The 57,671-nt window shown below is 71.9% G+C and carries 48 protein-coding genes and 1 riboswitch (1 of these 49 only partly in view); of the genes, 29 read left to right on the top strand and 19 right to left on the bottom strand.

Annotation, left to right across the window (positions count from 1 at the left end; translation table 11 throughout):
- Positions 1–648: the 3' portion of a cytochrome P450 gene (locus tag ACWD0F_RS23460; RefSeq protein ID WP_449878721.1), read on the top strand. 549 nt of this gene lie to the left of the window's left edge; 648 of the gene's 1,197 nt are visible here — the last part of the coding sequence; the start codon falls outside the window, past its left edge; the stop codon is at positions 646–648.
- A 187-nt stretch (positions 649–835) separates the two neighbouring features.
- Positions 836–2,626, top strand: a complete 1,791-nt coding sequence (gene kstD / locus ACWD0F_RS23455; protein WP_449878720.1) for a 3-oxosteroid 1-dehydrogenase — start codon at positions 836–838, stop codon at positions 2,624–2,626.
- A gap of 38 nt (positions 2,627–2,664) precedes the next feature.
- Here the strand turns inward: kstD and ACWD0F_RS23450 are convergent, their stop codons facing one another.
- A complete protein-coding gene (locus ACWD0F_RS23450) occupies positions 2,665–4,368 on the bottom strand; it encodes a CBM35 domain-containing protein (RefSeq protein ID WP_449878718.1) in 1,704 nt (567 codons plus the stop codon).
- Positions 4,369–4,594: 226 nt separating this feature from the next.
- Here ACWD0F_RS23450 and ACWD0F_RS23445 point away from each other — a divergent pair, with 226 nt between their 5' ends.
- Positions 4,595–5,617, top strand: coding sequence for a LacI family DNA-binding transcriptional regulator (locus ACWD0F_RS23445; RefSeq protein WP_449878716.1), 1,023 nt, complete (start codon positions 4,595–4,597; stop codon positions 5,615–5,617).
- 73 nt (positions 5,618–5,690) lie between these two features.
- Here the strand turns inward: ACWD0F_RS23445 and ACWD0F_RS23440 are convergent, their stop codons facing one another.
- From ACWD0F_RS23440 to ACWD0F_RS23405, 8 genes are all read right to left on the bottom strand, one after another.
- Positions 5,691–6,533, bottom strand: coding sequence for an alpha/beta hydrolase family protein (locus ACWD0F_RS23440; protein ID WP_449878715.1), 843 nt, complete (start codon positions 6,531–6,533; stop codon positions 5,691–5,693).
- Between the two features lie 78 nt (positions 6,534–6,611).
- Positions 6,612–7,877, bottom strand: a complete 1,266-nt coding sequence (locus tag ACWD0F_RS23435) for an amidohydrolase (protein WP_449878713.1) — start codon at positions 7,875–7,877, stop codon at positions 6,612–6,614.
- Positions 7,874–9,871 carry a hydantoinase B/oxoprolinase family protein gene (locus ACWD0F_RS23430; protein ID WP_449878711.1) on the bottom strand — a complete coding sequence of 666 codons (1,998 nt, stop codon included), beginning with the start codon at positions 9,869–9,871 and terminating at the stop codon, positions 7,874–7,876. The genes ACWD0F_RS23435 and ACWD0F_RS23430 overlap by 4 nt, the downstream gene beginning before the upstream one ends.
- Before the next feature lie 2 nt (positions 9,872–9,873).
- On the bottom strand, positions 9,874–12,084 hold the full coding sequence (locus ACWD0F_RS23425) for a hydantoinase/oxoprolinase family protein (RefSeq protein WP_449878709.1): 2,211 nt from the start codon (positions 12,082–12,084) through the stop codon (positions 9,874–9,876).
- Complete coding sequence (locus tag ACWD0F_RS23420; protein WP_449878707.1) at positions 12,081–12,911, bottom strand: ABC transporter permease; 831 nt, start codon at positions 12,909–12,911, stop codon at positions 12,081–12,083. Before ACWD0F_RS23420 ends, ACWD0F_RS23425 begins: the two co-directional genes overlap by 4 nt.
- Positions 12,904–13,842 carry an ABC transporter permease gene (locus tag ACWD0F_RS23415; protein WP_449878705.1) on the bottom strand — a complete coding sequence of 313 codons (939 nt, stop codon included), beginning with the start codon at positions 13,840–13,842 and terminating at the stop codon, positions 12,904–12,906. The genes ACWD0F_RS23420 and ACWD0F_RS23415 overlap by 8 nt, the downstream gene beginning before the upstream one ends.
- Positions 13,839–15,005, bottom strand: coding sequence for an ABC transporter ATP-binding protein (locus ACWD0F_RS23410; protein ID WP_449878703.1), 1,167 nt, complete (start codon positions 15,003–15,005; stop codon positions 13,839–13,841). Before ACWD0F_RS23410 ends, ACWD0F_RS23415 begins: the two co-directional genes overlap by 4 nt.
- Positions 14,984–16,072, bottom strand: a complete 1,089-nt coding sequence (locus ACWD0F_RS23405; RefSeq protein WP_449878702.1) for an ABC transporter substrate-binding protein — start codon at positions 16,070–16,072, stop codon at positions 14,984–14,986. The genes ACWD0F_RS23410 and ACWD0F_RS23405 overlap by 22 nt, the downstream gene beginning before the upstream one ends.
- A 56-nt stretch (positions 16,073–16,128) precedes the next feature.
- A riboswitch (SAM riboswitch) is annotated at positions 16,129–16,250 on the bottom strand.
- Between the two features lie 267 nt (positions 16,251–16,517).
- Here ACWD0F_RS23405 and ACWD0F_RS23400 point away from each other — a divergent pair.
- A complete protein-coding gene (locus tag ACWD0F_RS23400) occupies positions 16,518–17,423 on the top strand; it encodes a hypothetical protein (RefSeq protein ID WP_449878700.1) in 906 nt (301 codons plus the stop codon).
- An 85-nt stretch (positions 17,424–17,508) separates the two neighbouring features.
- On the opposite strand, the gene ACWD0F_RS23395 is transcribed toward ACWD0F_RS23400, so the two are convergent.
- Complete coding sequence (locus ACWD0F_RS23395; protein ID WP_449878698.1) at positions 17,509–18,468, bottom strand: sulfotransferase family protein; 960 nt, start codon at positions 18,466–18,468, stop codon at positions 17,509–17,511.
- Positions 18,469–18,618: 150 nt separating this feature from the next.
- Between ACWD0F_RS23395 and ACWD0F_RS23390 the strand changes: the two genes are divergently transcribed.
- Positions 18,619–19,557 carry a sulfite exporter TauE/SafE family protein gene (locus tag ACWD0F_RS23390; protein WP_449878697.1) on the top strand — a complete coding sequence of 313 codons (939 nt, stop codon included), beginning with the start codon at positions 18,619–18,621 and terminating at the stop codon, positions 19,555–19,557.
- A 290-nt stretch (positions 19,558–19,847) separates the two neighbouring features.
- Positions 19,848–20,270 carry an RrF2 family transcriptional regulator gene (locus ACWD0F_RS23385; RefSeq protein ID WP_449878696.1) on the top strand — a complete coding sequence of 141 codons (423 nt, stop codon included), beginning with the start codon at positions 19,848–19,850 and terminating at the stop codon, positions 20,268–20,270.
- A gap of 293 nt (positions 20,271–20,563) precedes the next feature.
- On the opposite strand, the gene ACWD0F_RS23380 is transcribed toward ACWD0F_RS23385, so the two are convergent.
- Positions 20,564–21,187, bottom strand: coding sequence for a TetR/AcrR family transcriptional regulator (locus ACWD0F_RS23380; protein WP_449878694.1), 624 nt, complete (start codon positions 21,185–21,187; stop codon positions 20,564–20,566).
- Between the two features lie 103 nt (positions 21,188–21,290).
- Here ACWD0F_RS23380 and ACWD0F_RS23375 point away from each other — a divergent pair, with 103 nt between their 5' ends.
- Positions 21,291–21,872, top strand: a complete 582-nt coding sequence (locus ACWD0F_RS23375) for a TetR/AcrR family transcriptional regulator (RefSeq protein WP_449878692.1) — start codon at positions 21,291–21,293, stop codon at positions 21,870–21,872.
- A 22-nt stretch (positions 21,873–21,894) separates the two neighbouring features.
- On the opposite strand, the gene ACWD0F_RS23370 is transcribed toward ACWD0F_RS23375, so the two are convergent.
- Entirely contained in the window at positions 21,895–23,253 is a 1,359-nt protein-coding gene (locus ACWD0F_RS23370) for a xylan 1,4-beta-xylosidase (RefSeq protein WP_449878690.1), read from the bottom strand.
- 161 nt (positions 23,254–23,414) lie between these two features.
- On the bottom strand, positions 23,415–23,879 hold the full coding sequence (locus ACWD0F_RS23365) for a MarR family winged helix-turn-helix transcriptional regulator (protein WP_449878688.1): 465 nt from the start codon (positions 23,877–23,879) through the stop codon (positions 23,415–23,417).
- Positions 23,880–23,931: 52 nt separating this feature from the next.
- Between ACWD0F_RS23365 and ACWD0F_RS23360 the strand changes: the two genes are divergently transcribed.
- The 3 genes from ACWD0F_RS23360 to ACWD0F_RS23350 all read left to right on the top strand — a co-directional run bounded on the left by ACWD0F_RS23360 (position 23,932) and on the right by ACWD0F_RS23350 (position 27,812).
- Entirely contained in the window at positions 23,932–24,537 is a 606-nt protein-coding gene (locus tag ACWD0F_RS23360) for a TIGR03086 family metal-binding protein (protein WP_449878686.1), read from the top strand.
- Positions 24,538–24,608: 71 nt separating this feature from the next.
- On the top strand, positions 24,609–25,562 hold the full coding sequence (locus ACWD0F_RS23355; RefSeq protein ID WP_449878684.1) for a sporulation protein: 954 nt from the start codon (positions 24,609–24,611) through the stop codon (positions 25,560–25,562).
- A 147-nt stretch (positions 25,563–25,709) separates the two neighbouring features.
- Entirely contained in the window at positions 25,710–27,812 is a 2,103-nt protein-coding gene (locus tag ACWD0F_RS23350) for an alpha/beta hydrolase-fold protein (protein WP_449878682.1), read from the top strand.
- Here the strand turns inward: ACWD0F_RS23350 and ACWD0F_RS23345 are convergent.
- Positions 27,809–29,287, bottom strand: coding sequence for an Nramp family divalent metal transporter (locus ACWD0F_RS23345; protein WP_449878681.1), 1,479 nt, complete (start codon positions 29,285–29,287; stop codon positions 27,809–27,811). The genes ACWD0F_RS23350 and ACWD0F_RS23345 overlap by 4 nt on opposite strands.
- 191 nt (positions 29,288–29,478) lie before the next feature.
- Between ACWD0F_RS23345 and ACWD0F_RS23340 the strand changes: the two genes are divergently transcribed.
- The gene (locus tag ACWD0F_RS23340) at positions 29,479–30,753 is read left to right on the top strand and encodes a hypothetical protein (protein ID WP_449878679.1); all 1,275 of its coding nucleotides are present in this window, start codon (positions 29,479–29,481) and stop codon (positions 30,751–30,753) included.
- 153 nt (positions 30,754–30,906) lie between these two features.
- The gene (locus ACWD0F_RS23335; protein ID WP_449878678.1) at positions 30,907–31,473 is read left to right on the top strand and encodes a hypothetical protein; all 567 of its coding nucleotides are present in this window, start codon (positions 30,907–30,909) and stop codon (positions 31,471–31,473) included.
- Between the two features lie 116 nt (positions 31,474–31,589).
- On the opposite strand, the gene glgC is transcribed toward ACWD0F_RS23335, so the two are convergent.
- Complete coding sequence (gene glgC / locus ACWD0F_RS23330; protein WP_449878676.1) at positions 31,590–32,825, bottom strand: glucose-1-phosphate adenylyltransferase; 1,236 nt, start codon at positions 32,823–32,825, stop codon at positions 31,590–31,592.
- A gap of 158 nt (positions 32,826–32,983) precedes the next feature.
- Here glgC and glgA point away from each other — a divergent pair, with 158 nt between their 5' ends.
- Positions 32,984–34,153, top strand: coding sequence for a glycogen synthase (gene glgA, locus ACWD0F_RS23325; RefSeq protein WP_449878674.1), 1,170 nt, complete (start codon positions 32,984–32,986; stop codon positions 34,151–34,153).
- 31 nt (positions 34,154–34,184) lie between these two features.
- Here the strand turns inward: glgA and ACWD0F_RS23320 are convergent, their stop codons facing one another.
- Positions 34,185–34,592: a nitroreductase family deazaflavin-dependent oxidoreductase gene (locus ACWD0F_RS23320; RefSeq protein WP_449878672.1), complete on the bottom strand. Its 408-nt coding sequence runs from the start codon at positions 34,590–34,592 to the stop codon at positions 34,185–34,187.
- A 146-nt stretch (positions 34,593–34,738) separates the two neighbouring features.
- Between ACWD0F_RS23320 and ACWD0F_RS23315 the strand changes: the two genes are divergently transcribed.
- Genes ACWD0F_RS23315 through ACWD0F_RS23285 form a run of 7 tightly spaced genes read left to right on the top strand, consistent with a single transcriptional unit; the run spans position 34,739 to position 48,510 of the window.
- Positions 34,739–35,737, top strand: a complete 999-nt coding sequence (locus tag ACWD0F_RS23315) for a LacI family DNA-binding transcriptional regulator (protein ID WP_449878670.1) — start codon at positions 34,739–34,741, stop codon at positions 35,735–35,737.
- Positions 35,734–37,002: a sugar ABC transporter substrate-binding protein gene (locus ACWD0F_RS23310; protein WP_449878668.1), complete on the top strand. Its 1,269-nt coding sequence runs from the start codon at positions 35,734–35,736 to the stop codon at positions 37,000–37,002. Before ACWD0F_RS23315 ends, ACWD0F_RS23310 begins: the two co-directional genes overlap by 4 nt.
- On the top strand, positions 36,999–37,880 hold the full coding sequence (locus ACWD0F_RS23305; protein WP_449878666.1) for a carbohydrate ABC transporter permease: 882 nt from the start codon (positions 36,999–37,001) through the stop codon (positions 37,878–37,880). The genes ACWD0F_RS23310 and ACWD0F_RS23305 overlap by 4 nt, the downstream gene beginning before the upstream one ends.
- Positions 37,877–38,698, top strand: a complete 822-nt coding sequence (locus ACWD0F_RS23300) for a carbohydrate ABC transporter permease (protein ID WP_449878664.1) — start codon at positions 37,877–37,879, stop codon at positions 38,696–38,698. Before ACWD0F_RS23305 ends, ACWD0F_RS23300 begins: the two co-directional genes overlap by 4 nt.
- A gap of 12 nt (positions 38,699–38,710) precedes the next feature.
- Entirely contained in the window at positions 38,711–40,222 is a 1,512-nt protein-coding gene (locus tag ACWD0F_RS23295) for a glucoamylase family protein (protein WP_449878662.1), read from the top strand.
- A 14-nt stretch (positions 40,223–40,236) separates the two neighbouring features.
- Positions 40,237–42,021: a GH39 family glycosyl hydrolase gene (locus ACWD0F_RS23290; protein ID WP_449878660.1), complete on the top strand. Its 1,785-nt coding sequence runs from the start codon at positions 40,237–40,239 to the stop codon at positions 42,019–42,021.
- A 45-nt stretch (positions 42,022–42,066) separates the two neighbouring features.
- Positions 42,067–48,510 carry a CHAT domain-containing protein gene (locus ACWD0F_RS23285; protein WP_449878658.1) on the top strand — a complete coding sequence of 2,148 codons (6,444 nt, stop codon included), beginning with the start codon at positions 42,067–42,069 and terminating at the stop codon, positions 48,508–48,510.
- A gap of 35 nt (positions 48,511–48,545) precedes the next feature.
- On the opposite strand, the gene ACWD0F_RS23280 is transcribed toward ACWD0F_RS23285, so the two are convergent.
- The 3 genes from ACWD0F_RS23280 to ACWD0F_RS23270 all read right to left on the bottom strand — a co-directional run bounded on the left by ACWD0F_RS23280 (position 48,546) and on the right by ACWD0F_RS23270 (position 51,846).
- Positions 48,546–49,001: a hypothetical protein gene (locus ACWD0F_RS23280; protein ID WP_449878656.1), complete on the bottom strand. Its 456-nt coding sequence runs from the start codon at positions 48,999–49,001 to the stop codon at positions 48,546–48,548.
- A 34-nt stretch (positions 49,002–49,035) separates the two neighbouring features.
- Positions 49,036–50,490, bottom strand: coding sequence for a tyrosine-type recombinase/integrase (locus tag ACWD0F_RS23275; RefSeq protein ID WP_449878654.1), 1,455 nt, complete (start codon positions 50,488–50,490; stop codon positions 49,036–49,038).
- A 210-nt stretch (positions 50,491–50,700) separates the two neighbouring features.
- A complete protein-coding gene (locus ACWD0F_RS23270; RefSeq protein ID WP_449878652.1) occupies positions 50,701–51,846 on the bottom strand; it encodes a helix-turn-helix transcriptional regulator in 1,146 nt (381 codons plus the stop codon).
- 91 nt (positions 51,847–51,937) lie between these two features.
- On the opposite strand from ACWD0F_RS23270, the gene ACWD0F_RS23265 reads away from it, so the two are divergent.
- From ACWD0F_RS23265 to ACWD0F_RS23225, 9 genes are all read left to right on the top strand, one after another.
- Positions 51,938–52,216, top strand: a complete 279-nt coding sequence (locus ACWD0F_RS23265) for a helix-turn-helix domain-containing protein (RefSeq protein ID WP_449878650.1) — start codon at positions 51,938–51,940, stop codon at positions 52,214–52,216.
- A gap of 85 nt (positions 52,217–52,301) precedes the next feature.
- Positions 52,302–52,466, top strand: coding sequence for a hypothetical protein (locus ACWD0F_RS23260; protein WP_449878648.1), 165 nt, complete (start codon positions 52,302–52,304; stop codon positions 52,464–52,466).
- Positions 52,467–52,779: 313 nt separating this feature from the next.
- The gene (locus ACWD0F_RS23255; RefSeq protein ID WP_449878647.1) at positions 52,780–53,658 is read left to right on the top strand and encodes a bifunctional DNA primase/polymerase; all 879 of its coding nucleotides are present in this window, start codon (positions 52,780–52,782) and stop codon (positions 53,656–53,658) included.
- Complete coding sequence (locus tag ACWD0F_RS23250) at positions 53,655–55,484, top strand: ATP-binding protein (protein WP_449878645.1); 1,830 nt, start codon at positions 53,655–53,657, stop codon at positions 55,482–55,484. The genes ACWD0F_RS23255 and ACWD0F_RS23250 overlap by 4 nt, the downstream gene beginning before the upstream one ends.
- Before the next feature lie 59 nt (positions 55,485–55,543).
- Positions 55,544–55,783, top strand: a complete 240-nt coding sequence (locus ACWD0F_RS23245) for a hypothetical protein (protein ID WP_449878643.1) — start codon at positions 55,544–55,546, stop codon at positions 55,781–55,783.
- On the top strand, positions 55,780–56,217 hold the full coding sequence (locus ACWD0F_RS23240; RefSeq protein ID WP_449878642.1) for a hypothetical protein: 438 nt from the start codon (positions 55,780–55,782) through the stop codon (positions 56,215–56,217). Before ACWD0F_RS23245 ends, ACWD0F_RS23240 begins: the two co-directional genes overlap by 4 nt.
- Positions 56,214–56,543 carry a hypothetical protein gene (locus ACWD0F_RS23235; RefSeq protein WP_449878641.1) on the top strand — a complete coding sequence of 110 codons (330 nt, stop codon included), beginning with the start codon at positions 56,214–56,216 and terminating at the stop codon, positions 56,541–56,543. Before ACWD0F_RS23240 ends, ACWD0F_RS23235 begins: the two co-directional genes overlap by 4 nt.
- A 76-nt stretch (positions 56,544–56,619) precedes the next feature.
- Positions 56,620–57,384, top strand: coding sequence for a hypothetical protein (locus ACWD0F_RS23230; RefSeq protein ID WP_449878639.1), 765 nt, complete (start codon positions 56,620–56,622; stop codon positions 57,382–57,384).
- Complete coding sequence (locus tag ACWD0F_RS23225) at positions 57,381–57,566, top strand: hypothetical protein (protein ID WP_449878637.1); 186 nt, start codon at positions 57,381–57,383, stop codon at positions 57,564–57,566. Before ACWD0F_RS23230 ends, ACWD0F_RS23225 begins: the two co-directional genes overlap by 4 nt.
- Positions 57,567–57,671 lie beyond the last annotated feature (105 nt).

The following is a 57,671-nucleotide window of genomic DNA, read 5'->3' as shown; positions in this document are numbered from 1 at the left end:
GAGCGGCTGGCGGCGAACCTGGCCTCGCGCGACTACATGAGCGGCCTCGTCGCCCGCGCCCAGGCCGAGCCGGGCGAGGACATGCTCGGCATGCTCGTCCGCGAGCACGGCGACGACCTGTCGACCGACGAGCTCATCGGCATCGCCGGGTTGTTGCTGCTGGCCGGCCACGAGACCACCTCCAACATGCTCGGGCTCGGCACCCTGGCTCTGCTGCGCCACCCCGGCCAGCTCGATCTGCTCAGGAGGGAGCCCGAGCGGATCGGCGCCACCGTGGAGGAGCTGATGCGCTGGCTCAGCATCGTCCACTCGGGCACGGGCAAGCTCACCACCACCGAGGTCGAGCTGTCGGGCACCCGCATCCCGGCCGGCGAGGTGGTCATGTGCGCGCTGGCGGCGGCCAACCGCGACCCGTCCCACATCGAGGACCCCGACCGCCTCGACATCGCCCGCGGCGACCTCGGGCATCTGGGCTTCGGCCACGGCGTGCACCACTGCCTGGGCGCGCCGCTGGCCAGGATGGAGATGCGGATCGCCTTTCCCGCGCTGTTCGAGCGCTTCCCCGGCCTGCGCGAGACCGGCACCCCCGCGGAGTTCCGCTCCGCCAACGTCGTCTACGGGCTGACCAGCTTCGAGGTCGCCTGGTAGGGCGCTGACCTGGGCCTGGGCGGAGGGTTGACAGCATAACCAACCAAGCGCATGCTTCATTGCGGCGAGGGGCCGCGCGACTCGCCGATCAGTGTCGTACGGCCGGGGCACCCGGCGCGAGGTGCCCCGGCCGTCTTCTCCTGCCGCCGCCCCCGACGCGGGCGCGGCCTGCCGAAGGGATCGATCGATGGAGTCTGCCGCGCCGTCCTCGCCGAGCCTGACCAGCCGCCGCTCCCTGCTCGTCGCGGGCGGGATCCTGATGACCGGCGCGGCGATGGGCCAACTGCCCGCCTTCGCCGACGCGGAGTTCGACGCGGAGTTCGACGCGGAGTTCGACGTCGTGATCGCCGGGGCCGGGGCCGCGGGGATGACGGCCGCGCTGGCCGCGGCGCGGCGCGGCCTGCGTACGGTGGTGATCGAGAAGGCGCCCACGTTCGGCGGGTCGGCGGCCCGCTCGGGCGCCGGCATCTGGATCCCGAACAACGAGGTGATCCTCGCCGCCGGCGTGCCGGACACCCCGGCCAAGGCCGCCGCCTATCTCGCGCGCGTCGTCGGGGCCACGGTGCCCGTGGAGCGGCAGCGGGCGTTCCTGGCGGCGGGGCCGCAGATGATCTCGTTCGTGCTGCGGAACAGCCCGCTGCGGTTCCGGTTCATGGACGGCTACTCCGACTACTACCCGGACTTCCCCGGCGGGCTGCCCGGCGGGCGCTCCATCGAGCCGGACCAGCTCGACGGCAACATCCTGGGCGCGGAGCTGGCCCGACTCAACCCGGCGTACATCCCCACCCCGGCCGGCATGGTGGTCTTCAGCGCCGACTACAAGTGGCTGACGCTCAGCGCGGTCAATCCCAAGGGCCTGGAGGTGGCCGCCGCGTGCCTGCTGCGCGGCACGGAGGCCGCGCTGCGCGGGGAGAAGCCGCTCACCATGGGCCAGGCCCTGGCCGCCGGCCTGCGGGCCGGGCTGGCGGCGGCCGGGGTGCCCGTGTGGCTCGGCACCCCGCTGCACGACCTGCTCGTCGAGTCGGGCCGCGTCACCGGTGTGGTCACCTCCGGCGGCCTGGTCAGGGCCAGGCAGGGGGTGATCGTCGGATCGGGCGGGTTCGAGCACAGCGCGGCGATGCGCGCGGAGTTCCAGCGCCAGCCCATCGGGACGAGCTGGACGGTCGGCGCCAAGGAGAACACCGGCGACGGCATCGAGGCCGGGGAGCGGGCCGGCGCCGCCCTGGAGCTCATGGACGACGCGTGGTGGGGGCCGTCGATCCCGCTGCCGGGGGAGCCGTACTTCTGCCTGGCCGAGCGCACGCTGCCGGGCTGCCTGATGGTCAACGGCGCGGGCGCGCGCTTCGTCAACGAAGGCGCGCCCTACAGCGACGTGGTGCACGTCATGTACGACCGCCACACCCCGGCCGCGCCGCACATCCCCGCCTGGCTGATCACCGACCAGCAGTACCGCAACCGCTACCTGTTCAAGGACGTCGCCCCGCTGCTGCCGCTGCCCGCCTCCTGGTACGACGGCGGCGCCGTGCACAAGGCCTGGACGGTCGAGCAGCTGGCGCAGCGGATCGGCGTCCCGCCGGCGGCCCTGCGCGCCACGATCACCCGGTTCAACACGTTCGCGCAGAACGGCCGGGACCTGGACTTCCGCCGGGGCGACAGCGTCTACGACCGCTACTACGCCGACCCCTACGTCAAGCCCAACCCCTGCCTGGCGCCGCTGTGGTTGCCGCCCTTCTACGCCTTCAAGATCGTCCCGGGCGACCTGGGCACCAAGGGCGGCATGCGCACCGACGCGCGGGCGCGCGTCCTGCGGGCGGACGGCTCGGTCATCCCCGGCCTGTACGCCGCCGGCAACGCCAGCGCGGCCGTCATGGGCCACAGCTACGCCGGCGCCGGCTCGACCCTGGGCCCCGCCATGACCTTCGGCTACGTGGCCGCGAACGACATCGCCGACGCGGCGGGCCGCCCCGCCGCACGATGACCACCGCAGGGTGATCGTCCGGCGAGGCGCCCATGCGGTCAGATGAGCTGGATGTAGTCCAGCTCGGCGTATCCGGTGCCGCCGCCGAAGAACGGCGAGCCCTTGGCCAGGCGGATCACGTTGTAGCCGGCCCTGAGCGTGACGGTGGCGCCGACGGTGGCGCCGAACTGGCCCCAGGCCGCGGTCGGCGGGTAGCTGACCGTGGCCCAGGCGCCGCCGTTGTAGGCCAGGCCCTGCGTCGCGGTGGCCCCGGTGCCGTTGGCGTAGCCGATGGTCATCGTGTACGCCCGCGCCGCCGGCACGTTCACCACGAAGTCGACGTAGCTGTCGGTCCGCGGCGTGCCCGAGTTGTCGATGCGCCCCACGTAGCCGCCGCCCGACGCGCCGGCCGTGCTGAGCCGCTGGGCGCGGAAGACGGAGGCGTTCTCGGCCTCGTAACGCTGCTGGTAGGCGGGCACGCCGCCGACCGGCTCGACGACGAGCTGGTAGGCGCTGGTGACGGCCATGTTCGGCACGGAGACGCTGAGCTGGCCGCCCGTGACCGTGCGCGTGGTGGTGGAGATCGTCGTGGGCGCGGTCACGGCGGTGAACCGGCCGCCGGCCGGCGTGGACAGCAGCGTGACGCGCACGCTCGCGCCGAGCGCGCCGAGGCCCGTGAGGTTGACGGTGTTGGTGCCGGCCTCGTTGCCGAACACCACGTTGACGATCCTGCGGGTGCCGTCGTAGGAGGCGAAGCCGTCCAGGCCGGTCTGCGTCACCGGCGTGGTGGTGACCATGTTGCCGGCCATGTCGCCGTACCACTTGTACAACCACCACGTGCCCGTGGGCTGGGTGTTGCCGGTGACCAGGCCGTTCATGGTGCCGTACTCGTACCAGAAGGCGCGATGGGCGGACTCCACGCCGCCGCGCTCGAACTTGGCCACGTAACTCGCGATCCGGCCGGGCACGTCCACCTCCGAGGTGGGGGCGTACTCGTTGATGGAGATACGCCGCGGGCTGATCCCCAGCGACGCCTCCAGCGACCGGTAGTCGGCGAGGTCGGCGGCGATCCGGCCGGCGTTCTCCAGCTCGTGCCAGCAGATGACGTCGGGCAGCGTGCCGGTGTCGCGGGCGCGGGTCAGGAACGACTGCATCCAGGCGCGGTTGTAGGTGGCGGTGCTCGGGCCGACGATCGGCGTCAGCGTGTCCAGGGCGCGGACCGCGCGGAACGTGCGCACCCAGCCGTCGTTGAACGCGCCCGCCGCGGCGGTGTTCCAGGTCCAGTCCGGCTCGTTCCAGAGCTCCCAGCCGATCACGTTGCTGACCGAGGTGGCCGACAGGCGGGCGTTGACCATGGTGGTCACCTTGGCCAGCCAGTCGTCCCAGCTCACCCACCGGTAGGGGAAGTCGGGGTAGATGTCGGGCATCCGGATGAACTGGCCGGCGCCGACCCTGGTCGCCTGCGGGGCCACGAGCAGCGCGTCCCCGCCGGGCGGCTGGCCGTTGGGCCGCTGGCCGACGCCGGGGGCCGGTTGCGTGAGCGAGTTGACCTTGATCGGTAACAGGGTGGAGTCGGCGGGCCTGCTGTTCTCGGCCAGGCCGTACAGGCCGCCGGACGCCACGTGGGTGACCGGCCGGAACGGCTGGGCGACGTTGACGGTGAGGGTGGCGCCGGCCGCCTGCGCGGGCGGCGTCAGCGCGCCCGCGAGGAGTGCGGCGGCCAGACCGATGACGGCACCGCGCCTGATGTGGGGGGTGAACACGTTCTTACCTCGCTCTGCGTCGATGGGTAAGGCCCGGGACCGCCGGCGCGGGCGGCCCCGTCGTGCGTGGCGGGCTCCGATGGTTGCGCTAACATTCAGCGCCCAGGAGTCGGGAAAACGTTTTCCTCAAGTTATCGAGGCGGATACGTCACGTCAATGGTCCTGCTGTAATGCACTGGTGGACCGTAGGATGCGTTGAGGAAAAACTCGGAAAACGGAGGAAACTTTGGGAAAAGCGGTCCGGCACGTGACGATCGCCGACGTCGCGGCACTGGCCGGCGTGTCCGTCGGCACCGCCTCCAAGGCGCTCAACGGGCGAGGGTCGTTGCGGGAGGAGACCCGCGACCGCGTCAAGGCGGCGGCGCGCGAGCTGAGCTTCGAGGTGAACGCGGGCGCGCGCAGCCTGCACTCCGGCCGCACCTACACCGTGGGCATGATCACCACCGACACCATCGGCCGGTTCAGCATCCCGGTCATGATCGGGGCCGAGGACGCGCTGGGCGCCGGCCAGATGTCGGTCTTCCTGTGCGACGGCCGCGACGACCCGATCCGCGAGCAGTACTACGTCAGGACCCTGCTGAGCCGCCGCGTCGACGGCATCATCGTCACCGGCCGCCGCTCCGAGGCCCGCGCGCCCATCGGCCCTGACCTGCCGGTCCCCGTCGTGTACGCCTTCATCAGCTCCACCGACCCCGGCGACTGCTCCGTCGTGCCCGACGAGGCCGGCGGCGCCCGCAAGGCCGTCGAGCACCTCCTCGCCGTCGGCAGGACCCGCGTCGCGCACGTCACCGGGCCCGAGCACCACCACTCGGCCCGGGTGCGCGCCGGCGCGGCGGCCGGGCGGCTGGCCGAGGACGGGCTCACCCTGGCCGCGCCGCCGCTGTTCGGCGCCTGGAGCGAGATGTGGGGCCGTCAGGCGGTGGCGATGTTGCTGGCCGGGCGGGCCGGGTTCGACGCCGTGTTCTGCGGCAACGACCAGATCGCCCGCGGCGTGTCCGACGCGCTGCGCGCCGCGGGCCGGGCCGTCCCGCACGACGTCGCGCTCATCGGCTTCGACAACTGGGACGTCATGGCCGAAGCGGCGCAGCCGCCGCTGACCAGCATCGACATGGACCTGGAAGGGCTCGGCCGCTCGGCCGCCGGCATGTTGCTGGCCGCCATCAACGGCTCGCCCGCTCCCGGCCGCCACGAACGCCCGTGCCACTTGGTGATCCGCGAGTCCACGACCGTCCCGTTCCCGCCGGCCTAGTCACGCGGGCCCGGGATGCGGACCGGCGGCTACGGCCGGTCTGGTCGCGCGGGCCCGGGGTGCGCATCGGCGGCTACGGGCCCAGGGGCGGCTGGTGGGTGCGGAAGAAGCCGAGCACCGCGCGGGTCAGCGCCACGCGCTGGTCCGACAGGGCGTGGTCGGTGGGCAGGACGAGGTGCTGGAGCCGCTTGACCGGCTGGGCCTCGTAGGCGGCCACGACCGGATCGTGGTGCATGGGGGCGGGGCTGACCGGGTCGCGCCCGGTGCCCACCAGCAGGACCGGGCGGCCGGCGAAGCGCGGGGCGAGCCCGGCCAGCCGCCACGCGTCGCCCGCCGCCTCCATCTCGGCGACCAGGGCCTCGCCGCTGGTCCCGCGCAGCGGCAGCAACTCCCCCTCGAATGCCTCGACGTAGGCGGCCCGGGTCTCGGCGCTCGCGCGCGCGGCGGCGCTCGCCGCGCCGAAGTCGAAGGCGGCGGCCGAGGCGACGGCCGCGATGGAGGGGTCGGCAGCGGCGGTCATCAGGGCCGCGAACCCCCCGGCGCTGTGGCCGTACAGCGACACCCTGCCCGGATCGAGCCGGTGGGCCGCGACGGCCTCGGGATCGCGTACGGCGGCGACCGCGGCGGCGGTGTCGGCCAGCACGTTCGCCCACGAGTACGTCCCGCCGACCCCCCACGAGCCCCGGTAGTGGAAGACCAGCGCGGCGTATCCGGCCCGCCGCAGCGCCTGCGCCACGTCGAAGTTGCGCTCGTTGCCCGGGAAGCCGTGCGCCAGCACCACGACCGGATGCGGGCCCGGCCCGGCCGGCACGTGCAGCACGCCGAACAGCGTCACCCCGTCACTGCCGAACATGAACGCCGGCGTGCTGGCGGCAGGCGTCAGCGCGCTCGGCGGGTCGGTGATGAGAAAGTCCATCCGGCACTCCCCAAAGATCGAACCGATCGGTACGAAGTGACGGTAGCAGATGCCGGCCCAGCCGGGACACCTCCGTGTCTAGGACACCGCGAGCCAGGCCAGCGCGGCGGTCACCAGGGCCTCGACGCCCGCCGGCAGGGTGGGCAGGATCACGGGGGCGAAGGCGGGCGAGTGGTTGCCCGGCACGTCCTCCGTCAGGCGGCCCGCCAGCTCGGCGCGGGCGTAGGCGTCCGGGTCGGTGCAGCCGAGCCCCCAGAAGACGGAGGGTGCGCCGGCCGCGGAGCCGATGACGCCGAAGTCCTCGCTGCCCATCAGCGGCGCCATCTCCGTCACCCGCCCGGAGCCGAAGCGGCAGGCGAAGGCGTCGTGCACGCGGGCGGTGGCGGCGGGGTCGTTCGTGGTCAGGGGGAAGGCGTTGAGGGTGCGCAGCCGGGGCGGGCGCGGCGCGCCGGACGCGGCGGCCTCGGCGTTCACGACGCGCTCGACCGCCGCCAGGAGGGAGCGGCGCACGCCGGGGGAGAACGAGCGGAGGTTGACGGTGATGGTGGCCTCGTCGGCGATGACGTTCTCCTTGTGGCCCGCGTGGATCTGGGCCACCGTCAGCACGGCGGTGTCGAACGGGGAGACCTCGCGGGAGACGACGGTCTGCAGCCGCATGACGGTGGCGGCGGCCAGGATCACCGGGTCCACGGTGCGCTCCGGCTGGGAGCCGTGCCCGCCCCGCCCGTACAGGGTGATCTCGATGCTGTCGGCGGCGGCCAGGACCTCACCGGGGCTGATCAGCACCGTCCCGGCCGGCTTGGGGAAGACGTGCTGGCCGAGGACGACGTCGGGGCGGCCCACCAGGTCCAGCAGCCCGTCGTCGACCATGGCCTGAGCTCCGGCCGCGATCTCCTCCGCCGGCTGGAAGAGCGCCACCAGCGTGCCGCGCCACCGCTCGCGGCCCGCCGCGAGCACCTGCGCCGCGCCGGCCAGGCAGGTCACGTGCATGTCGTGCCCGCAGGCGTGCATGAGTGGCACCTGCCGGCCCTCGGCGTCCTGCGCCGTGGTGGCGCTCGCGTACGGCAGGCCGGTCGCCTCCAGCACCGGCAGCGCGTCCATGTCGGCCCGCAGCACGACGACCGGCCCGTCGCCGTTGCGCAGCACGCCCACCACGCCCGTGCCGCCGACGCCGGCGCGCACCTCGAACCCGGCCGCGCGCAGCCGCCCGGCCGCGATGCCCGCCGTCCGCTCCTCCTTGAAGGGCGGCTCGGGGTGCCGGTGCAGGTCCTGGTAGAGCGCGGCGAGGTCGTCGCGCGCCGGCTCGTCGAGCCCGGCCATGATGGCGTCCGTCGAAGTGCTCATCCCTGTGCCCGTTCCAGTGCGGAGATCTCGTCGGCGAGTGTACGGCGAGCGGCGCCGACCTGCTCGGCCGTGGGCGGCGTCCTGGGGAAGCCGGCCGGCAGCCCGTCGAGTACGGAGGTGTAGACGGCCGTGCGGCGCGGCGTGCGCGCCGGCCCGGGCAGCCGGAACAGCGCGGCCACCAGGCGATCGACGGCCTCGGTGTCGAAGACCGACTCCCACGCCAGCCGCTCGGGCCCGGCGGCGGCGACCACGGGCCGCTCCGCCCTGGCCGCGAGCGTGGCCGCCTCGTCGATCGCGAGGCCGCCGTCCGGGGTGCCGCGCAGCACCACGCCGTACGCCTCCGCCGCCGCCTCGCCCGACACCACGCCGCGCTCGACGTCCCGCAGCACGGCCGCGGGCTCCCTGGTGTACGGGTCGCCGTAGCCGCCGGCGCCCGCGGTCAGCAGGGTGACGACCGTGCCGGGCTCCAGCGGCAGCACGTCGATCTTGAAGTGCCGGCGCTCCCGTGGCGTGCCGGGATCGACGATCAGCTCGGTGGGCGCGCCCGGCCCGCCGCCGCGCACGCCCCACGGCCGGAAGCACATCCGCTCCAGGCCCCGGGCCAGCAACTTCGAGCCCTCCCCGACCACCCGGAAGGTGAGCTCCAGCCCGCAGCCGCCGCGCCAGCGCCCGGCGCCGCCGGAGTCGGGGCGCAGGCCGTACTTGAGGATCTCGACCCCGATCTCGGTCTCGACCGTCTCCACCGGGTTGTTGGACAGGTTGGAGATGCCGCTGTCACGGCCGTCCACGCCGTCGGCGCCGTCGCGGGCCCCCGTGCCGCCCACCATCGGCTCCAGGACCTGCACGTTCTGGCCGGCCCCGCGCTGCTCGGCGACCACGACCGGCACCACCAGCCCGCTGGAGGCGGCCGGCAGGACGTGCGGGGCGGCGAGCCCGAGCGCGCCGCCGACGGCGTCGTTGACCCGGTTGGCGGAGGCGTGGCGCACGCCCACGGCCGCCGGATGCACCGGATTGACCAGTGAGCCCTCCGGCGTGGTCACGCTGATCGGCGCGATCAGCCCGGCGTTGAGCGCGATGCCGGGATCGAGGGTGCAGATCAGCGCGAGCACCCGGGTGACGATCCAGGCGTGCGGCCGGCCCAGGGTCGCGATGTTGAACGCCGCGGCCACCTGCGGATCCGTGCCCGTGAAGTCGAGGTGCAGGTCGCCGCCGCGCAGCGTCGCGGTGACCGACAGCCGGACCGGGATGCTGGAGACGGCGTCGTCGTCGAGATAGTCCACGAACCGGTGGGTCCCGTCGCCGAGCCCCGCCAGGGCGGCACGGGCCTTGCCCGCGGTGTACTCGACCAGGTCGCCCTGCGCGGCCAGCACCGTGGCCGCGTCGTGCTGGGCGATGACGCCGGCCAGCCGTTCGCCGCCGGTGCGCAGGGCGGCGCGCATGGCGCGGATGTCGCCCAGGTTGGCGTCGGGCGTGCGGCTGTTCGCCGAGATCAGCGCCTCCACGTCGCGGGCCGGCTCCCCGGCGCGCACCAGCTTGACCGGCGGGATCTGCAGGCCCTCCTGGAAGATCTCGTCGTTGATCGGCGACAGGCTGCTCGGCACCCGGCCGCCGATGTCGGAGCAGTGGATGAACGCCCAGCCGTACCCGATCAGCTCGCCCTCGTGGAAGTAGGGCTCGATGAGCTGGATGTCGGTGAGGTGGGTGGCCAGGCCGCCGGAGCGGTACGGGTCGTTGGTGATGATGACGTCACCCGGCGCCAGGGGCCCGGCGGCGCGGACGGCGGTCAGGACGTTCAGCCCGACGAACCCGGAGACGCCGATGCCGCGCGGATAGGCCACGAAACCGCCGTCCAGGCCGGCGAAGGCGCAGCAGAAGTCGGCGGTCTCCTTGACGTACAAGGAGCGGCTCGTCCGCTGCAGGGTCAGGCACATCTCCTCGGTCATGGCCGTCAGCCGGTTGCCGACGATCTCCAAGGTGACGGGGTCGAGCCGCACGGTCAGGCCTTTCGACGGAGGTGGAGGTTGCCGGCGCCGTCAACGTCCCCGGACCAGCCGGGCAGGACGACCACGGTGGTGTCGTCCTGCTCGACGATCGCCGGGCCGTCGAACGTGTCGCCCACGCCCAGGGACGGGCGGTGATGCACATCGGCGTCGTGCCAGGCGCCCGCCAGCAGGACGCGCCGGCGGCCGGCCGGGCGGGGCGCGCCGGATCCCGGCGGCACGGTGGCCGCCGGCAGCTCGGCCACGGGGCCGACGACACCCAGCCGGGCGGTGCCCAGCTCGATGGGGGCGTCCTGGTCGCGGAAGCCGTACAGGCGCTCGTGCTCGGCGTGGAACGCCTCGGAGAGCGCCTCGGCGTCAAGGCGGCCCAGGTCGAGGGGATCCAGGTTGAGGGGGTCCGGGTCGAGGCCGCTCTGGTCCAGGCCGGGGCCGGTGGCGTCGAGGTGGGCCGCGTTCAGGGAGGCCGTGTTCAGGGGGACGCGCAGTTCGTACGCCTGCCCGGAGTAACGCATGTCGGCCGCCGCCGTCAGCCGTGCCGCGAGGCCCTCGCCGCGCTGCTCAGCCAGCCAGTCACGGGCCTGGGCGGCCAGGTCGGCGAGCACGTCCGCCAGGCGGGCGGCGCTCGCGGCGCCGAGCGGGCGGCGCAGGCTGCGGGCGAAGTCACGGCGCAGGTCGGCGCCCGCGGCGCCCAGCGCGCAGAACGTGGCGGCGGTCGGCGGCACCACGATGTGGGTGATGCCGACCTCCTCGGCGAGCATCGCGGCGTGGGTGGGGCCCGCGCCGCCGAACGGGACGAGGGTGAACCGGCGCGGGTCTAGGCCGCGCTGAGCCATGATCTTCTGCAGCTCGGTCGCCATGCCCGCCGTGGCCACCCGGAGCGCCCCCGCCGCCGCATCGTGCGCATCTGCCTCAGCGGCGACTCCAGCGGCGGCCACGGGAGGTGCGGCGTCGGCCGTGCGGACGGCCGTTCCGCCGTCCCGGCGCAGGTGGGCGGCGATGCCGGACAGGGCCTTGGCGGAGGCGTCGGCGTCGAGCCGCATCCGGCCGCCGAGGAACGTCGCCGGGTCGATCAGGCCGGTCACGAGATAGCAGTCGGTCACGGTCGGGCGGTCTCCGCCCCGTCCGTACGCCACCGGCCCGGGATCCGCTCCCGCGCTGCTCGGCCCGACCTTGAGCACGCCCTGACCGTCCGCCCAGACGATCGAGCCGCCGCCCGCGCCGATCGCGTTCACCGCGACGACGGGCACGATCAGGGGCAGCCCGCCGACCGTCGTGTGGGTGGCCAGCTCGGGGGAGCCGCCGACCGTCACGGCGATGTCGCTGCTGGTGCCGCCCATGTCGAAGGTGACGATGCCGCCGATGCCCGACTCCCGCGCCAGCCGCGCCGCGGCCGCCACTCCGGCGGCCGGGCCCGACAACACGGTCTCGATGGGCCGCTCCGCCGCCGAGCGCAGGCTCATGGAGCCGCCGTTCGAGGCGCTGATGAAGATCGGGGCCGGTACGTCCAGGCCGCGTACCCGGTGCTCCAGCCGGGTGAAGTAGGCGTGCATGAGCGGCTGGATGTAGGCGTTCAGGCAGGCCACCAGGGCGCGCTCGTACTCGCGCACCTCGGGCCAGACGGTCGCCGACGCCGTCACCGGCAGGCCGGGCAGCCGCTCGCGCAGGCTCGCCGCGACACCCTCCTCGAAGGCGGGGTCGGTGTAGCCGTGCAGGACGACGACCGCCGCCGCGTCGGCGCCGGTCGCGCGGAGCCGTTCGGCGACGCGGTCCAGCGCGGCGGCGTCCGGCTCGGTGACGCGCTCGCCGCCCGGGCCGAGCCGGGCGGGGATCTCGACGATGCGGTTGCGGGGGACCAGGGGCTCCTCCTTGCCCGCGTACAGGTCGAAGGAGGACGGCATGCGGCTGCGGCCGATCTCCAGCAGGTCCCGGTAGCCCTCGGTCACGACCAGCGCGATGCGCGCGCCGCGGCGCTGGATGATGGCGTTCAGGCCGATCGTGGTGCCGTGCGTGATGCCCCCGACGTCCGACGGCCGCAGGTCCGCGCGGGCGAGGATGGCCGCCAGCCCGTCGGCGACGGCCAGGGAGGGGTCGGCGGGCGTGCTCGGCTCCTTGTGGTGGACCACCAGGCCGCGCTCGGGGACGACCGCGACGAGGTCGGTGAACGTGCCCCCGACGTCGATGCCGATCCGCGCCTTCTCCACGGTCACAATGCCTCCGAAATATGAGCGAACCGGTCGGCTACCACCATCACGACCACACTCGCGGCCATGAGCAACGTCGACACCGCGGCCATCGACGGATCAAGCTGATACTGCACGGCCGAGAAGATGCGCAGCGGCACCGTCGTGGTGTTGGCGCCGGCGACCAGGGCCGTCACGGCGACCTCGCCCAGCGAGGTGACCGCGGCCAGGATCGCGCCCGCGAGGATGCCGGGGCGCAGCAGCGGCAGCGTCACGGTGCGGAACACCCGGAACCGGCCCGCGCCCAGGCTCGTCGCGGCCCGTTCGAGCACGGGATCGAGCTGGGCCGCGCTCACCATGACCGCGCGCACCACGAACGGCAGCACGACCAGCGAGTGCGCCAGCCACAGGCCGGTCAGCGAGTTGATCAGGCCGACGCCGTGGAAGTAGTAGAGCAGGCCGAGCGCGATGATGATCTCCGGCACCATCAGCGGCGACAGCGCCAGCCCCTGGAGGAGCCTGCGGCCGGGGAAGGAGCCCTGCGCGAGCCCGTACGCGGCCAGCGTGCCGATCACCACGGTCGTCGGCACGACCATGAGCACCAGCAGGCCGCTCAGCCGGAAAGAAGCCTGCCAGTCGGGCGAGCCGAGCACGTCGGCGTACCAGCGCAGCGACAGGCCCGACGGCGGGAACGCCATCGAGCTCGCCGCGTTGAACGAGCTCACGACCAGCACCACCAGCGGCGCGATCAGGAACAGGAAGACGATCGCCGCCGCGCCGGCGCCCGCCAGCCGCACGATCCTGTCGTAACCGCGCTCAGCCCTGCCGTGCCGCACTCTGCCCTGCTCAGCCATGCAGCCGCCTCTCCCAGATCCGGAACGCGCCCGCGAGCACCATCGTGGAGACGACGGTGAGCGCCAGCAGCGCGAAGCTCAGCGCCGCCGCGACCGGATAGTCGAACACCGTCGTGACCTGGTCGTAGACCCGGATGCCCGTCAGCGGCTGGGTCACCCCGCCGACCAGCAGCGGCGTGATGTAGATGCCCATGGCCAGCGCGAAGACGATCAGCGCGCCGGTGACCGCGCCCGGCAGGCTCAGCGGGACCGTGACCCGCAGGAACGTCCTGACCGGGCCGGCCCCGAGGGTCTGCGAGGCCCGGTGCAGGTTGCGGTCCTGCCCGCCGAGCGCGGTCGTGAGCGGGATGATCGCGAACGGCAGCAGCACGTGCGTGACCGCCACCACCACCGCCGGATAGCTGGTGAGGAACTGGATCGGCTGGTCCCGCAGGCCCGAGGCGACCAGCGCCTTGTTCACGACGCCGTTGCCGGACAGCAGCACCACCCAGCCGTAGGTGCGCACCACCACGCTGGTCAGCAGCGGCGAGATGACGATGACGAACAGCAGGGTGCGCAGCACTCCAGGGCGCCGGCGGGCCAGGACGTACGCGGCGGGGTAGGCCAGCAGCACGCACAGCGCCGCCACCAGGAGGGCGGTGGCCAGGGTCTGCAGGAGGGAGCCGTAGAAGTAGGGCTCGGTGAACACCCGCGCGTACTGGGCGAGGGTGAAGCCGGGGACGGCCGCGTTGAAGGTGTCGACCGGGTTGAAGCTGAGACGCAGGAGCTGGACGAGCGGCACCAGGAACAGGGCCGCGAGGAAGACGACGAGCGGGAGGACGTACGTCAGGCCCGTCCACCGGCGGCCCGTGCCGCCGGACGTCGCCGGGCCTGCGCTCCGGGCCTCCTCCGAGGAGGCGCCCGCGCCGCCGCTTCGGGGTCCGGTCGTCATCCGGTCCCCTCCACGTCCGGCCGTCCGGAGCCCGTTTCGAGGACGATCACGTCGGCCGGGTCCCAGGTCGCCACGACCGGCGTGCCCGCGCCCGGCGGGTCGGCCGAGCCCGCGCCGGTGTCGGCGACCTGCACACTCAGGGTGCGCCCGTCGGCCAGCCGGACCTCCACCTGCCAGGCGTCACCCGCGAACGCCCGGTAACCCACCGTGCCCGCGACGCCGGCCGTCACCCGGTCGTCCGAAGCGGGCGTGGCGAGCCGGATGCGCTCGGGGCGGATGGCGACCACCGCGTGCTCGCCCGGCCGCAGGCCCGGCGCACCGCTGCCGGCGATCCCGCCGGCGATTCCGCCGACGGTGATCCCATCGGTGTCGAGCCCGCCCTCGGCGGTCACCGTGCCCTCCAGGACGTTGGCGGCCCCGATGAACTGCGCCACGAACCGCGTCGCCGGCCGCCGGTAGACCTCGTCAGGCGTGCCGAGCTGCTCGATCCGCCCGCCGTTCATGATGGCCACCCGGTCGGACAGCGCCAGGGCCTCCTCCTGGTCGTGGGTGACGAAGACCATCGTGGTGCCGATGCGGCGCTGGATGGCCCGCAGCTCCACCCGCATCTCCCTGCGCAGCTTCGCGTCGAGGTTGGACAGCGGCTCGTCGAGCAGCAGCACGGCGGGCCGGATGGCCAGGGCGCGGGCCAGAGCCACGCGCTGCTGCTGGCCGCCGGACAGCTGCTTGGGCCGGCGGGCGGCATAACCGTCGAGGCCGACGAGGCGCAGCGCCTCGCGTACCCGCTCCTCCCGCTCGGCCTTGCCGAGGCGGCGGACCCGCAGCCCGTAGGCGACGTTGTCGGCGACGGTCATGTGCGGGAAGAGCGCGTAGTTCTGGAAGACCAGGCCGAGCCCCCGCCGGTACGGCGGCCGCCGCGTCACGTCGGAGCCGTCGATCACGATCCGCCCGGCCGTGGGCTGCACGAAACCGGCGATGGAGTTGAGCAGCGTCGTCTTGCCGCAACCGCTGGGCCCCAGAATGGACAGGAACTCGCCCTTGCGGATGGAGAGCCGGTCGAGGTCGAGCACCCGCGCGCCCTCGTAACCGGCGGCCAGGCCCTCGATCTCGACGTGCCCGGCCCCCTCCTCGGGCAGCTCGATCAGCCGAAGATCTGATTCCATCGCTGCTGCCATTCGTTGAGCTTGGGGGTGGCGACGGCGTAGTCGACCCAGGTGAACTTCTTGAAGACCTCGGGACCGTGCTCGACCCACTGCTCGAAGGAGGGGCTGTAGTCGATCGAGTCGTTCCCGGCGGCGTACCAGGTGCCCTCGGCGAACGGCTTCTGGTTCTGCGCCGCCGTGAGGTAGTCGAGGAACTTGGTGGCCAGCTCGCTCTTCTGGGTGCCGCTGGCGATGAAGTACGAGGTCAGCGCGCCCACCGCGCCGGACTTGGGGTAGGTGAAGCTGATCGGGGAGCCGGCCTGGGCCATGGCGAACGCGCGGCCGTCCCAGAAGGGCATGATCCAGGCGTCGCCGTTCTCCATGACCGTGGCGGCGGTGCCCGCGTTCGCGGGGAAGGAGGACACGCAGCCCTTCAGCGTCTCCAGCTTGGCGAACGCCTTGTCCACGGCCGCCGGGTCGGACAGCTTGCCGCCCTCGGAGGTGACCAGGGCGGAGAAGAACTCCAGGCCCGGGTTGTAGGTGAGCGGGGGCAGGGCGACGTGGCCGCAGAACTGCTTGTCGAAGATGGCCGACCAGTCCGCCGGCGCAGTCTTGATCTTGTCGTTGCGGTACATGAGACCGGTGGAGCCCGTGGTCAGCGGCACGCCGAACTGCTTGCCGTCGTAGGCCGACTTGGAGTTGAGCACGGGGTCGAGCTCTTTCCAGTGCGTCAGCTTCGCGGTGTCCAGGGGCTGCAGCAGTCCCGCGGAGGCAGCGGGCAGCGAGGCGTCCGGGGTGAAGGCCATGACGTCGAACGGCGGGTTCTTGCCCCCGGCGGCACGCAGCTTGGTGAGCCACTCGGCGTTGGCGCCGTAGACCAGGTTCACCTTCGCGCCGGTGTCGCGTTCGAACGGCTCGACGAATGATTTCTTGAACAGCTCGCCCCAGGCGCCCGCGAACGCGGTCACCGTGAGCGTCTGCTGCGCGTCCGAGCCCGGCGAACCGCCCGTGTCCACGCCGCCGCAGGCCGTCAGCGCCAGCATGACCGCCGCACCGGCTCCCGCCAGGCGAGTTACTCCGCCCCTCATCTTTCCCTTTTCCCTTCGAGCGGCCGGCCAAGGGCGCGGGGCAGGGCACGGCTGGGGGACCGCGCTTGCCGCCGGAAGCACCATTCGGCTCGACGACCATGTCATCACCCGGGGCACCCCGCCGCGGTTGGGAGGGTTGCCGTCCAGCAAGCCGGGGCTTCGCACTGAACTCGTGACAAAGCCGACTGTACCAGTCGGGTTTATCTGCAATCGTCTGATCTAGTTTAGTGCCCTGCGTCCTATTTATAACAATTTGTGGCCTGTGGGGTCCGAGTGCCACTTCGGCACCCTCGCTCCCTACCCGGCTCGCTGCGAGGTATGGCAGCCAAGCGGCGGCGCCGGATTTGCCGTAAAGTTAATAGGTAATGCATAGATTGACCCGCCGGACGCAAAGGGGAAGGTGAACGCCATGCCGAGCTCCGCACCGTGGCCTAGTCTCGGGCCCATGCCGACCGATGAGGACCTTCTCGACTCCCTGCTCCCGGCGCCGGACCTGGCGGTCGTCGCGATCGGCCCGCCGGCCGGGGGAGAGGGCCACTGGGCGGGCGCCCCCAGCGCGGTCGCCGCCGACGGCCGGATCTGGCTGGCCTACCGGCTGCGCCGGCCGGTGGGCCAGGGCCGGGGATACGCGATCGTGGTCGCCCGCTCGGCCGACGGCGAACGTTTCGAGACGGTGCTGACCATCGCCCGCGAGCAGATGGCCACCGAGTCGCTGGAGCGGCCGGCGCTGCTGCGCACCCCCGAGGGCCGGTGGCGGCTCTACCTGAGCTGCGCGACGCCCGGCACCAAGCACTGGCGCGTCGACGTGCTGGAGGCCGACGACCCGGCCGCCTTCGACCCGGGCTCGCGCAGGACCGTGCTGCCCGGCGATCAGAAGACCGGGGTGAAGGACCCGGTGATCGTACGGCGGGGCGGGATGTGGCATCTGTGGGCCTCCTGCCATCCGCTGGCCGACCCGGAGGAGGCCGACCAGATGGTGACCGACTACGCCACCAGCGCCGACGGGCTGGAGTGGACCTGGCACGGCACCGCCCTGAGCGGCCGGCCCGGCCTGTGGGACTCGCGGGGGGTGCGGGTCAGCGCGGTGCGGTTCCGGGGCGAGCGGGTGGTGGCGTTCTACGACGGGCGCGCGAGTGCCGCGGAGAACTACGAGGAGCGCACCGGGATCGCCGAGGGCACGGATCCGGCGGTGCTCACGCCCGTGGGCGACACGGCCGCCGCGATCTCGCCGTACCGGGGCGGCGGGCTGCGCTACCTGGACGTGATCGACCTGCCCGGCGGCGCCACCCGCCTGTACTACGAGTACACCCGCGCGGACGGCGCCCACGAGCTGCGCACGGAACTACGCTGACGGCCCGGCGCACCGGGCCGCGCCGGCGGCCGGGCGCATGGCTCGCGCACTGGGCTGCGCTGACGGCCGGGCGCCCGGTTCGTGCTCAGCGGGGTGTGGGCGGGCGGCCGTTCCTGGCCTGGTGCTGGCCGGGCGGGCGGGCCCCGACCATGCCGCCCGAGCGGGTCCGCGGCCCCAGCCAGTCGCTGAAGTCCTCGCCGGTGACCTCCTGAAGGCGCAGGATGTCGTCGGCGAAGTAGGGCAGGAGCTCTCGCCGCTGCTCCCACGTCAACGGCCGGCGCGACTCGCCGCTGCGCTGAAGCAGCCGCTGGACCGGCCAGGCGAGGAACGCGGGCACCCGCCGCCGGAACGAGGCCAGCAGCCGGTGCAGGGGATCCGGGTCGGGGTGCGCCGTGACGTTCTGCTTGGCCAGCTCGGTGAGCAGGCCCTGACGCACGCCGAGGAACGCGCAGATCCGGTCGAGGGTCTCCGCCGGCCGGTCGACCAGGTCCCGGTAACGGAAGATCAGCACCTGCTCGCGGGGGAACAGCGTGAAGAGCCGGGCCAGTTGCTCGCCGTAGCGTCCGAGCCCCGCGTAGTGCCAGAAGTGCGCCCAGCCGCCGGCGATCCGCCGCTCCTCCTCGGCGCACGCGCGTACGACGTCGTCGATCGGCTCCAGGCCCGCCGACCACAGGTGCGTCCAGTTGGAGTGGGCCCGCTCGATGGGGTCGCGCAGGATCACGATGAGCCTGGCGTGCGGAACGGTGTCCCGGATGCGCCGCTGCGCGTCCGCGTCGTACAGATAGAACGGGGTGGCCTCGCCCTTGAGCGCTCCCGGCGGCGCCCCGGCGAACAGCGCCTCGTAGTCCGCGCGCCGCCAGACGTGCTCGCGGTAGGTCTGGGCGTCGCCGGGCCCGCCCGTGGTCGGCGGCGGGCCGTCGGTGAGGAAGAACTTGGGCTCCTTGACCTGGGACAGGAACAGGGCGGGGTGGAGCTGAAGGGCGGCGTGCAGGGCGGTGGTGCCCGCCTTGGGCACACCCACGATCAGGAAGTCCGGCAGGGGCACGGTCGTCCTCCTCCGTCGCGGCAGTGAACGACTAATTACCTACCAGTTATACATGATAGAGACGATCCGGGAGGGGTCTTGACTTGCCCCTGGTTCTCCCTAATGATTATTCCTACTTGTACAGTAGGATTAATCGGGAAAGGAGGCGCCGTGCGGGCACTCATCCTGCTCGGGCTGGTCGGCTTCGCCGCGCAGCTCGTGGACGGCAGCCTGGGCATGGCCTATGGCGTCACGTCGACCACACTGCTGCTGGCCATCGGCACCAACGCCGCCGCTGCGTCGGCCACCGTGCACCTGGCGGAAATCGGCACCACACTCGCCTCGGGCATCTCACACTGGCGCTTCGGCAACATCGACTGGAAAGTCGTCCTCAAGATCGGCGTCCCTGGCGCCGTCGGTGCCTTCGCGGGCGCGACGTTCCTGTCGAGCCTGTCCACCGAGATCGCCGCTCCGGTCATGTCGATCATTCTCCTGAGCCTCGGCGTCTACATCCTCATCCGGTTCACCGCGTTCGGGCTGCCGCGTGGCAACCTGGGCAAGCCGCTGCGCAAGCGTTTCCTCGCGCCGCTCGGTGTGATCGCCGGCTTCGTCGACGCCACCGGCGGGGGCGGCTGGGGCCCGGTCGGCACGCCGGCCATCCTGGCCAGCGGCCGGATGGCGCCGCGCAAGGTGATCGGCTCCATCGACGCCAGCGAGTTCCTCGTCGCCATCGCCGCCAGCATCGGCTTCTTCGTCGGCATCGGCTCCGAGAACATCAACTTCTCCTGGGTCGCCGTGCTGCTACTCGGTGGCGTCATCGCCGCCCCGATCGCCGCATGGCTGGTCCGTCACATCCCGCCGCGCATCCTCGGCTCCGCCGTGGGCGGCGTCATCGTGCTGACCAACGTACGCACCCTGCTCCGCAGTGACTGGATCGACGCCGCCGGCAACGTCCAGGCCATCGCCTACATCGCCATCGCCATCGTCTGGATCGGCGCCATCGCCTACTCGGTGCGCGAATACCGGCGTGACAAGGCCAACGAGTCCGTCGAAGCGGTCGAGGACGAGCTCCGCCGCAAGTCGGCCGAGGAGGAGACCGCCTCGGCCTGAGTCCCGCCCTCGGAGCTCGGCGATCTCGTACGAGCCCCGCACCTGGGACCCTTTCCCGGCCACGCCTGGCCGGGCCCGGCACGCCGTTCCACGGCCGGGCCCGGCCAGGCGGGTTCCCCAGCCGGAGCCGATCCGGCCGTCCCCGGACCACGAGGAGGATCATTGACGTCGAGTTCTTGCCCGCCCCCGCGCCGGTCACGACATCGTCGCGACCGGCCCTCGACGGTTTCCGCCCTGGCACTCCCCGCCGGGGCCGTCGTATTTCCGCCTCAGCGCCGGCGGGATGCCTGATGCGCATCTCGGCCCGGACCCAGTACGCGTTGTGCGCCATGGTCGCACTCGCGACCGCCGAAGGGCCCGTCCACGCCGAGTGGGTCGCCCTCACCCAGGACATCCCCCGCCGCTTCTGCGACAACATCCTGCTCCAGCTCCGCCGGGCCGGGCTGGTCCGCAGCCAGCGCGGTCCCGACGGCGGCTACTGGCTGGCCCGTCCGGCCAAGGAGATCAGCCTCGCCGACGTGATCCACGTGACCGAGGGCGTCGAGCAGATCGCCGAGCACTTCCCGGCCGCCGCCGCGCCGCTCGCCGACGTCTGGGCCGAGCTGCGCAGCCATGAGCACGCCCTGCTGAGCGAGATCTCACTCGCGCACATCGTGGACGGCTCCGACTCCCAGGACGTCACCGCCGGAGCCGAAGGCGGCCGTTCAGCCTGAGCCGGAACGCCGGCCGTTTCCCGGCAACCCTCCACGATCGCCGGCCGATCCGGACACCCCCCAGACTCGCCGGCCGCTCCGGACACCCCCCACGGTGATCTGCTCGGGTCCGGCCACGGCGCGGCCGGTGGCCGGCCGTCCGACGGGGTGAAGCGGGCCGCGAGTCCCGCGATGGCGTCGCCCAGGTCGAGGCCGGGCTCCTCGATGAGGCCGTCGGTGTAGAGGGTCAGGACCGAGCCGGGCGGCAGGTGGCCGGCGCTGGCCAGGCAGCGGGCAGGTCGGATGCAGCGCCCCTATGGCGCGTCGGGCAGATCGAACACGCGGCCCAGCATCTGGTGCATATGGGTACGAAAGCGCTGCGACGCCCGCTCGTCCTCGATCCCGCGCCGCTGCCCCGTCCCGTCGAGGACCCCGCTCAGCGCGAACCCGTGCACACACCAGATCATCGCGTACGTGCTGAACAGCGCGTCGGCGTCGGCCGGCTTGGAGACCACGGCGATGCTGTCGACGGCGAGCTGGATGAGCTGCTGGACGGCGCGAGCCTCCAGATCGGCGATGTCGCTGGCGTCGGACAACCAGCGATGCCCCCACAACTGCGGGATCTCGGGATGCTCCACGCACACGTCGATGAAGGCGTCGACGAACCGGTGCAGCGCCGGCCCCCTCGCGTCGGCCGGGGCGTTGCGCAACTCCGCGGCCGTCTCCTCGACGGCGGCGCTCAGGGTTCTCGACGCCTGCTCCATGACCGTCAGGTAGAGCTCTCGCTTGGTGGGGAAATGGCTGGTCAGGGCCGGGGCGCTCACCCCGGCCGCCTCGCCGATCTGCTCGATGGAGGTTCCGTCGAAACCGAGCGCGGCGAACATCCTGGTCGCCGCCCGCAGGATCAGCTCCCGCTCGCCGTCTTCTGGAGAGTCCATGGACGTGACCCTAGGACGGGGGTGCGGACGGACCCCGCAGGTGATCGACAAGTACGGGTAAAACTAGGTCCCGCCGGACCGAACCGGCCGGTACGATCTGGCCATGCCCGTACCCAAGGGGGCGACCCTCGACCCCGCCCACACCCGCGCCACCATCCTGGCCGCCGCCACGCGCCTGCTCTACCAGCGCGGCCTCGACGGCATCGGCGTGGCCGAGCTCTGCGCGGCCGTCGGCGCCTCCAAGGAGACCCTCTACCGCCACTTCGGCTCCAAGGACGGGCTCGTTCGGGCCGTGCTGGAGGCCCGCAGCGACCACGTCGTGCGCTGGCTGCGCGCGGCGGCCGACGACGCGGGGGAGGACCCGGCCGCGCAGCTCGCCGCCGTCTTCGACGCCCTCGGGAGCTGGCACGCCGAGCCCGGCTTCCGGGGCTGCGCGATCGTCAACGCGGCCGTCCAGCGGCATGACGGCGCCCCGCGCACGGTCGTCGCCCGCCACCTGGACCGCCACCTCGACCTGCTGACCGGCATCGCGCGGCGGGCCGCCGCCGACGACCCGGTCGCGCTGGGCAAGCAGTTCCTGGCGCTCGTCGAGGGCGCCACCGTGCTCGCCGACCACCACGGCGACCTCGACGCCGCCCGCCTGGCCAAACAGGCGGCCCTGGCCCTGCTCCCCCGGAAGGCCTAGCGGCCCTGCTGCCCCGGAAGGCCTAGCGGCCGCTCCACTTCACCTCGTACGCCTTGAGGGTGAAGTCCTTGCCGTCCACCGACGTGGTGACCTGGCCGCCGGTGGTGTTGACCAGCACCATCTGCTCCGGCTGTGCCAGCACCCACACCTTGGGGTCGGAGGAGGTGACCGGATCCAGCCGCGCCTCGGCGGGGAACCACTTGGTGAAGTCGCTCAGCATCTTCCCGGTCGGCGTCTGCGCCCCGGAGCGGGCGTTCCACAGGCAGCCCACGCAGGGGGCCTGCTTGGCCTGCGGGTTCCAGTACAGAGCCGTGGCGGCGCCGCCGCGGGCCAGCTCGATCATGGAGGCGGCCTGGACGGCGAGCCGCTTGGGCTCCGGCCACGTGGTGCTGCCGTCCTCGGGCACGAAATACCACTCCGACCACCACACCGGCAGGTCGCCGACCTTGTCGCGCAGCCACTTGGTGACCGCGCCGAACTTGGCGAGCGCGCCGAACTCGTCCGGCAGCAACTCGTGGGCGTCGGTGGGCGAGGCGCCGTCGACCACGATGAAGTCGGCGCCCTTCTTGTTCTCGAACCAGTAGTTGAAGGCGTCCAGCACGTTCTGGTTGACCACGCCCCAGTCGCCGCTCAGCTCCGTGTCGCCGGACTTGTTGCTGTCGAAGCCGATGTAGGGCCCGCCCACCTTGGCGTCGGGCCGGACCGCCTTCACCGCGTCGTACACCTTGTTGTAGAGCTGGGTGTAGCCCTTGAAGTCCGCGGGCTCGGCGTGGTTCTTCCAGAAGCCCTTGAACTCGTTCCACACCATGAAGTACTTGACGTCGGGGTAGCGCTTGGCGACGGCCGCCGAGAGCTTGGCGAAGTCGTCGAAGTGCTTGGGGTAGGGCGCGTCCTCCAGGTGCTCCTTCCAGGCCGAGTCCTCCGTGGGGCCCTGGGGGCCGCCCTTCATCCAGTCGGGGGCGCAGCAGAGCGTGACGACCGCGGTGCCGCCGGACTCCTTGATGAGGTTGAGCCGGCTGTCGAGGTCCTCCCAGTGATACTCACCGGGATAGGGCTCGGGGTTGAGCGCGCCGAAGCCCATGATGTGCTGGTTCTGCAGCATCGGCGTTCTGGAGAGCGACCCGGAGACGTCCTCCTCGAAGCGGGGGCTGATGTTGTTGGCGCTGACGCCCGTGTGCGTGAACCCCCATCGGGGCCAACCGGGCTCCACGCCCGAGGCGGCCTTGGTCGTGGCCGCCGCCGTCGGCGCCGCCGAGGTCGGGCCGGGGTCCGGCGGGCCCGGCTCGGCCGAGCCGGTGAGAGCGCAGCCCGCGAGGGCCACGATCATGGCGCCCGCGCCGGTCAATCGCCGCCATGTCGATCTCGTGGTGTTCGATGCCACCCGATCCTCACCTGCTCCGCCCCGCCATCATGCCGCCTGTAGCGTTCCATGAGTGGCGCACAAGGGGCAGATCGGGAGCAGGGTTCACAGCTAATCGTTATCGTTCAGGCGGTGACAAAGGCTCTTGTTAGGGCGTATGTCCGAAAGTAAGGGTTCTGGGCTCACTCGGGATGATCTCGCGGAGTCTGGGCGGCCGGCGCGATCTCCCCGGGCGGCAGCTCGGACAGCGTGCGCACGGCGCGCAGGAAGCCCGCGCGGTCGGCCGGGGCGAGGCGTTCGAGCAGGCGGTTCTCGTTGGCCTGGATGGCGGTCTGGCAGGAGCGTTGGACGCGCCTGCCGTCATCGGTGATGGCGAGGATCTTCGCGCGGCGGTCACCGGGGTCCGGTTCCCGGGAGATGAGCCCGGCCTCCTGGAGCTGGTCCAGCGTGCCGATGATGCGGGTCTTGTCGGCGCCGATCGCGTCCGCGAGGGCGCCCTGGGTGCGCACCGAGCTGCCGCCCAGGGCGCAGAGCACGGAGTAGCCCCACATGGAGATGCCGTGCGCGGCCAGCACGGGATGCTCCGCCGCGATGAGTGACTGCACGAAGGGCTGCAGCATCGCGGCAAGGTCGCGGCGGTCGGTCACGCTGCCAAAGATACTCGTTGACAGATAATAAGCATCTGTAGATTATAGGCGGGTGACTACTAATATTGTGGCTTTCGACCGGCAGGCCGTGCAAACCAGCGTCGACCTGGCGGCTCGCATCAGCGTCGAAGATCTGACGCTCCCGACGCCGTGCGCGGCATGGACGCTGCACGGCCTGCTCGCCCATATGACCACCCAGCATCATGGCTTCGCCGCGGCGTCCAGCGGCGACGGCGATCCGGCCCTGTGGAAGCAGCGTTCCCTCGGCGAGGACCCGGCGGCGACCTACCGGGCCGCGGCCGAGCACGTCCTGGAGGCGTTCTCCGCCGACGGCGTCCTGGATCGCAGCTTCCCGCTGCCCGAGTTCACCTCCGGCAGCCCGTTCCCCGGGGCGCGGGCGATCGGCTTCCACTTCATCGACTACGTGGTGCACTCCTGGGATCTGGCCAAGACGCTGGGAATCGAGGTCGATTTCGAGCCGGAGCTGCTGGAGGCCGCCCTGGTCGTGGCGCGGGCCGTACCCGATGGCGCGGCGCGGGTCGCGCCCGGCGCGGCCTTCGCGCCGGCGCTCGCCTGGCGGGGCGGATCACGACTGGACGAGATCGTCGCGATCCTCGGCCGCTCGCCGGACTGGACCAACCCCAGGAAAACTCTCTGACGGAACTCCGCCTCAGCACGGATCGTTGTGGCCAGCGGCACATCATCGATCTTCGACAGGAGAACAGAGCAGTGGTCTTCAAACGGATGCTGGGTGCGTTCGGCGTCGGCGCGCCCTCGGTGGACACCGTGCTGTCCATGCCGCGGACCAAGCCGGGCGGCACACTCGAAGGGGAGGTGCGACTCAAGGGCGGCGACTTCGACGCCGAGATCGAGCACATCACCCTCGGCCTGGTGGCCAGGGTGGAGATCGAGCACGGTGACGGCGAGTCCGCAGGGCTCGGCGAGTTCTCCCGGCAGCAGGTCTCCGGCCCGTTCACGCTCGGCAAGGGTGCGGAGCGCGTCATCGCCTTCCGGCTGCCGGTGCCGTGGGAGACGCCGATCAGCGAGATCGGCGGGCAGCCGCTGAGGGGGATGGCGGTGGGCGTGCGCACCGAGCTGGCCATCGCCAAGGCCGTGGACAAGGGCGACCTCGACATGATCGCGGTCGAGCCGCTGCCGTCGCAGGTGGCCATCCTGGAGGCGCTCCTGCGGCTCGGGTTCGGCTTCAAGTCGGCCGACCTGGAGGCGGGGCGGCTGCACGGCGTGCGGCAGGAGCTGCCGTTCTACCAGGAGATCGAGTTCTACCCGCCGCAGCGGTACGCCGGGCTGGTGGGCGAGGTCGAGGTGACCTTCGTGGCCGATCCGGCCGGTCTTGAGGTGGTCCTGGAGGCCGACAAGCGCTCCGGCCGGCACTCCTCAGGCGACGCCATCGGCCGCTTCCACGTCGGCCACGACGACGCCCTGCGCACCGACTGGGCGGGCGAGCTCGGCCGCTGGCTGGAGGGCCTGGCACAGTACGGGCACTCCGGCGGCCCGCACTACCACGGCCATCAGGAGCACTACGCCCACCACGAGGAGCGTCCCGGCTGGGGGACGGTGGCCGCCGCCGGAGCCGTGGGCGTCGTGGGCGGTCTCGTGGCCGGCGAGGTCATCGAGGAGGTCGCGGAGGAGTTCTTCGAGGAGGACGGCGGCGACGAGGAGTGACCCGCCGGGCCCGTAACTGACGAGCCCGGTCCTCCTCCGGCCACGGGGCGCGCCACCCGTGGCCCTGGTTGACATGACCACTCCTTCACCAGGAAACTCAGCCGAAACACGCAACACGCGTACGGTAAACGTTTACAGGAGCGGTCGATGCCCGTACCCCGCTGGATCGCCGCCGGCGCGCTCGCCGTCCTGGCGTCACTCTCCCTCCTCACCGTCTCCGGGCCGGCCCAGACGGACGTGCGGGTCGGCGGCACGCTCACCACGGCCTCCGCGCCGTCCGAGGCGCTCGGCGAGAGCATCGCCTACACCCTCTACCTGCCGAACGGCTACGCCCGCGGCACCGCCCGCCTCCCGGTCCTGTACCTCCTGCACGGCCGGGGCGACACCATGCAGGCCTGGACGCGGGTCAAGACCGTGCTGGACGACATGATCCGCACCAAGCGCATCCCGCCGGTGATCGCCGTCATGCCGGACGCGCCCTGGAACGAGCGCGGCAACTGGTACGTGGACTCGGGCCACACCGAGGGCCGGCCGGTGGAGACGGCGCTGACCCGGGACCTGGTCGCGCACGTGGACGCGACGTACCGCACGGCGCCCATCCGGCAGGCCCGGCTGGTCGGCGGCTACTCGATGGGCGGCGCGGGCGCGCTGCGGTTCGCGCTGGCGCACCAGGACCTCTTCAGCGCCGCCGCCGTCCTCAGCCCCGCCGTCTACACGCCGCTGCCGCCCGCCGACTCCTCCGCCCGCGACTACGGCGCGTTCGGGAAGGGGGAGGAGAAGTTCTCCGACGAGGTGTACCGCGAGCTGAACTACCCGGCGCTGCTTCCCGCGCTGGACCCCGACCTGCCGGTGCGGCTGTTCGTGGCGGTCGGCGACGACGAGTACGCCAACCCCGACCCCGCCGACGCCCGCCACGACCTCGACTTCGAGTCGGCCGCCCTCTACAACGCGGCCCGGCGCTCGCCGGCGATCTCCGCGAACCTGCGCGTGCTGGACGGCGGCCACGACTGGACGGTCTGGACGCCCGCCTTCGAGCAGGCCATGGCCGAGCTGGGCCCCGGGCTGAGCGTCACGCCGCCGATCGGCCTGCCCGCCCCGCTGTACGGCACCGTCGCCGCCGACTGGGCCGGCGGCGTCGCGGCGCACGCCGACGGCTCGCTGACCATCGGGTACGCGGCCGGCAGCCCGGTGAACGGCCGGCCGCACGCGGGCCGGCTCGACGCCGTGCTCACCCGGACCGGCGCCTGGACCACGCAGTTCGGCACGGCCGCCGACGAGCGCCTGTACGGCGTCGCGGCCCTGCCGGACGGCGGGGTGCTCGCGGCCGGGTACACCAAGGGCGACCTGGACGGCCGGCACCCGGGCAACAGCGCGGACGACGCGTTCGTGGCCAGGCTCGACGCGAGCGGGACCGTGCGCTGGATCACCCAGTTCGGCGCCGCCGACGCGGCCGACCGCCTCTACGGCCTGACCGCGGCCCCCGACGGCGGCGCGTACGTGACGGGCTACACCAAGGGCGCGCTCGACGGCCCCAACCAGGGCGACAAGGACGCTCTGGTCGCCCGGCTCACCCCGGACGGGGCCCTGTCCTGGATCCGCCAGTACGGCGGCCCCGGCGAGGACAAGGCGTACGGCGTCGCCGCCGACGCCACGAACGTCTACCTCGCCGGCAGCGCCACCGCCGCCCTCCCGGGCACGACCGCACTCGGCGGCCTGGACGGCTGGGTGGCGGCGTACGGCGCGGACGGCACCAGGAAGTGGGCCACCACGGCGGGCGGCACGGGCGACGACCGGCTGAACGCGGTGACGCTCACCAGCACGGGCCTGGCCGTCGCCACGGGCCGCGTCGCCGGGGACACCCTCACGCTCGCCTACACCGCGCAGGGCAAGCGGCGCTGGCAGCACACCTTCGCCACGACGGCCGCCGACGAGGGCGCCGCCGTGACCGCGCTGGCGGGCGGCGAGGTCGAGGTCGTCGGCTACACGCGGGGCCGGGCCGGGGTCCAGGCGGGCGGCGCCGACGTGCTGACGCTCCGCCTGGACGCCAAGGGCGCCCAGCAGACGGCCGCCCAGCTCGGCACCGCCAGGGACGACGCCGTCGACCCGTTCGCCGAGCCCAACGTGTACGCCGCCGCGACCCCCTCGGGGCAGGTGGCGATCACGGGCCTGACGTACGGCGCCCCGGCGGGCGGTGACGCGCCGGGCAACGGTGACGTCTTCCTCACCACCGTCGACCCGGCCGCGCGTTAGAACGTCACCAGCGGATCACCGAGGAAGTCGGCGATGAAGTTGACGAAGAAGAAGCCGAAGAACAGGAAGTTCAGCACCAGGATGACGTAGTGCCAGGGACGCGGCCGGGCGGGGCGCGGGAGCTTGCTGTTGAGGTACATCAGCAGGAACGGATAGATCAGCGCGCCCAGGTTGGACATGTTCGCCGACCACTCCACCAGCCCCACCGGCAGCGTCTGGAAGATGATGATCGAGATGAGGATCAGCAGCACGATCATGAACGGGTAGTAGAAGCGCCGCGGGTCGCCCGAGATCAGCGCGCGCAGGCGCGGGCTCGTGGCGTTGGCCGCGTCCGTCGTCACCCGGACCATCGCCTCGAAGATGCCGAGCTGGGTGGAGAACAGGATCAGCACCCCGATCACCAGCGCGACGTAGAAGACCGCCCGCCCGTACTCGTCGCCGAGCGCGGCGGCCACGAACGTCGGGACGTTCGCCCGCGTGGGCTTCTCGCCCGACAGCGCGACCGCCTGCGACATGAGGAGCGTGGGCAGCAACATGCCGAGGATGGCGCCGACGAAGAAGACGCCCCACATGTCGACCATCAGCAGCCGGTACCACCGGCGCCACAGGCTCCGGTTGCGCTCGTCGTCGGGGAAGGTGACGCCGCTGGCCAGGACCTCGCTCCGCTCGCCGCGCAGGCCGGACAGGTAGCCGACCCGGTAGCCCATGCCGTAGCCCTTGTCACGGTAGTGGCCCATGACGTACCAGTTGAGGCCCGAGGCCAGCGCGGTGAACCCGGCCAGCGCGCCGAGCTGCGTGGCGGTGATCCCGGCCGGCGGGGCGGCCGGTGTGAGGAAGCCGCGGATGCCCTCCCACCACATGCTGAACGGCACCACGAGCAGGTCCACGGCCAGCAGGGCGATGAGGATGGTGCCGACCATCACCCAGTTCGCCAGCTCCAGGGCGCGGCTGATGCGGCGGGCGCCGGCCGTGATGAGAAAGACCAGCACCAGCAGCCCGATGGCCCAGAAGCGCGGCTCCAGGTCCGCGGCGGCCGGCGGAACGCCGTGGACCAGCGCGTACACGCCCTGTCCCGCCGAGGCGGCCCAGCCGCCGGCGACGAACGCGAAGATGACGATGAGCACCGACAGCGGCACCCAGAGCGGCCAGCCGGGCGGCACGCGTCCCCACCCGACCACCGGCGCCTCGCCGGTCGCGAGGACGTAGCGGCTGCACTCGACGTTGTAGAAGGTCTGCAGCACGGCCGACACGACGATGACCCAGCCGACGCCGATGAAGCCGTACTGGCCCACGTTGAGCGGCCCGAGCAGCCACTCACCGCTGCCGATCGAGATGCCGAGCGCGATCAGGCTCGGCCCGACGGCGTACTTGAACAGTTCCTTGGGCCCGATCCTGGAGACCTTGAAGACCTCTTCGGGTGTGGGCAGGTCGGTGACTTCGAGATCCGGACGGCTGACTCCGAGTGGGTGCGACATCTCAGTGCCTCCTCGCCGTCAGGGTGATCCCTTGGCACGAGGGCTACAAGACCCAAAGAGGTCCGGAACGCGGGCGCGCGGCCGTTCGCGGGCGGCTTCCCCGGGAACAGGTCCATCGCAGACCTGAGCGGCGCCGTCAGCGCGGGAGCCCTGTTCTGCGCGTACGGGGACTCGCTGAGGGAGGTGGGCTCATGGGCCGGAGGACCGCACCGGCGCTCGCTCTGACCGGGCTGCTGACTCTGACCGCCTGCCTCACCCCGTCCGGGCGCGGCGCCGGTGCGACCGGCACGTCGGGGTCCATCCCCGCCACCGCGACCCCTGACCCGCCGCCTTCGATCAGCGGCACGCCGGACGCGGGGGTTCCGGGTGGCGTGCTCACTCCGGCGCCGCCGGCCGGCGCCCCGCCGGCCGCGCTCCCCGCCCGCCCGGCGAGCTGCGCCCAGCCGGCCCCGTCCGCCGGCGATCTGCGGGCCGCGCCGGTCGCTGAGCGCCGGTCCGGCTGGCGGGTGGTCTGGCGCGAGGAGGGGCACGGCGCGCTGGACGGCCTGGCGGTCGCGGGCGACGGAGCGGTGTGGGCCACCCGATCGGTCCAGCGCAGGACCGGCAGCACGGTGGAGACGGCGTCCGGCGGGGTGCAGCGGTGGGACGGGCGGCGCTGGGCGGCGTTCCCGCTGCCCGGTGTGCAGGTCACCACGCTGGGGGCGGTGTCGGGGGAGCTGGCGTGGGTGTACGGGCGGGCGGCGGGGCGGCCTGGGGTGGTGAGCACGTTCAGCGCCGGCTCGTGGGTCTCGCGCCGGCTCGCCGAGCCCGCCGGCTCCTCCATCGGGCTCTACGGCACGGCCGCGCGTGGCCCGTGGGTGGTCTCCGGCCGGAACGCGATGCGGTGGCACGGGCCGTCCTGGCAGGCGTACCGGCTGCCGGCCGGGGCGAGCGCCGTGGGCGGCGAGGACGCGAACGTGTGGACGGTCGGGCCGGGGCCGGAACCGGCCGCCCGGTGGAACGGCTCGGCCTGGCAGGCCGTCGGGGTGCCACGGCTCGGCGCGCCGCGCGGGAGCCTCACGCCCCGGACGCGGCTCGACGACGTGGTGGTCCTCGGGGCGCGGGACGTGTGGGCGGTGGGCGGCGTGTCGTGGCTGGTGCCGGGGGAGTCCGACGCGCAGGGGGAGCCGCTGGAGCGTTCGCGGCCGGTGGCGCTGCACTGGGACGGAGACGGCTGGCGGTGCCGATGGGGGCCGCTCGGGAGCACGTTCACGCAGGCGGAGCCCGATGGCCGGGGCGGCCTGTGGGTGCTCGACTCGACCGGCTCGCGGCTGCTGCACCACGCGGACGGCCGCTGGACCGCCACCGGCGTGGCCGGCACGATCACGGGCCTGTCCCGGCGTCCCGGCTCGCCGGAGGTGTACGCGTCCGGCTCGGTCCCCGGCCGGGGCGGCCTCACCCGGGCGGTCCTCTGGCGCAGCGGGTGAAACCGCAGGCCGGCCGGGTGCGAGGGGACCCGATCGCATGTGACAGATCCGGCAAAACGACGAGACGCGTCGTGCGTGGCGTTACTGCACGTTACTGGACTGACTACGTAGAGTAGTCAGAGCCTTGTCACTTCGTGATCACTAGGGGAGATCATGAAATTCAACGTCATAGCAGCCGGTGGTGCGATTGTCACCGCCGCTGCCCTGATCGGGCTGGCCACTCCGGCCAGCGCCAACTCGGTCGTCTGCGAGGCGACCGTAGCCGACGCCACGCACTCGCTCCGCATCGACCGCTGGGGCGTGTACGCGTCCCGCCGCGACGCCGACGCCTGCGAGGGTGGCCACATCGAGGAGCGCAAGTACGACGACAACCGCGCATACGACGACAACCGCACGTACGACAACAACCGCAAGGACCACGACGACAACCACGACTACGGCTGGCGCGGCAACGGCTGGGGCGACCAGCGCTATGCCAGCAGCGGCTGGGACGACCAGGACTGGGACGACCAGGACTGGGGCGACCGCAACTGGGGCGACCGCAACTACGGTGACCGGAACTGGGGCTACCGGAACTGGAACGGCTACGGCCACCACGGTCACCACGGCCACCACGGTCACCACGGCTACGGCGACCGCGGCTGGGACGGTTACGGCGACCGCGTCTACAACTACGGTGACCGGGGCTGGGACGGTTACGGCTGGCTCGGCCGCTTCTAGCAGTTCGATCAGATTCGGTCCCGGGGCGCTGGTGTTGTGGCCCGGGACCTCCTGCTTTCCTGACCCGGCCTCCGGGCCGACGATCGACCCGGCACGCGGAGCACGAACACGCCCGGTTACCGGTCGACGATCTCGTTCTTGCCGATGACCACGACCCCGCCCCGGGTGAGGGCGAACCTGGTGCGGTCGTATTCGAGGTCGAACCCGATCCGCGCGCCGTCGGGGATCACCACGTTCTTGTCGATGATCGCCTTGCGGACGATGGCGCCCCTGCCCACCTTCACGTTCTCCATCAGCACGGAGTCCTCCACCAGCGAATGCGAGTGGAGCACCACCTTCGGCGACAGGATCGACCTGATCGCGGTGCCGCCGGAGACGATCACGCCGGGCGACACCAGCGAGTCGATCGCCCGCCCCACCCGGTCACCGTCGTTGTGCACGAACTTGGCCGGCGGCAGCGGGTCGTGCCCGGTGAAGATCGGCCACTTGTCGTTGTAGAGGTTGAACACGGGATGCGCCGAGATGAGGTCCATGTGGGCGTCGTAGTAGGCGTCCAGGGTCCCCACGTCGCGCCAGTAGCCGCGGTCGCGCTCGCTGGAGCCGGGGACGATGTTGTTGGCGAAGTCGTAGACGTCGGCGCCGCCCGACTTGACCAGCATGGGGATGATGTTGCCGCCCAGGTCGTGCTTGCTGGTCGGGTCGAGCGCGTCCTCGCGCAGCGCGTCGATCATCGACTGCGTCTTGAACACGTAGTTGCCCATCGAGGCGTACACCTCGTCGGGTGAGTCGGCCAGACCCACCGCGTCCTTCGGCTTCTCCCGGAACGCCACGATCCGCCGGCCCTCCGGATCGGTCTCGATCACGCCGAACTGGTCGGCCAGCGACAGCGGCTGCCTGATCGCCGCCACCGTCACGTCCGCGCCCGAGTCCTCGTGCTGCTCGACCATCTGCCGCGGATCCATCCGGTAGATGTGGTCGGCGCCGAACACGATCACGTGCTCCGGCATCTCGTCGTAGATCAGGTTCAGATTCTGGAACAGCGCGTCCGCCGAGCCCGAGAACCACCGCGGCCCGAGCCGCTGCTGCGCGGGCACCGGGGTCACGTAGTTGCCGAGCATCGCCGACAGCCGCCAGGTCCGTGAGACGTGCCGGTCAAGACTGTGGTTCTTGTACTGCGTCAGTACGACGATCTTCAGAAACCCGCCGTTCGCCAGATTGGACAGCACAAAGTCGACCAACCGGTACATCCCACCGAACGGCACCGCCGGTTTCGCCCGATCCGCCGTGAGCGGCATCAGCCTCTTGCCCTCTCCACCAGCCAGCACGACCGCAAGCACCCTCCGGGACCTCATGCCCAGGACGCTACCCTCAAATGGCCGATCTATCGACGAAACCCGGCACGGTGAACTTCCTTCGTGTCCTCATTTGTCGGGGGATGCGCGAACCGGCGTTACCGAGCTTGGGCTTGTCGATGTGTTCCCTATGCTCACGTTGACCATAAGGTCGTGTCATGCGTGTTGATCTGCTCAGCCGGGAGTACCCGCCCGAGGTGTACGGCGGGGCCGGCGTGCACATGGAATACCTGGCCAGGGAGCTGCGCAAGCTCGCCGATGTGCGGGTGCGCTGCTTCGGGGCCGCCCGGGTCGAGCCGGGGGTGTCGGCCTACCGCGTCCCCGGTGGCCTGGAGGGCGCCAACGCGGCCCTGCAGGTGCTCGGCGTGGACCTGGAGATGGCCGCGGCCTGCGGCGGCGCGGACGTCGTCCACTCGCACACCTGGTACGCCAACTTCGCCGGGCATGTCGCCAAACTGCTGCACGGCATCCCCCACGTGGTCACCACGCACAGCCTGGAGCCGCTGCGGCCGTGGAAGGCCGAGCAGCTCGGCGGCGGCTACACGGTCTCGTCGTGGGCCGAGCGCACCGCCCTGGCCGCCGCCGACGCGGTGATCGCGGTCTCGGAGGGCATGCGGCGCGACGTCCTGGCGGCCTACCCCGAGATCCCGGCCGAGAAGGTCCGCGTCATCCACAACGGCATCGACACCGCCGAGTACGCCCCCGACCGCGACACCGACGTGCTGGTCAGACACGGCGTCGACCCGAACCGCCCCTACATCGTCTTCGTGGGCCGCATCACCCGCCAGAAGGGCCTGGTCCACCTGCTGCACGCGGCGCGCGCCTTCGACCCGGAGGCCCAGCTCGTGCTCTGCGCGGGCGCGCCGGACACGCCGGAGATCGCGGCCGAGGTGACGGAGCTGGTGCGCGGCCTGGACCGGGACGGCGTGTTCTGGATCCAGGAGATGTTGCCCAAGCCCGAGGTCATCCAGCTTCTGACGCACGCGACGGTGTTCGTGTGCCCGTCGGTCTACGAGCCGATGGGGATCGTCAACCTGGAGGCGATGGCCTGCGAGACGGCCGTGGTGGCGACGGCGACGGGCGGCATCCCGGAGGTGGTGGCCGACGGGGAGACGGGGCTGCTGGTGCCCATCGCGCAGGGCGCGGACGGCGAGCCGCACGACCCGGAGCGGTTCGCCGCCGACCTGGCCGAGCGGGTCAACGCGCTGCTGGGCGATCCGGCCCGCGCGCGGGCGCTGGGCGAGGCGGGGCGGGCGCGCGCGATCGAGCACTTCTCCTGGGAGCGCATCGCCCGCCGCACGGTGTCCCTCTACGAATCTCTTCTTTGAGCGGATCTTTTACGGCGGAGCCTGCCTGGCGCTACTGGCCCGCCCGTTCGAGGACGACGATCGGGATCTCGCGGTCGGTCTTCTTCGTGTACTCGTCGTAGTCCGGCCACGTCGCGGTCATCAGCCGCCAGAGCTCGGGCCGCTCCTCCGGGGTGGCCGTGCGGGCGCGGGCCTTGAACCGGTCGCCCTTCACCTGCACCTCGACCTCAGGGCCGGCCAGGAGGTTCTTGTACCAGTCGGGGTGGTCGGGATCGCCGCCCTTGGACGCCACGACCACGTGGTCGGAGCCGTGCTTCTGGTAGATGAGCGGTGTCGTATACGGTTCGCCGGAGTTGCGGCCCTTCGTGGTCAGGAGAAGGACGATGGTGTTGTTCCAGTCGTGCCCCTCCGCCCCGTCGGTCTCCTGATAACGCCGGACGTGTTCCTTGCCGTAGAGCATGTCTGCCAGCTACCCACGCCGGGCGTGACCTCACCGTTACTCGCCGGGGTCTGTACGAGAAGTTAACGAGCCTGGCACACTGCGATTGTGTAAGCGCTTACACCGGGTCAATATGGAAGCGCTTACACCAACAGGAGGAAGCTCCGATGGACGTGACCATCTACGAGGTCGCCCAGCGGGCGGGCGTGTCGATCGCGACCGTGTCCAGAGCGTTGCGCGGCACCGGGCCGGTGGCCGTCAGGACACGGGAGCGAGTGCTCAAGGCCGTCGAGGAGCTCAACTTCACACCCAGCCGCCTCGGCGTCAGCCTCGCCGAGGGCCGCCACGCCGCCAACGGCATCGTCTTCCCCGACCTCGCGGGCCCCTACTACACCGAGGTGCTGCTCGGCTACGAGGAGGTCGCCTCCGAGCTGGGACGCTCGGTGGTGATCCTGTCGACCAAGGGGCGCACCCGGGTCAACGACCTCATCAAGGACCTGGCCGGGCGGGTGGACGGCCTGCTCATCTTCGGCCACACCGTGCCCGAGCCGCTCGTCGCCGAGTTGTTGCGGCTCGGCGTGCGCCTGGTGTTCATCTCGCGCGAGCCGCTGCCCGGCGCCGACACCCTGCGCAGCGAGAACACCGACTCGGCGCGGACGCTGGCCCGGCACCTGGCCGGGCACGGCTACCGCCGTTTCGCCTTCCTCGGCGCGCCCATGGCCGCCAAGGACGACGTGGACGAGCGCTGGCAGGGCGTGCGGTTCGTGCTCGGCGGCGCGATCGAGGCCGTCCCCACGCGGGCGTACACCGTGGAGTGCGGCCTGGAGGCCGCCAGGGTGCTGCTCAAGGGCAAGGACCGGCCCGAGGCGATCGTCTGCTCCGACGACGAGGTGGCGCTGGGGGCGCTGCTCGCCGCCGAGGAGCTGGGCCTCGACGTGCCCGGCGACCTGGCCGTGACCGGCTGGGACGACATCATGGCGGCCCGCCACGCCCGCCCGGCGCTGACCACCGTACGCCAGCCGATGCGCGAGCTCGGCGCCTGCGCGGCCCGCGCGCTCGACGAGCTGATCACCGGCGCCCGCGACACACCCGGCCACCGCATCCTGACCACCGAGCTGGTGATCCGGTCCAGTTGCGGTCATCACCCCCAGGAGGCACCAACGTGAACACCATCCCCCGGCGCGCCGCCACCGGCGGCCTGCTGACGATCGCGATCCTGGCCGCCGGCTGCGGCCGCGGCGCCGGCCAGGCACCCGAGCAGGCGCAGAACGTCACGACCGGCAAGGTCACGGGGGAGGTCACCGTCTGGGCGATGGGGGAGGAGGGCAAGGCGCTCGGGGCGTTCGCCAAGGACTTCGAGGGCGCCCATCCCGGCGTCAAGATCAATGTCACGGCCATCGGCTGGGACGTGGCGCACGACAAACTCACCTCGGCCATCGCGGGCGGCGCCACGCCCGACGTGAGCATGATCGGCTCGACCTGGTCCGGCGAGCTGGCCAAGACCGGCGCGCTCGAACCGACGCCGGGCAACCTGGTGGACAAGTCACGCTTCTTCCCCGGCGCGTGGCAGACCGTCGAGGTGAACGGCACGGCCTACGGCGTCCCGTGGTACGTCGAGACCCGCGTCCTGTACTACCGCACCGACCAGGCGGGCAAGGCGGGCGTGCGGCCACCGGCGACCTGGGCGGAGTTCACCGCGTTCGCCAAGGCGCTCAAGGACAAGGGCGGCGCCGAGAGCGGCTTCAACCAGAGCTACACCCTGGGCGCGTCCTGGCAGGAGGTGCTGCCGCTGATCTGGCAGGCTGGCGGTGAGATCGTCAAGGACGGCGCGTACACCTTCGACACCCCGCAGGCGCTGACCGCGCTCAAGCAGTACGCGTCGCTGTTCCAGCAGCGGCTGGCCCCCACGAACCTGCCCGGTGACGCCTTCCCGCAGACGTTCATCAAGGGCCAGGTCGGCGGCTTCTTCTCCGGCCCGTGGATGATCGGCGTGCTGAACAACGACGGCGGCCCCGGCTTCAAGGACAAGTTCGACGTCGCCCCCTACCCCAAGGGTCCCGTCTCGGCCACGAGCTTCGTGGGCGGCGCCGACATGGCGGTGTTCAAGAAGGCCAAGAACCGCGACGCCGCCTGGACGTTCATCCAGTGGCTGAGCGAGCCGCGGGTGCAGGCCAAGTGGTACACCACGGCCAAGTCGCTGCCCGCCGTCCAGGCGGCCTGGCAGGAGCCCGCGCTCAGCGCCGACAAGCAGCTCGCGGTCTTCGGCGAGCAGCTCAAGGACGCCAAGACGCCGCCGCCGTTCCCGACGTGGGAGCAGGTGGCCAGGGTGCTGGAGACCGAGCTGGAGAAGCTGGCGCGCGGCAGGCAGACCCCCGAGCAGACGGCCAAGGCCATCCAGTCGCAGGCCGACACCATCGGGACCGGCCTGTGAGTGTCGCGTTACGCCGCTCCGGCATCGGATGGATCTTCATCCTGCCGTTCGTGGTGTTGTTCGCGGTCTTCTACCTGGGCCCGCTGCTGGTCGGCATCGGCGCGAGCTTCACCGACATGCGCAGCACCGACGTGACCGACCCGCTCCGCGTCGACCCGGTCGGCGTCGAGAACTACCTGCGGCTCATGGACGACGCGGCCATGCGCCGGGCGGCGCTCAACACCGTGGTCTTCGTGCTCACCGCGCTGCCGCTGACCATCGGGCTCGGGCTGGCCGCGGCCGTGCTGCTCAACACGGGCATCGCCCGCCTGCCGGCCGCGTTCTTCCGCCTCGGCTACTACCTGCCGAACATCACCAGCATCATCGGCGTCGCCGTCGCCTGGAAGTTCCTGCTGGAGCCGGAGGCCGGGCTGGTCAACCGGCTGCTGGAGGCGGCCGGCGTCCAGGGCCCGGACTGGCTGCAGAGCGAGAGCACCGCCCTGCCGTCGATCATCGTGATGACGGCCTGGCGCAGCTTCGGCTTCGACATGGTCGTGCTGCTGGCCGCGCTGCAGAGCATCCCGAGGGAGTTGTACGAGGCGGCGGAGGTGGACGGCGCCGGCTGGTGGGCCCGCTTCACCGCGGTCACCGTGCCCTCGCTCCGTCCCGTGTTGTTGTTCTGCACGGTCTACAGCTCGGTCGGCTTCATGCAGTTCCTGGAGGAGCCCCTGGTCATGACCAGGGGCGGCCCGCTCAACTCGACGCTGTCGGCCTCGCTGGCGATCTTCAACCAGTTCGGCGTCGGCAACTACGGCTACGCCGGAGCGGCGGCCACGGTGCTGTTCACGGTGATCGTGGCGCTGGCCGTCCTGCAACTGCGGCTCGGGAGGCGAAGGTGAGCAGGACCCGCCGCCAGCGCGCGGTCGTCTACGCCGGGCTCACGATCGGCCTGCTGCTGGTCATCGGGCCGTTCCTGTGGACGGCGCTCAGCTCGGTCAAGCCCGAGCAGGAGATCAGGCGCGACCCGCCCACGTTGTGGCCGATGACGTGGACGACGGACAACTTCACCGAGTTGTTCGACCGGGTGAGCATCGGCACCGCGTTCGCCAACAGCATGCTCATCGCGCTCGTGCTGGTCGCCACCAACCTGCTGTTCTGCTCCATGGCCGGCTACGCCTTCGCCAAGCTCTCCTTCCGCGGCAGGGAGCCGGCGTTCGCGCTGGTCCTGGTGCAGCTCGCGATCCCGGCGATCGTGGTGATGATGCCGCAGTTCGTGCTGATCGCCAGGCTCGGCCTGGTCAACACGTTCATCGGGATCATCCTGCCGACCGTGGTGACGCCGCTCGGGGTGTTCATGATGCGGCAGTTCATCTCCGACCTGCCGGACGAGCTGATCGACGCGGCCCGGGTGGACGGCGCCAGGGAGTTCCGGATCTTCTTCACGGTCGTCCTGCCGCTCTGCGGGCCGCCGCTGGCCACGCTGGGGCTGATCACGTTCCTCGGCTCGTGGAACAACTTCCTGTGGCCGGCCGTGGTCGCGCAGAGCGAGAGCCGCTACACCCTGCCGGTCGCACTCAACATCCTCAACGGGCACGAGGGCACCCACTACAACCTGCTGGTCGCCGGATCGGTCGTGGTGATCGCGCCGATCCTGTTCCTCTTCGTCTTCCTGCAGCGCTTCTTCATCCAGGGCATCGCCACCACCGGCCTCAAATAAGAGGAGCCCCTCATGCGCAAGACGGTTCTGTCCGGTTTACTCGTGCTGGCGCTGTCGGCTCCGGCCGCCGCCGCGAACGCGTCGGGAGACGGCACGCTGCTGCGCTACGCCAAGGACACCTGGCGGTCGATGGCCGCCATGGTCGAGCCCGCGACCGGCCTGCCCGCCGACAAGGTGACCGGCGACCTGCGGACACGGGCCAAGGTCACCTCGCCCACCAACATCGGCACGTACCTGTGGAGCACGCTCGTCGCCCGCGACCTGCGCCTGATCGGCGGCGGGGACGCGGCGGCGCGGGCCGGGCGGGTGCTCGGCGCGCTGGAACGGCTGGAGCGCAACGGCCCGACCGGCCAGTACTACAACTGGTACGACCCCGCCACCCTCCAGCTCGTCCGCGTCTGGCCGGACAACGGCGACCCGGTGCGGCCGTTCGCCTCCAGCGTCGACAACGCCTGGCTGGCCACCGCCCTCATGATGCTCCGCACCGCCGTCCCCGCCCACGCCGCGCGCGCCGGGCGCCTGCTGGCCTCGATGAACTTCCGGTCTTACTACGATCCGGCGGCCCGCCCCGACGCGGGCACGGGCCTGCTGCGCGGCGGCTTCTGGCCCGAGCCGCCCGACGGCTGCTCCGTGGCGAGCGACTACGCCGGCACCGGCACGACCGTCTACTCGACCTGCCACCACTACGGCGCGCCCGCCGAGACCCGGATCGGCCAGTACGTGGGCATCGCGCTCGGCCAGCTCCCGCGCGAGAGCTACTTCGGCCCCTACCGCACCTTCCCCGACAACGGCTGCGACTTCGGCTGGCAGGAGCAGCGGCCGGTCGGCTCCTGGAAGACCTACCTCGGCGTCAACGTCTGGGAGGGCACCTACGGCTACCGCGGCCTGCGGTACGTCCCCAACTGGGGCGGCTCCATGTTCGAGGCGCTGATGCCCGACCTCGTGGTCCCGGAGGCGACGTGGGCGCCGGGCAGCTGGGGCCGCAACCATCCGGTGTTCGTCCGCGCCCAGATCGAGCACGGCCTGGCCGAGGCGGAATACGGCTACTGGGGCTTCTCCCCGTCCAACAACCCGCACGGCGGCTACCGCGAGTACGGCGTGGACCCCCTGGGCATGGACGAGCCCGGCTACACCTCCGACACCGAGCGCACCGGCACCGACCCCGGCTACGCGGGCTGCCGCCCCGCCCAGCCCCCGCCCGCCGCGTACGGGGACGGCGTGGTGACGCCGCACGCGAGCTTCCTGGCCCTGCCGTACGCGAAGACGGCGGCCCTGGCGAACCTGGCCAAGCTGCGCGCGGACTTCGACGCCTACGGCCCCGGCGGCTTCTACGACGCGGTCGCGGTCCGCTCCGAGGTCGTGTCGAAGTGGTACCTGGCGCTCGACCAGGGCATGGTGCTGGCCGCCCTGGGCAACGTCCTCACCGGCGACCTGCATCGCTACTTCGCCGGCTCCGGCGTCGAGGCGAAGCTCCGGCCGGTGATGCGGCTCGAACAATGGGACGTCGTCCCGCCGACCGACTGAACGGGGAAACCTTGATGAGCACGGCCGCGCACCGCGACTGGCAGGACCGCGCCGGGCAGCCGTCCGGCCCGGCCACCCCGGCCGCCGGACCCGCTCCGCCGGCCCCGACCGGCCTCCGGGCGGTTCCGGGAGCCGGTCAGGTCACCTTGACCTGGGATCCCGTCCCCGGCGCCATCGGCTACCTGGTGCACAGGGACGGCGCGCCGGCCGTCCAGCCGGACGTGGACGTGCCCGCCGTGCCGTCCTGCCGCTACGTCGACACCGGCCACGGCGCCGCCGCCTACACGGTGGCCGCCCTCGCCGGGACGGACCTGGCCGGGCCCTTGTCGGCGGAGGTGCGGGCGGAGCCGCTGCCCGCCGGCGGGCCGGCCGCGGTGTCCGTCCGCGTGGACGCCGGGCGGGTGACGCGCGCGCTGCCGCGGCCGTGGGCGTACATGGTGGGCTCCGAGCATCTGTCCCACCTGCTCAGCACCGATGAGACGGGCGGCAGGCCCATCGGCGAGGAGCTGGCCGGGGCGCTGCGCATGGTGCGGGACGAGCTCGGCGTCGCGACCGTCCGGGCGCACGCCGTCCTCGGCGACGACCTCGGCGTGTACAAGGAGGTGGACGGGCGGCCGGTTCACGACTTCAGCGGCGTGGACGCGGTCTACGACAAGGTCGTGAGCCTCGGCCTGCGGCCGATCGTGGAGCTCGGCTACATGCCGCGCGACCTGGCCGCCGACCCGTCCGCGACGGTCTTCGCGTACGGGGCCGTGGTCTCGCCGCCGAAGGACTTCGAGGCGTGGGGCGACCTGGTCAGGGCGCTGGTGGAGCACCTGGCGGGCCGGTACGGCGTGCACGAGCTGATCGACCACTGGGCCTTCGAGGTCTGGAACGAGCCCAACCTGGCCGTCTTCTGGTCCGGCACGCCCGAGGAGTACTTCCTGCTCTACGACGTCACCGCGGCCGCCGTGAAGAACGTGCACCCGGACCTGCGCGTCGGCGGCCCCGCCTCGGCCGCGAACGGCTGGGTGGCGGAGCTGCTCGCCCACGTCGCCGAGTCCGGGGCGGCGCTCGACTTCGTCTCCACCCACACCTACGGCAACGCGCCGCTCGACTGGCGCCCGGTGCTGGCCGCGCACGGCAGGGACGTGCCGATCTGGTGGACGGAGTGGGGCCCGACGCCGACCCACTTCCACGGCATCGGCGACGGCCCGTTCGGCGCCGCGTTCCTGCTGCACGGCATGAAGTCGGCCGCCGGCCGGATCGCCGCGCTGTCGCACTGGGTGGCCTCCGACCACTTCGAGGAGCTGGGCCGGCCGCCGCGGTTGTTCCACGGCGGGTTCGGGCTGCTCACGGTCGGGAACCTGCGCAAACCCCGCTTCCACGCGCTCGCCCTCGCCGCCCGGCTGGGCGACGCCGAGCTGGCCGCCACCCTCGACGGCGACGCGGGCGGCGTCGAGGCGTGGGCCGCCCGGCACGACGACGGCCGGATCGGCGTGCTGATCTGGAACGGCACCCTCAACCACGCCCAGGCCGGAGGCGCGCCCGAGCTGACCCGCACGGTCACGCTGACCGTCGAAGGGCTCGACGGGGAGCGCACGCTGACCCACCACCGTATCGACCACGACCACGCCAACGTGGAGGCGGCCTGGCGGTCGATGGGCGGCGGCGACTGGCCGGCGGCCGGGCAGTGGGACGAGCTCCGCGCCGCCGCCACCCTCGGCGAGCTGCACCCTCCCGCCCCGGTCAGCGGCCCGGTCACCGTCAGCTTCGACCTGCCGATGCCCGGGATCTCCTTCATCGAGCTGTCACCCTGAGTGGCGGTCCTGTACGGGAACGCACGCCGGTGAGAGCCTGTGCGCATGACCGATCCGGCCGGAGCGCTGGCCGCCCGCATCGAGCGGTTCGAGCAGGCTGCCGATCCCGGGCTGATCTGGGATCCCGCGGCGCTGGCCGAGGCCGAGCAGGCGATGCGGGCCTGCGCCGGCGACCAGTCCGACGCCGTCACCTGGCGCCTGATCGGCATCCTGCACCTGGCCCGCTACCGGCTGGACCAGCACACCACGCAGGACGCCGCCGTGGCGGGCGCCTTCTTCGCCGCCGTGGCCGTGGTCGATCCCGGCCGGCTGCCGGAGAAGCTGCGCGGCACCCACGTGCCGCCCGGCGACTCGGCCGGCACGTGGGCCGGGTTGGTGGAGGAGGTGTTCCGGCACGTGGACCCGGGGGCGTACCGGCACGTGGGGCTGCTCATCCACGCGCTCGTCCGCCGGGCCATGGCGCGGCCCGTGGCGGAGACGTCCGACCGGCTGGGGCAGTTCCTGTTACAGGAGTCGATGCGCTCACCCGCGCCCGGCTGGGCGCCCGGCGCGCTGGCGGCGCTGGGCGGCGGGCTGGTGCGGCTGTACGGGGAGACAGGGGAACGGAGGGTCGTCGACGACGCCGTGCACGTCCTGTTCCGGGCCGCACTCGCCGCCCCGGCCGGGGCGGATCCGGGTTCGTCCGCGGGGTTCCAGCCGGAGTCCCGGTCGGAGTCCCCGATGGGGTCCCAGGAGGCATCCCCGGCCGGGCCGCACTCGGGGTCGTACCTCGGGGAGCTGACGACGGCGCTCGGTCTCGCGGCGCCCGGTGACGAGCTGCTGGTCAGGGCGTACCTGGCGGCGGCCGAGGCGGCGCCGGCCGGGCAGGACAGGTCGCAGGCGCTGCTGGCACTCGCCGACCTCACCCGGACGCGGGCGGCGGAGTCGTGCGCGGACGCGGACCTGCTGGCGTTCATCAGGGTGGCGCAGTGCGCGCTGGACTTCTGGCACGACCAGGGGGCGCACCCCGGCGTGGTGGCGCCGTACGCGGCCGGGCTCGTCGAGTGGTTCGTGGTCAGCGGGAACGAGCGCTCGCTCGAAGCCGGGATGGAGATGCTCGAAGCCCTGCACACCACGCCCGACGAGACGGCGCGCAGGCTCGGCGCCGACCCGGTCCTGCGGCTGGCGCTGCTGGGCGACCGGCGCTGGCGGCGCTACGGCGTCACCGGCGACCTCGCCGACCTGGAGGTCGCCGTCGAGGTCATGCGGGAGGCGGCGCGGACCGCGCCGCGCGCCCATCCCGACCGCGCCAGGCTGCTGACCAACCTCGCGAACGCGCTGCTGCGGCAGGCCATCGTCACCGGCGGCGACCCCGCCGAGCCGATCGCCGCCGCGCGGGCCGCCCTGGCCGCCCATCGCGATCGGGACCCGGCCGCCGGCGCGCAGGCCCTGATGCTGCTCGGCCAGGCCCTCAAGCGGGACCTCACCATGGAGCGCGCCGGGGAGGCCATCGCGGCGCTGCGCGAGGCGGTGGGGGTGGGAGAGCGGCCGGCCTTCCGGGCGGAGGCGTACGCGTTGTTGTCAGAGGTGTTGCGCTGGCGCGCCACCCGGACGGACCCCCGCACACCCGGCCAGATGGACGCTCACTCAGACGCCTCTGCGGAAACCCACCCAGACGTCCACCAGAACGCGCATCCGGGCCTGCTGCACGGGCGGGCCGAGGGACAGGCGTCTGGAGACGCGGCTGGCCAGTCGGTTGGAGGGGCGGCTGAACGGTCGGCTGGCCGGGCGGCCGGCGGAGCGGCTGGACAGTCGGCTGAAGGGGCGGCTGGAGGGGCGCACGGGCGGGTGGCCGGGCGGGCCGAGAGGCGGGCGGCGGACCTGCACGACGCGGTGCTGGCCGCGCGCCAGGGTGCCGAGCTGGCCATGAAGGGCGGCGCGCGCGACCAGGCCCCCGTGCAGCGGGAGCTCTGCGCGGCGCTGCTGGCCCGCTTCGCGGCGCTGCGCGACCCACGTGACCTGACCGAGGCGCTGGTGCTGGCCAGAGACGTGATCGTGACCGTGGACACCGACGTGAACATGATGGCGGACGTGAACCTGAACGTGGCCGCGGAGACGGACGCGAACGCGGACGCGGGCCTGCTGGCCCGGCTCCGCGCCGTGCTCGACGATCCGGCCTCGCTTCCGCTGGACGAGCCGCTGGCCCAGGCCGCCACCGACCTGGCACTGCAGACGCGGGACGAGGACGTGACGCTCAAGCTGCTGCGCTACGCCGAACGGCAGGCCGCCTCGCCGGGCGACCATCTGCTGGGGGTGGCGCTGCGGCTGGCCGAGCTGGGGCGGTTCCGCACCGCCAACCGCGTGCTGGGCAGGGCGTCGGAGGCGTTCGACCGGGCGGGGCAGCGGTCGCGGACGGCGTACGCGCTGTCCAGGATGGGCGCCAACTACGAGAACCAGGCCGACCTGGGCAGGGCGCTGAAGGCGTACGGGCGCTCGGCCACCGTCTACAGCGAGCTGGGCGATCATCGCTCGGAGGCGCTCCAGCTCGGCAGCGTGGGTGTCATCCACCTGCGGGCCGGCGACCCCGCCAGCGCCGTCGAGCACCACCTGCGCGCCATCGCCCTGTGCGAGCGCGCCGGGCTCGCCGCGGAGGAGGCGTCCGCGCAGGGCCACGCGGCGGACGCCTATCTGGCCGCCGGGGACCCGGACGGGGCCGTCGGCTGCGCGGTGCGGGCCCGCGAGCTGTTCCTGGAGCTCGGCGAGACGGAGGAGGCCGCCGCCGCGCTCGTTCACGCCGCCAGGGCCGCCGTCGACCAGGGCGACCTCACGGCGTCGGGGGAGCGCATCGCCGCGTGCGCCATCGAGCTGGAGGCGGCGGGGGCGTGGGAGGAGGCGTGCCGCGCCCTTGACGCCCACGCCGTCCTGCTGGCCGAGCGGGGCCACCACGCGCAGGCCGCCTCGTGTGAGGCCCGGCTGGTGGAGATCATGCGGCGCAGGGGGCGGCGGCGCGAGCCCGCCGACGAGTGGTACCGCATCGCGCAGCGCCGCCGCGCCCGCGCGGACGCCGACGGCGCCCGTCAGGCCTTCGAGCTGGCCGAGCACGAGTACGAGTCCATCGGCCACCACGACGGCACCGGCTCGGTGCGCTACAACCTGGGCGCGCTCGCGTACGCGGAGGGGACGGCGCAGCGGGCACTGGAGGAGTTCGGGGTGGCGGGGGAGACGTTCGCCCGGTTGCGGGCGCCGGCCAAGGAGGCGGCGGCGCTGACCATGCGCGCCTGCTGCCTGACCGGTCTGGGCCGGCTCGACGAGGCCCTGGCCGACCTCGAACGGGCGCTGGAGCTCGCCGCCGCCGAGGGCGACCTCGAAGCCCTGCTCACCGCGACGCTCGGCCGCGCGGCACTGAACGTGGCGGCCGGGGAGCCGCAGGAGGCCGGAGAACGGCTGCGCGCCGCGCTCGGGCTGGCCGCCGGGGATCCGCTCAGGGAGGGCGTGGTCCGCGACCGGCTGGCGGGGCTGGCCGCACGCACCGGTGACACGGCCGCTCAGGTGGCGGCGCTGGAGCGGGCGACGGCCGCCTTCCGTGCGGCGGGCCAGGACCGGCTGGCCGCGTTCGCCTCCGTCAAGCTCGGTTTCGCGCTGGAGGAACGTGGCGAGTTCCGGCGGGCCAGGGCCGCGCTCGAACAGGGAATCGCCGGGCTCGAATCGGCGGGGCGGACGGAGGGGGCGCCGTTCGAGGTGGTCGCGGCCATGGCGGACGCCCTCGACGCGGAGGTCCTCGCCCGGCTGGCCGCCATCCAGCTCACGCTCGGCGACCTGACGCGCGGGCGGGCCACCCTCATCCAGGCGCTGACCACGTTCCGTGCCGTGGGCGCGGCCCGCCGGGACGAGGCGGACCGGCTGGAGCTCTGGTTGCGCCTGGCGGAGGCGGAGGCCCGCGGCGACCTCGGAGCGGCCCGCACCCTCGCCGAACAGGCCCTCACCGCCGTCGCGGACCGCCCGCCGATGGGCGCCGATCCGGACCGTTCGTACCTGCTGGGCCGGCTCTCCCGTTACTGCCGCGCCCTGGGCGACCTCGCCGCCGCCCGCGAACACGCCGCGCGCGGCTACGAGCTGCGCGACGGCCGGGTGATCGAGCATCTGCGCAACCTCGGCTCGGCCGACAGGGAGCTAGGCCGGACCGCCGACGCGATCGAGCACCTGGTCAAGGCCGTGGCCCTGGCCAGGGAGTCCGACACCGCACTGCCGATCCAGCTCGCCTCAGCCCTCGACGCGCTCGGCCTGAGCCTGGCCGACGAGGGCCGCTGGGCCGAGGCCGCCCGCGCGTACGAGGAAGGGCTGGTGCTGCTCACCGAGCCCGTCTGGCGGGCGCTCCGGGCGCCGCTCCTGGCCCACCGGGGGGCGCTCCACCTCAAGCTGGGCGAGCTGGAGGAGGCGGCGGCCCGCTACCGGGGGGCCATCTCGATCAAGGAGGAGCTCGGCGACCGCTCCGAGCTCGCCGCGAGCTACGCCGACCTGGGCCTGGCGCAGGCGTTGCGGGGCTCGGCCGCCGACGCCCTGCCGCTGGCCGAACGCGCACTGGACCTCGCCCGCGATCAGGATGACCGGCGCGGCGTCGTGCTCGGCCTCGTCCTGCTCGCCCACCTGCGGGACGCCGTACGGGCGGAGCCGTGCCTGGCCGAGGCGGTGGCCGTGGCCAGGGAGCTCGGGTTCGCGGCCGGGGAGGCCGTCGCGCTGAGCGGCCTCGGGGCGCTCGACGTCGCCGCCGCCTCCTACGCCCCGGCCCGGCGGCGGCTGACCACGGCCATCGAGCTGCTGGAGGAGCTGGGGCACGAGCTGGAGCTGCGGACGGCGTACCTGCTGCGGTCGGTGGCGGCGGAAGAGCTCGGGGACCTCGCGGGCGCGCTCGCCGACGCCGAACGCTCCGCCGAGCTCGAATACCTCGCGGGCACGCTCGCCGACACCGAACGCCCGGCCCAGCTCGAGTACCTCGCGGGCACGCTCGCCGACGCCGGACGCTCGGCCGCGCCCGCCCACGACCGGGCGATCAGGCTCGCCGTCCGGCTGGGGCGCGGGATGACGGCCTGGACCCACGCCGAACGCGCCAAGTCCCTGCTCCTGACCGCCCAGCTCGACGTCCACCGCCGCCCCGCCGTCACCACCCTGCGCCCGCACGGCCGCTCCGGCGCCACGTCCTTGCGGCTGGCCCCGGCCTCCCTCCGGCCCCGTTCGCGCTCCGCCGCCTTCCGCCTGCGCGGCTGGCCCGTGCCGGACGGGGTGCCGGCCGACCTCGTGCAGGAGGAGCAGCGGGGACTCGACGCCGTGCGCACCCTCATGACGGCCGCCCGCCACACCCGCGACCCGATCCAGGCGGCGGCGCTCATCGGCCGCGCCCGCGCCGCCCGGACCGGCGTCGAGGCGCTCTGGGACCGCGTCGAGCCTCTGGCCCCCGACCACGTGGCACTCCACCGCGGCACCCCGCCCGGCCGCTCCCGGCTGAACGCCCTGCTCACCCCCGTTTCGTCCGTTTCCGGGGGGACGATGACGCGGGGGCTGCTCGGCTTTCACGTCGGTGAGGAGGGCGTGACCGTGCTCGCCCACCGCACCGGCTGGCCCGAGCCGCGCGCCTTCCCCACCACCGTCGGCCACGACATCCTGGCCGCCTTCACCGAGACCATCGGCGGCGACCGGCCGGGCCTGCTCGACATCGCCGCCCGCCGCCACCGCCTCACGCTCTGGCGCCGCCTGGCCGACCTGCTGCTCCACGACGCACTCGAAGCCCTCGGCGACGACCTGGACCTGCTCCACCTCCTCCCGCACCAGGCACTGCACCGCGTCCCCCTGCACGCCCTCGCCCCCGGCGGCCGCCTCCTCCTCGAACGTTTCCCCGTCGCCTACGCCCCGTCCGCCGCCGCCCTCGACCGCCTGGCCCGGCGCGGCCCGGCGCGGGGCGGCCGATCGCTGGCACTCGGCTACACCCCGGACGCGGGCGAGCGCGCGGCCGTGGAGGGCACCGTCGAGGACGCCGCCGACCTGCTCGGCACCCGTCCCCGCACCGGTCAGGAGGCCACCGCCGGCCTGCTGCCGGGCGACTGGGACGTGGCCCACCTGTCCTGCCACGGCGTCTACGACCGGCAGGACCCGTTCGCCTCGGGTATCCGGCTGGCCGACGGCCTCCTCACGGCCAGGCAGCTCATGACCACGAACGTGCACGCCGCCCTCCTGGTCCTCAGCGCCTGCGAGAGCGGCCCGGCGGGCGGCAACGACGTGTCGGCCCTCGGCCAGGCCCTCCTGCACGCCGGTGTGCGGACCGCCCTGCTCACCCTCTGGCCGGTCTCGGCCGGCATCACCCGGTCGCTCATGCGTGACTTCCACACCAGGCTGCGCGCGGGCGAGGGACCGGCCCCGGCGCTGCGCGCGGCGGTGCTGGAGCTGCGCGAGCTCTACGGCTCGGCCGAGGCCGACCTGTGGGCCCCGTACGTGCTGGTCGGCCTCCCGCACGGCGGCTAGGGGCAGGGCGGCCGGGGCATTTCTCCGCGCGGCGGCTAGAGGTAGGAGCGGGCGGCGCTGACCAGGTCAGGCGTCGCCGCACCCGGGTCGATGGCCAGGGCGCCGTCCGGGGTGCGCTCGCGAACGTCCTGGTCGCGGATCGCGAACACCGCCGGAGCCACCCCCACGTCGCCATAACGCCCCGCGACGGCCTGCCCGATCGCCCGCCGCACGTCACCCACCACCTGCCGCGCCGTGTGGCCGGGCCCCGAGGCGGCGAGATAGCCCAGCATCCCGGCGAAGCGCAGCTCCACCTCGGCCGCCGGGCGCTGCTCCGGCAGCACGGGCCGGTCCAGCCAGAACACCTTGCCCACGAGGAACGCCTCGTAGCGCGCGCCCTCGTGGCCGAGCACCGACACCGTCCCGGCGAGCAACCGCCCGAACTCGGCCAGGTCCGCCTCGGGCGGCAGGTCCGTGGTGACGAACAGGGGCACGATCAGCGAGTCGAGCATTGGACTGTCCCTCCATGGGGAGTGGGCGAAAACCTCACCCACTCTCTCCTTCTCCATGTTGTTCTACCTGGGCTTCCCTTGATCTCTCCGAATCCGTGGGTCGCCGCTGAGCCAGATGGGAGACCGAGGGGAGACCGCCAGTTTGGGACGGCCCCCGTGTGCCGACCCCGCGAGGAACCAGGGCGGCAGTCGCCTCCGCTGCGGCGTGGGCCACCTCGGGCAGAATCGACACGTACAGGTCGCCTGTGATCCGGAGACTTGAGTGGCGCAACATGGCCGACGTGACCTTCAGATCGTTGCCGGCCGCGAGACTGAGCGTCGCCGCGCCATGCCGCAGGTCGTGCAATCGGATCGGTGGCAGGCCGGCCGCGAACGCCATCCGCTCGAAGTGCTCACTCACCCAGTCCGGCTTCAACGGGCTCCCGTCCTCCTGAGTGAAGATGCGCCCGCTGTCAGTCCAGGCCGCACCCCACGCGAGGCGCTCCTGCTTCTGAAGATGGTGATGGGTGCGAAGCACGGCCACCGTGCCCGTGTCGAGAGCCACCGCCGCCTCGGACGACTCTGTCTTCAAGTCGCCCTCCTTCACCTGCTTGCCGACGACCACGAGCTGCTTCACCACGCCCAGCAGCCCCTGGTCCAGGTCCGCGTCAACCCACCGGGTCCCGCACGCCTCACCGCGGCGCAGACCCCGGAACGCGATCAGGTGGTAGAGAGCGTACAGCCGGTCCTGAACAGCGAAGTCGAGGAACACGCCCAGATGAGCCGGCGTCCACACCATCACCGGCGACGGTCGCGGCGTGGACAACCAGACCTTGAACCTCTCCGGGGGCTTCCCCGTGGATGCAGCGCGTTCGGCGAGTAACCGCTGCTCGTATGCCGCCGAGAATGCCTCGACCCGAGGTGTGATCCACACCACGCCCCTGGTCTTCTTGCCGGCGTCGAGCTTGACCAGCTTGGCCGCGTTGAAGGTGACGAGGTGCTCTCGCTCGGCGGCAGAGAGCACAGTGCGGATGGTGGCGAGGACGCGCTGCTTGCTGACCGGCCCCGTGGGTCGCTTCCCTCGGACGGATCGGCGCACCTCGGGATCATCGGAGGCTCGCGCTGCCAGCAGTTCGGCGTTCTTCTCATCGATGCGAGAGAAGACCCGTTCGACGGTGGGCGCGAACAGGCGATCCATCCGGACCTCTTCAAGGACCTCGCGGATGTGCACGTCCCAGTGGGAGGTGTAGGTGAGCAAGGTGCTCTCGCGGATGTCCTTGAGCCTCGCCCGCCGCGCTCGCCAGGTCGTCCAGTACTCGCCGAACATCATCGACTGGAGCGGCTGGCCGGCCCGGTACTTCCGGTGGATCTCTTCGACCTCGGGCAGCGGCGCCTGCTTGCGATGGGCGGCCCGGACCATCTCCAAGATCTCCATGCGCGCCTCGTGCCCGTCCTGACCGGCGTCCGGGATGTCGAGCAGACGACCGGCCTGCGCATAGAACAGCTCCAAGTCGGTCTCGCTGGCGAACCCGCCGCACCGGAGGTAGATCCGCTTACCGTCTGGGCCGGCGGGTACGTCGGCTTTCCCGCACCACGACCCGTGGCCGGGGTTCCATGAGCCGTCCCTACGGCGTAACCGCGGGCACTTCTGGCTCAGTTCCTTGCCGTTCTCGTCGCGGCAGCGGCACCGCTTGAAGCCGTTCGCGTCCATCCTGAGCCCTCACACTCCGAAGTCCTTGACAGGGGGCCACGCCGCAAGCGGGCTCCTGAGCAGGGCTCGCACGCGGCTGACGGACACGTCGAGCTGGTCGCCGATGTCCCACTCGTCCTTGCCGTTCAGGTGCATATCCGTGGCGGTCTCGATCATTTCTCGGTGCTTTTTAACCGCCTCGTAGGTGAAGCGACACGAGGAACACCCACGGATCTGCTCGATCAGTTCAGCGGACCTCTTCTCGTCCAGTTCACCGCTGAGGAACTTCTGGAATGGCTGCCCGCCTGGGCCTGCGTGAGAACATATTTCTATCGGCTGGATTGTTTTCTCTCCCAGGACAGTGAAGAGAACGGCAGCCATTTCTAGCATCCCCTGAACGTCCTGCGGCGTAAGTTCTTCCTCCTCTGCGATCTCCTCGATAGTGGTGCCGGCGTCATGCCTCTCTTTCACGTGCCTCAGCTCCAGCTCGTAGCTTTCGCGCGCCTGGTTCTTGCGCTGGCGCAGGCCCCCCTGGGTCTCCGCGATGTCCTGCAAGACCTCGCGAAGTGTCTCCTCGTGGCGCTTCAGCCGGTCCAGGATCGGGTCGATCGCCTCCCAGTCGATCCGCCCTTCGCTGTCCCCGTACGCGAAGCGGTGCAGCCGCGCATACTGCCCGCCTCCCATGTGGGTCTCTACGGCGGCTTCGAGGCGCTTGCCGTAGTGGGCAAGCATGGCGTTGTTCTCTTCTTCACCCACGTCGGGAATCACGAACGACAGCAGGGCTGTGCTGGTGGTGTAAAAACTCGCGTCGGCCAAGTCGGCTTCATCGGTAATCACGTACTCGTGCTTTTTTCGCGAATCGTCAGGCGGAAGGAAGAGGGCCGGGAGCGGAATCTCAAGTGCTTGCGCGAGTGAAAGCAGTTCGTCAGTGTCGAACTTCCGGATGCGCTTGCCGTCCCAGCTACGCTCTGCGGCGCTCACGCTGGCCTTCGTCCAGGGCTTGTTCGTCCCTTCGCGCAGCCTCTTGCCGAGTTCTTCCTGTGTCCACCCGTGTTGCCGGCGCCAATACGTGAGGTTGTAGGCGACGACCTGGTTCATGGTCACGAAGTGCACCGGCAGGTTGCCCTCTATCTGCAGGTCGGGCGGGCGGTCTCGCGGTTCATCTTGGCGGGTCACGACAAGACTGTAGCCTCCCAGTCAACGGGAGTCCAGACTGGGGGTCTGTTCACAATTTGACCCCGGATCAGCTCTATGGCACGCTACTGCCGTGATCGAAGTGTCTGCCATACAACAGACCGAAGTCGGTCAGTCTTCTGACTCCGGTCCGCTGCGGCGCCTGCGCGCCGCCAGGACAAGTAAGCGGATGACGCTCCGCCAGACCGCCACGGCGGCCGGGATCGACCCCGCCCATCTGTCACGAGTCGAACGCGGGGAGAAGGGTCTCAGTCTGGAGTCCCTTCACCGCCTCGCGGTCGTCCTGGAGCTCCGCGAGATCGAGCTCCTTCTGCGCCCGTTCCTTCCTCGAAAGCAGCAGCAGGATGGCTAGGAACGCTCCACGAGGCATGTCCGAGGAGGAGCTTCGCGCCCTCCCCGTAAGCGTCCCCCTGGTAAAAGCAGGTCGGGCCCTGTTCATGGGCGAGACCAAGAGCCGTGACCTCGCCCGCGCTGGAGAGTTCCCCATCGAGGTCCTGACCCACGGCAACCGGTCGGTATGCCGCAAGGTCGACCTGATCGCCTACCTGCGGCTCGACCTGGCCTCCGCCGACGCGAACGACGCCACGAGTCTCACGGCCTGATTCACGGGATCCCAACCAAGACCCCACGAAACCCCTCGCAGCGAGATCCACAACGAGCAGATGCGGGGGACCCCGTGAAGAACTCCAAGAGCAGGAAGCGCGCCTTTCCTAGGGCGTTCGCATCGCACTTCTACCCCACCGCACAGAGGCGGCAGCACTGGATCACGTTCCTGTGCCCGATCTGCGGTGGATCGCACTTCGGCCGTTCGGCCACTGAGTTCCAAGACGGTCCGCGCCGGGCGGGATGTGGCCGCAAGGTCTGGGTCAAGATCGCTCGGCGGTATCGCGGCCAGCAGACAGAGGAGGCAGCCTGATGGACAGCACGATCGCCTGGGTCCACTGGCTGTGGAAGACGCACAACTTCGCCCTGTTCGCCGCCGACCACCCCGGCAACGCGGAGTGCGTCGGGGCCCACCACCCCGACGCACCCTGCGACGGCAGCAGGGGTAAACACCCGTGCGGCAAGTGGTCCCGCGACGCCACCCGCGACCCCGCCAGGTTGCGGACGATGTTCTCGCGCGGACTCCGCAACGTGGCCATCCCGTGCAAGACGAACAACCTGCTGGTGGTCGACGAGGACGAACCGGGAGCCTTCACCGCCTACGCCACGAACGCAGGTCAGGAGATAGCGCCCACCTTCGCGGTCGCAACCGCCAAGGGCACCCACTGGTATTGGCGCCCTCCCGAGGGCGTCGAGCTCGGCAACGGCGTCGGCGCGCTCAAGGGTCTCGGCATCGACGTGCGCGGCTCACGCGGACTCGGCGGGTACGTCATCGGCCCCGGCAGCGTCCACGAGACCGGGATCATCTACCAGCCCGTCGACCCGAGCGCGCCAATCCTGCCCGCGCCGGCCTGGCTCGTTGGGGCACTCCAGGCACGGCCCCAACCCGCAGTGCGTACGGACCGCCGCGCCGTCCCGGTCAAGGGAGGCGGCAAGCCATACCGCGTGCTGACCAGCCTGGTTCAGACCGTCCTCGACGCGACTGTGCCCACACCGAACACCAAGGGAGACCGGAACAGCCGCCTGTTCTGGGCTGCCTGCCGGATGTACGAACACGCGAACCGCGGCCTTTTCGAGGCGACTGCTGGACGCACCGCACTACTGGAAGCCGCACGACGTAAGGGCATCAGCGACGGCGCCGCCGAAGCAACCCTCGACAGCGCGGCACGTAACGCTGGGGGGCGTTGGTGAGCGAGGCCGACGACATCGTCAAGGAAGCCGGAGTCGGCAAGAACGAAAGGGGACCATCGCAGGCATCCCAGCTCGTGATGTTAGCGAAGGAGCGTTTCGACCTGTTCATGAGCGAGGACGGTCGCCCGTACGCGGTGAAGCAGAAGGGGCCGAACATCGCGCTGCCGTTGCGCGGCAAGGCGGGCCTACGCTCGCAGCTCGCGCGTATCTACACCGAGGACCACAGCGGGAACGTGCCATCACAGTCGGCGCTGGCCGACTGCATGACGGTCCTGGAGGGCATCGCCGCCAACGCTGAACCGCGCGTGCCGCATCTCCGCGTCGCCAGGTTCGATGGGCGGATCGTGGTGGACCTGGGCACTTCGGACGGCGCCTGCGTCATCATCGGGCCGGAGGGATGGACGCGCGAGTCGCGCTCACCTGTCCTGTTCCGTCGATCAGGGGCCATGAAGCCGCTTCCCGTTCCGATCCGAGACGGGGACGGGCTCGGCAGGCTGCAGGGCATGCTCAACACCACGACGGAAGGCTTTCGCCTGCTGGTCGCCTGGCTGATCTCGACGTTCATCCCCGATCTCCCGCATCCGATCCTGACCTTCCGTGGCGAGCAGGGCACCGGAAAGTCCAAGGCCGCACAGATGGTCATCGGGATCATCGACCCGTCCGGCGCTCCCAAGCGGACTGCGCCCCGAGACCTCAAGGGGTGGGCGGTCCAAGCCTTCAACTCATGGGCGCTGTGCCTGGACAACGTGTCCATTATCCCGGACTGGCTGAGCGACGCCCTGTGTCGCGCGGTCACCGGCGACGGCATGGTCGACCGGGCGCTGTACTCCGACGATGACGTCGTGGTGCTGGAGTTCCGGCGAGTGCTCGCGATAACCACCATCGACGCCGGAGCCCTCGCGGGCGACCTCGCCGAGCGGCTCCTGGTGGTCGAGTTGAACCTGATTCTCGACAGTGAGCGGCGCGAGGAAGCCGAGTTGGACAAGGCGTACGCCGACTCTCACGCTGCCATCCTCGCGTCGCTGTTCGACCTGCTGGCGCACGTATTGAAGGTGCTGCCGGACGTCGTTCTCGCGCAGCGCCCCAGGATGGCGGACTTCGCGCGCATCCTCGCCGCAGTTGATCAGGTCAACGGCTGGCACACGTTCCGGTCGTACACGGCCAGTGCCCGCAACGCCGTGTCGGACATCCTCGAAGGCGAGCCGTTCACTCAGGCGGTCGTGGCGCTGGTTGACGCGGCAGCCGGGGGCGTGGTCAACCTGACGGCGCAGCAGATCCTCGACGCCGTCAAGACGCCGGAGAAGCTACCTCGCAAGTGGCCGAAGGACTCCACCCGCGCGGCCGGTCAGATCAAGCGGCATGCGCCCGCGCTCCGCACGATCGGCATCGACGTTGACGATAGCCAGAGGCAGCCGGACGGCAACCGATCGCGCCTCTACAAGCTGAAGGCATCAGAGAGTAGGCGCAACGGAGCACCCGGAGCGCCCACAGCACCCGGAGGCGGCTCCCACCAGCAGGAACGTCCGGGTGCTAGCGATGCCCACAGCACCCGGACAGCACCCGCACAGCACCCGCAAGCACCCGCTCCGGGTGCTCCGGGTGCTGGACCGGGTGCTGTGAATTCCACAGCACCCGGAGGCCAAACCCGCCTTGACCAGCAAGAACAGGGCCTTTCGGGTGCTCCGGGTGCTCCGGGTGCTGAAATGCGCCTTCTCTCTACTGTCGTCGCCGAAAACGGCACCTGCGCCCGCTGCGGCGAGCCCTGCCATCGCTTCGGCGAAGGGGGCAACCGCTGGTGCCCGGTCTGCCAGACCAGCGCCGCCTAGAACCGTCCAATCGCAGAAGCGATCGCTAAGCGATCGGGACCCGAGGAGAACTGATCCTCTTGAGCGCGAACCAGATCCCGCACTTCGGCCCCAAGTACGACGACATGCCTGGCCAGCCCCGCGAGCACTCTTGCCCGACCTGTTGGAAGAACGGCGGCCCGGGTCACCACCTGGACCACCTCATCGAGCAACAGGTCGTCCTGCGCGCTCGCGCCCAGCTCGAACCGCCCGCGATCACCGACCGGTCGGTGATCGAGTACCTCACCACCAACCCGTTCACCGAGATGGAGTCCGCATGACCCCCACACCGGCCTCACTGACCGATTCCCTGCTCGACCTCGGAGGAGGCTTCTCCGAGACCGTCCTCCCGCCGAATGTCCCGCTCGGCAACTACATCACCCAGCAGGCCAAGCGGATCGCCGACCGGATCCGCACCGACGACCCGCGACTCGCCTCCTTCGCCGGCCAGACCGACCCCACCGGCTACGTGTGGTTCTCCTGCTACACGTTCGGGTTCTTCACGGAGGCCATGAACGACTCGTGGTCCTTCGAGCGCTGGTTCACGGCCCTCGCAGCGGAGGCCGCCCGGCTGGAGCCCCTGTCGGAGGAGTACTTCGCCGAAGTGGCCGCCGCGCGCCAGCAGGTCGACCAGATGGCGAGGCAGGGATTCACCTGCCAGGCCCGCCCCGGCGGCGGACTCATCTTCACCAAGGACGAGGAGGCGACCACATGACGGCCCTCGTCAAGGACCTCGCGCCTGGGTGGCTGGTCATCGCCTCCGTGTGCGACTGCCCGCACGTCGCCATCACGATCATGCACACCAGCGCGTGCGACCCCAACGGCAGCGCCGAAGCCGACGGCGACGAGATCGTCCTCACCGGACCCGGGTGGCGCGACCTCATCGAGCCGGCCGCCCGCGCCCTGGCCGCCCGCACTGGACTCCGCATCTCCGCGATGTGCACGACCGTCATGGTCAAAGCCGACCAGGACAAGACCGCCATCTCCAACGAGGCGACCGACCTCATCTACGCCATGGCCGAGACGACCATCACCCCGTGAACAGCACAACGCCCGCCCCTGGGTCTAGCAGGGGCGGGCACCCCCCAACCTTCCCACGACAACCGAGAGGGTCAGGATGACCACCCCGATCACCACAACGTTCCGCGACTTCGCCGCCGGCATAGTCGCCCGCAACGACGAGAACCTCTGCGACTACGGCCCCGAAGAGCAGACCGCCAAGGCCGTCAAAGCGCTGGAGAAGTTCCACGCACACACCCCAATCGAGCCCGCCCCGCCCGGCCTCATGATCGACCTGTTCGGATTCGGATCAGCCGCCATCCACTTCGTGAGCGCAGAGGAGCGCTACATGCTGCTGTCCGAGCTCGGCGCCGAGCTCGGAGTGCCCATCTGGGAGGCGACCAAGTGGGTCCGCCAGCAGTACCTGTACGCACTGGAGGACCAGCGCGGACTCGACGAGGAACGCGGCGACGGGCGCTTCGGCTGGGAGTGCCTGCGCGACTACCTCGACCTCGAACTCTGGTGCGTCACAGACAACCCCGAGGTCAAACCGGACGCCAAAGCAGGCCGCCACGTCGATTACGGCGAGTGGCTCATCTCCGTCGACCGCCTCATGGTGTTCATTCTCGACTCCCCATGGGGCAAGGTCTTCATGGACAACACATCGGACATCATGCGGATCGGCATGCAGAAGTTCATGGGCGAGGGCGTCCTGAGCGACGTCCCCGTCTACCGCTCGGACGGCAACCCCGCCCTCCACGACGACGGCACCCCGATGACCGCCCGCGACATCTGGCGCACGCCCCTCACTGAGAAGGAGGCGCGCGAGAAGGCTCGCCGCGGCCCCAACATCCCGCTGGACGAGCAGGAGGACGACGAATGACCGTCCTCCCGTTCCGGAAGCCGGACCCCGGACCCCACATCGAGCCGTGCCGGCTGTGCGCCGAGCAGGGCCGCACGTTCGAGATGAGCGGCTTCCCCATCTTCAAGCGCCTGCTGCCCGGCGGCCTGCAGTCGTGCATCCTCTGCGACGGAACCACCATGCCGGACTACCGCCTGATCTGAGCCGTCACGGTGACGGGCTCACCTGGCAGAGGGTCACGGTGACCCTCTGCCGGGGCAGAATTCCGCACTCGGATTCCGCACTGAGGTCCCCAGTCACAGACCTCC

The organism is Nonomuraea sp. NPDC002799, from assembly GCF_053592075.1.
The sequence above is the reverse complement of the archived record's forward strand: the minus strand, read 5'-3'. Positions and strand labels throughout refer to the sequence as shown.

Coding starts and splice junctions, on each gene's coding strand:
- kstD (WP_449878720.1), top strand. CDS start 836: ATGGAGTCTGCCGCGCCGTCCTCGCCGAGCCTGACCAGCCGCCGCTCC.
- ACWD0F_RS23440 (WP_449878715.1), bottom strand. CDS start 6,533: ATGGACTTTCTCATCACCGACCCGCCGAGCGCGCTGACGCCTGCCGCC.
- ACWD0F_RS23435 (WP_449878713.1), bottom strand. CDS start 7,877: ATGAGCACTTCGACGGACGCCATCATGGCCGGGCTCGACGAGCCGGCG.
- ACWD0F_RS23420 (WP_449878707.1), bottom strand. CDS start 12,911: ATGGCTGAGCAGGGCAGAGTGCGGCACGGCAGGGCTGAGCGCGGTTAC.
- ACWD0F_RS23415 (WP_449878705.1), bottom strand. CDS start 13,842: ATGACGACCGGACCCCGAAGCGGCGGCGCGGGCGCCTCCTCGGAGGAG.
- ACWD0F_RS23410 (WP_449878703.1), bottom strand. CDS start 15,005: ATGGAATCAGATCTTCGGCTGATCGAGCTGCCCGAGGAGGGGGCCGGG.
- ACWD0F_RS23405 (WP_449878702.1), bottom strand. CDS start 16,072: ATGAGGGGCGGAGTAACTCGCCTGGCGGGAGCCGGTGCGGCGGTCATG.
- ACWD0F_RS23400 (WP_449878700.1), top strand. CDS start 16,518: ATGCCGACCGATGAGGACCTTCTCGACTCCCTGCTCCCGGCGCCGGAC.
- ACWD0F_RS23385 (WP_449878696.1), top strand. CDS start 19,848: ATGCGCATCTCGGCCCGGACCCAGTACGCGTTGTGCGCCATGGTCGCA.
- ACWD0F_RS23380 (WP_449878694.1), bottom strand. CDS start 21,187: ATGGACTCTCCAGAAGACGGCGAGCGGGAGCTGATCCTGCGGGCGGCG.
- ACWD0F_RS23375 (WP_449878692.1), top strand. CDS start 21,291: ATGCCCGTACCCAAGGGGGCGACCCTCGACCCCGCCCACACCCGCGCC.
- ACWD0F_RS23350 (WP_449878682.1), top strand. CDS start 25,710: ATGCCCGTACCCCGCTGGATCGCCGCCGGCGCGCTCGCCGTCCTGGCG.
- ACWD0F_RS23345 (WP_449878681.1), bottom strand. CDS start 29,287: ATGTCGCACCCACTCGGAGTCAGCCGTCCGGATCTCGAAGTCACCGAC.
- ACWD0F_RS23340 (WP_449878679.1), top strand. CDS start 29,479: ATGGGCCGGAGGACCGCACCGGCGCTCGCTCTGACCGGGCTGCTGACT.
- ACWD0F_RS23335 (WP_449878678.1), top strand. CDS start 30,907: ATGAAATTCAACGTCATAGCAGCCGGTGGTGCGATTGTCACCGCCGCT.
- glgC (WP_449878676.1), bottom strand. CDS start 32,825: ATGAGGTCCCGGAGGGTGCTTGCGGTCGTGCTGGCTGGTGGAGAGGGC.
- glgA (WP_449878674.1), top strand. CDS start 32,984: ATGCGTGTTGATCTGCTCAGCCGGGAGTACCCGCCCGAGGTGTACGGC.
- ACWD0F_RS23320 (WP_449878672.1), bottom strand. CDS start 34,592: ATGCTCTACGGCAAGGAACACGTCCGGCGTTATCAGGAGACCGACGGG.
- ACWD0F_RS23315 (WP_449878670.1), top strand. CDS start 34,739: ATGGACGTGACCATCTACGAGGTCGCCCAGCGGGCGGGCGTGTCGATC.
- ACWD0F_RS23295 (WP_449878662.1), top strand. CDS start 38,711: ATGCGCAAGACGGTTCTGTCCGGTTTACTCGTGCTGGCGCTGTCGGCT.
- ACWD0F_RS23290 (WP_449878660.1), top strand. CDS start 40,237: ATGAGCACGGCCGCGCACCGCGACTGGCAGGACCGCGCCGGGCAGCCG.
- ACWD0F_RS23285 (WP_449878658.1), top strand. CDS start 42,067: ATGACCGATCCGGCCGGAGCGCTGGCCGCCCGCATCGAGCGGTTCGAG.
- ACWD0F_RS23280 (WP_449878656.1), bottom strand. CDS start 49,001: ATGCTCGACTCGCTGATCGTGCCCCTGTTCGTCACCACGGACCTGCCG.
- ACWD0F_RS23260 (WP_449878648.1), top strand. CDS start 52,302: ATGGGCGAGACCAAGAGCCGTGACCTCGCCCGCGCTGGAGAGTTCCCC.
- ACWD0F_RS23255 (WP_449878647.1), top strand. CDS start 52,780: ATGGACAGCACGATCGCCTGGGTCCACTGGCTGTGGAAGACGCACAAC.
- ACWD0F_RS23240 (WP_449878642.1), top strand. CDS start 55,780: ATGACCCCCACACCGGCCTCACTGACCGATTCCCTGCTCGACCTCGGA.
- ACWD0F_RS23235 (WP_449878641.1), top strand. CDS start 56,214: ATGACGGCCCTCGTCAAGGACCTCGCGCCTGGGTGGCTGGTCATCGCC.
- ACWD0F_RS23230 (WP_449878639.1), top strand. CDS start 56,620: ATGACCACCCCGATCACCACAACGTTCCGCGACTTCGCCGCCGGCATA.
- ACWD0F_RS23225 (WP_449878637.1), top strand. CDS start 57,381: ATGACCGTCCTCCCGTTCCGGAAGCCGGACCCCGGACCCCACATCGAG.